Here is a 57671-nt window from a genome sequence, read left to right as displayed (position 1 = left end):
TAATATTTCACGAGCCACTTCTTTCTTCGTTAAAAGTGGTAACTCAATAATCTCTCCATCTTTTCTATACATTGTTACAATATTCGTATCTGTACCAAAGCCAGCTCCTTGCGCTTTCACATCGTTCGCAACAATCATATTTGCATTTTTCTCACGTAATTTTCTCGTCGCATATTCCTCTATATTCGTCGTTTCAGCTGCAAATCCGATAAGTAACTGTCGCTCTTTTTTCTCACCTAATGTTCTTAAAATATCTACTGTTCTTTCCAATTCAATAACAGCATCGCCATTTTGCTTTTTCATTTTATTATCGTGAACATATTTTGGGCGATAATCTGCAACTGCCGCTGTCTTGATAACAACATCTACATTCTGATAATGTTGAAGAACTGCCTCTAACATATTTTGTGCAGATTCTACTTGTATTGTTGTTACATGTAATGGCGGATTTAATGCTGTCGGTCCTGACACAAGTATGACATCAGCACCTAAGCTTGCTGCCACTTCTGCAATTGCATACCCCATCTTTCCAGAAGAAAAATTCGTCATAAAACGGACTGGGTCAATCTTTTCACGTGTCGGGCCAGCCGTTATTAATATTCGCTTTCCTTGCAATGGTTTTTGTTCTGAGAAAACCTCTTCTAATCTTCCGATAATCACCTCAGGTTCTTCCAGTCTTCCCTTAGCTACATAACCACATGCTAAAAAGCCTTCGCCAGGCTCAATAAATGTATATCCTAACGCTTTTAACGTCATCATATTTTTTTGAACAATTTTATTTTCATACATATGCACATTCATAGCAGGCGCAATCCAAACTGGAGCTGTAGTAGCCAACAACGTAGTCGTTATCATATCATCCGCAATACCATTCGCTAACTTCCCAATGCAATTCGCTGTAGCAGGTGCCACAAGTACAACATCTGCCCAATCCGCTAAATCAATGTGAGCGATAACCGCTGAGTCTTTTTCATCAAACGTATCCGTATATACATCGTGGCGAGAAAGCGCTTGAAATGTAAGAGGTGTAACAAACTTCATTGCCGATTCACTCATCATTACTTTTACAGTAGCACCTGCTTGTGTCAATTTACTCGTTAGCGCAGCTGCCTTAAAAACTGCAATGCCTCCTGTTACACATAGAAGTATCTTTTTCCCTTTTAGCATATGACTCGTCCTCTTTCTTTTTCAAACTTATTCTACTGAAATAGAATTTTCAGCTCGTCAGTACCAATATGTTGTTCCACCTTTTTACGATTATTTCTTCCCTATCGTAAAAAAATAACAACCTACTTGTAAATAGGTTGTTACCGTTACATAGAAAATTATAAAGTCTATGTTTTAATTTGTCGAAAAGAATGTCTTAATCGATGATTTTGTCTTCGCTTGGTACATATTTTAATACTTCTGCATCGATTTCTTCTAATGATTTACCTACACATTTATGAGAAACAGGTTGCTCAATAACACAATTGTTCGCAAGTTGCATTTCACGCGCACGCTTTGCAGCTACTGTTACAAGCGTATATTTAGAATCGATTTTTGTTAATAATGAATCAATTGATGGATTTAACATAATTATAGACCCTCCGTCATTTCTTTATAATATTTTGCTACTCTTTCGCGGCGGCAATGTTCGCCAACCACAATTGCTTTAATTCTGTCGCAAGCTAATTCAACTTGATCGTTTTCTACAACATAGTCATAAGCGTCCATCATTTCGATTTCTTCTTTCGCTACAGTTAAACGATTTTCAATAACATCTTCAGTTTCTGTACCACGACCGACAATTCGGTTCTTTAGTTCAGATAAACTTGGAGGTGCTAAGAAAATAAATACACCTTCAGGGAAGGCTTTCTTAACTTGAATTGCTCCTTGTACTTCAATTTCTAGAAACACGTCTTTTCCTTCTTGTAATGTTTTTTCAACATAATCAATCGGTGTTCCGTAATAATTACCTACGAACTCAGCCCACTCAAGTAATTTTTCATTACGAATCATTTCTTCAAATTCTTCTCTCTCTTTAAAGAAATAATCCACACCATCTACTTCACCTTCACGCGGTTTACGCGTCGTTACTGAAATAGAGTACTGAAAACGTGTATCCTCCTGGCTAAATAGCTCTTTGCGAACCGTTCCTTTTCCAACCCCAGAAGGTCCTGAAAGCACGATGAGCAATCCTCTTCTACTTCTCATAAATATGTAAAACCTACCCTTCCTCACTTAAATCTTCTTTATTATTCAAACGATGTGCAATCGTCTCTGGCTGAATTGGACTTAATACAACATGCCCATCATCCATCACAATAACCGCCCTTGTTTTTCTCCCATACGTAGCATCAAGCAAAGCATTATGTTCACGTGCTTCCTGTACTGTTCGTTTAATAGGAGCTGACTCCGGACTTACAATAGCAATAATTCGATGAGCAGATACAATATTTCCGTATCCAATATTTAAAAACCGCATGGCCATAGTTTGCGCCTCCTAGTAAGTCTATCCGATTTCTCCACCACGTATAACTTTATATATTTTTTGAAAGCTACTCAATATTTTGTACTTGTTCACGAATTTTTTCAAGGTTATTTTTCATTTCTACAACATATTTTGATATTGTTAAGTCATTTGCCTTAGAACCAATCGTATTAATTTCTCTATGCATCTCTTGCACGATGAAGTCCATTTTCCTTCCAACAGGCTCTTCAATCTGCAGTGTTTCACGAAATTGATCTAAATGACTTTGTAAACGAACTAACTCCTCGTGAATATCACAACGCTCTGCAAACATTGCGACTTCTGTTAACAATCTTTGTTCATCTAAATCTTGATTATGTAATTCTTTTAAGCGATTTTCTAATCGTTCACGATATTTTTGTGTAACAATTGGTGCATGTGGAATAATTGCATTTACACAATTGTGAATCTCTTGCAAACGATACGCTATATCTTTATGTAATCGTTCTCCTTCGCCATCTCTCATCATTTTTAACATATGAGCAGCTTGGCGAACAGCCTCATATAAACTGTTTTCAAATTGTTCATTTACATTTTCTATTTCTTCAATTGCCGTTACTTCTGGCATTCCCATTAGTTGCCCGAGTGTAATAGAATCTTGTAATTGAAATTTCCCTTTTATATCTTCCATAATGGATTGGTACTGCTTGAGAAGCTCCCAATTCACACTTAATTTTCTTTCAACAAGCCCTTCACCTGTTATACTAATAGACACTTCAATACGTCCACGGCGAACTTGTTCTGCAATTATTTTACGAATTTTGTCTTCAAACACCATCATTTGCTTCGGAAGTCGAATACTCATTTCTAAAAAGCGATGGTTCACCGACTTCATTTCTACTGTTATTTGAAAAGTATCATTTTCTACTTTCGACCTTCCAAATCCTGTCATACTACAAATCATCTTTATCACATCCAAGCCATGAAATAACTCAATGAAAAAGGTAATAGAGACAAGGCTCTACTACCTTCTGTAAATTATATCATATTTTCATATCATTGACTATTTCAAGTTTAATCCCTTCTTATATAACAGTGGCTTTTTCTTTTTATCCTTTTTTCTTGTTAATAAAGATCCTACTAATAAGAAAGTCGGAATAGATGATAATCCTCCAATTAACAACCAATCTCGTGCTTGTATCGGCATTGTGCTAAAAATCGGCTGTAATGGTGGATAATATATAACTACAAGCATTAACAGTAAAGAAATAATAACCGCCCCTACTAAATATACATTTCCAAACGGGTTACGATGAAATATAGAATGTTCACTACGACAATCAAATACATGAATAAGCTGAGCAAGTACTAATGTTGCGAAGGCTACCGTTTGTGCATACTTTAATTCATTTGGATGCTGGTTAAATGCAATAATAAACGCTACTAATGTCACTGCTCCGATTAGAAAACCACGACTTATAATTTTCCACGCAAGCCCTCTAGCGAACACCCCTTCTTTCGGATGGCGTGGTGTTCTCTTCATGACATCTCCTTCAGCCTTATCCAAACCTAATGCCATCGCTGGTAAACCGTCAGTAACTAAGTTCACCCATAAAATTTGAATTGGAACCATCGGCAATGGCAGTGCAAGTAACATCGCAAATAACATAACTAAAATTTCACCAACGTTAGATGCTAGCAAATACCGAATAAACTTCCGAATATTTTCATATATGTTTCTACCTTCTTTAATTGCCGATTTAATCGTAGCGAAGTTATCATCTAACAAAACAAGTGAAGAAGCTTCTTTTGCAACATCTGTCCCTGTAATTCCCATCGCAATCCCTATATCAGCTGTTTTAATAGCTGGAGCATCGTTCACTCCATCACCCGTCATAGCTACTATATGCCCCTTATTTTGCAGCGCCTTAACGATTTTCAATTTATGCTCAGGAGACACTCGAGCGAATACATACGTATCTTCTACAATATCTTCTAATGCCTCTACATCCATATTCGCAAGTTCTACACCTTCAACAACGCGTCCACCCGGTGGTAAAACCCCTAACTGTTCCGCAATTGCCATTGCTGTCACTTTATGATCTCCCGTAATCATTACCGTTCTAATACCAGCTTCCTTACACTCCCTCACCGCTTGCGCCACTTCTGATCTTGGCGGATCTATCATTCCTTGTATTCCAACAAGCATAAAATCCTGCTCTACTTCTCTTTCATGCTCAATTGAATCTGTAGCTTTTAACGGTTTAAATGCCACCGCAATCGTTCGTAAAGCTTGACTCCCTAAACTATGAATCGCTGCCTGCACTTCTTTTCGATACATTTCACTTAAAGGCTGCTGTTTATTCCCCCATAAAATCGTTTGGCTCATTTGCAATAAAACATCTGGCGCTCCTTTTGTAATAACAAATTTCTTCCCTTCACGATCACGAACGATAACGCTCATCATTTTTCTAGTTGAATCAAAAGGAAATTCACGGATGACTTCAAACTTTCCTTTAAGAGCTTCACGTGATATTCCCGCCTTCATTGCAGCAGCTACGAGAGCTCCCTCTGTCGGATCTCCATCTAACACATACGCCTTTTTCTTTTGAATAACATTCGCATTATTACATAAACAGCCAAATGTGAGTAGTTGGTACAGTGATTTCGTCTTAGTAGGGTCAATTACTTCTTCACCTTTCATAAACGAACCCGTTGGCTCATAGCCTTGACCTGTTACTTTCCACAATTCTCCGCCTGACCACATATGTGTTACCATCATTTTGTTTTGTGTCATTGTTCCTGTTTTATCTGAGCAAATAACAGAAGCACACCCTAACGTTTCTACAGCTGGCAACTTTCGCACAATTGCTCTCTTTTTAATCATACGTTGTACACCAAGTGATAGCGCAACTGTAACGATAGCTGGTAATCCTTCCGGAATAGCCGCAACTGCGAGCGAAACCCCAGCCAAAAACATGTGATACACTTCATTCCCCTGATATACACCAGCTAATACTACAAGAGCTGTCAAAATAAGAGCGACAATAATTAAAATTTTCCCTAGCTGTTCTAACCTTCTTTGTAATGGTGTTTCCATTTGCTCAGCATTTTGCAACATATTTGCAATTTGACCCATAGCTGTATTCATTCCAGTCGCTATGACTACCCCTGTTCCAGCACCTCTCGTTATCATCGTCCCCATAAATGCCATGTTTTTTTGATCACCAATTGAAACATCTTGGCCTTGTAATGCTTCTACCTTCTTTTGTACCGGCACTGATTCCCCTGTAAGAGCAGACTCTTCGATATATAAACTTGAAGATTCCACAAGACGAACATCCGCGCCAATACGATCGCCACTAGAAAACTTAATAATATCACCTAAGACAAGCGCTTTAGACGGTGCCTTTATCCACTTCCCATTTCTTAGTACCGTAACTTGAGGAGCTGCCAACTCTTTTAAAGCTTCCAACGATTTTTCAGCTTTCCTTTCTTGAAAGAAACCGAGGATACCATTGATAATAACGATCGCAACAATTGCAATTGAATCGATGTATTCTCCTAAAAAAGCTGAAATAATTGTTGCACCAAATAAAACAAGTACCATAAAATCTTTAAATTGCGCTAAAAACACCATAAGTGCAGAAGGCCGCTTTGCTTCTTGCAATTCATTTGTACCAAATTTCCTTAATCGCCCCTCTGCTTCTTGCTCTGTAAGACCTACCTCCACATTCGTATTCGTTCTTTCCTCCACTTCATGTGCACGCATTTCATACCAATTCATCCTGCCATCGACCTCCTGATTCCAGACATACTCTAATGAAAGCTTATTCAGCCTCGTCCAAAAAAATGCTATAATTAACTTTTAGTTAGAAAGGAGTGTTCATTTATGGCATTCGATGGATTATTTACAAGAGCGATTACACATGAAATTGCAAATTCTCTTTACACGGGAAGAATTTCCAAAATATATCAACCTTCAAAATACGAGATTTTATTACATATTCGCGCAAACGGAAAGAATCAAAGACTGATTCTCTCCGCTCATCCGACATATGCACGTTTACACTTAACAAACCAAAATTACGATTCACCTGCACTTCCACCAATGTTTTGTATGCTTCTCCGCAAGCATTTAGAAGGTGGTTTCATTGAAAAGATTGAACAAATTGATTTAGAGCGCATTATTCAAATTACAGTTCGCAGCAGAAATGAAATTGGTGATGAATCGCTAAAGACATTAGTAATTGAAATCATGGGACGACATAGTAACATCATTTTAGTAGACACAAAAACAAACAATATTTTAGATAGCTTAAAACACGTTTCTTTAGCAGTAAACCGACATCGAACTGTATACGCTGGAGCTGAATATATTGCACCACCAGCACAACATAAAATTAACCCGCTTCAGATTGAAACAGATGATGAATTTATTAGACCGCTAGACTTTCTATCTGGAAACATGGATAAACAGCTTGTCGGCACTTTTACGGGAATATCACCGTTATTCGCAAAAGAAGTAGTGAAAAAAGCAGGTATGGTAAATGAAAAAGCATTATCTGAAGCATTTTTCTCCATACAAAAGCCATTACTAACTCATACATATTCACCAACAATGAGTACTGCAAACGGGAAAGAATTCTTTTATCTTTTCCCTCTTACGCACTTGCAAGGAGAAGAAAAAACATTCTCATCAGTAAGCGAATTGTTAGATCGCTTCTTTTTCGGTAAAGCAGAGCGCGATCGTGTAAAACAACAGGCGCATGATTTAGAGCGCTTTATGCAAAACGAAAAAAATAAAAATGAGAAAAAACTCATTAAACTAGAAAAAACATTACAAGATGCCGGGAAAGCAGATAAATATCAACTTTTTGGAGAGCTACTTACAGCCAATATGTATGCTTTGAAAAAAGGTGACAAAGATATTGAAGTCGTTAACTATTACGACGAAAATGGTGGAACTGTAAAAATCACATTAGATCCTTTAAAAACACCATCCGACAATGCACAACGCTATTTCCAAAAATATCAAAAAGCAAAAAATTCAGTTGTTGTAGTAGAAGAACAAATCGAAAAAACAAATGAAGAAATTCTTTATTTTGATAGCTTACTTCAACAAATGGAAGCTGCTTCTTCAAAAGACATCGAAGAAATTCGCGAGGAATTAGCCGAAGAAGGTTATATGCGCAATCGCAAAGCAAAAAATGCTAAGAAGAAACCAACTAAACCGGTATTGGACAAATATTTAGCTAGTGATGGAACAGAAATTTTCGTCGGCAAAAACAATAAACAAAATGATTATTTAACAACGAAATTTGCCCGTCGTGATGAAATTTGGTTACATACGAAAGACATACCTGGCTCTCATGTTGTCATTCGTTCTTTAGAACCTGCTGAAGAAACTTTACTAGAGGCTGCAAAAATCGCCGCTTATTTCAGTAAAGCAAAAGAGTCTAGCTCTGTACCTGTTGATTTCACGAAAATACGTCATGTCAAAAAACCGAGTGGCGCAAAACTTGGCTTTGTTACGTACGACAATCAGCAAACCGTATATGTAACACCTGATGCTGATACTGTAATGAAATTAAAAGCGTAAATATAAAAAAATGCGTTGCTTATAAGCAACGCATTTTTTATAGGGTTTCAATTCAGTTCATATATCCATTCACTCATTCATAACATCTTTCTCCCCTTCAATATTGTCAAAAAAATTGACAGTGTCATTTCACATCTGTATAAATTTTTTTACAGTATGTATATAAAGTGCACCTCCAATCAATATTTTTTCATCCCCCCACTGATTATTGAAGTAATCTTGATTTTATGAACAAACCGCCTCTCACAAATAGCGGACTAATTTTTTATCTCCCCTAAAACATATGTAGTTCCTACTATCCTTTTTCTTCAAATATACATTTTGGCATGCTATTTGCTTTATTCAATACTGTGAAAAGGGGGAAATTAACATGAATTTAAGAATTAATAAAATCCAAAATCAACTACAAAAATATGAAATTGACGGATTACTTATTACAAAAAAAGAAAATCGCCAATATGCAACAGGCTTTACAGGCAGCGCTGGCGTCGTCTTAATCTCTGTGGATAAAGCGGTTTTTATAACTGATTTTCGCTATGTAGATCAAGCGAAATCACAAATAAAAGACGCTGAAATTGTTATGCATAAAGGAAATTTAGAGAAAGAAGTTGCAAATCAAGTATCGAAATTAAACATTCAAAGGCTCGGAATTGAAGAAAATAACATGACATTACAACAATATAAAAACTTACAAAAATACGTACATGCGGAGATGGTTCAAGTGTGCGAAATCATCGAAAATATTCGTATTATTAAAGACACGCCTGAAATAGAAACAATGAAAATCGCAGCTAATATTGCTGACGAAGCATTTCACCATATCATTACGTTTCTAAAACCAGGAATAAGTGAAAATGATGTACGAGATGAGTTAGAATTTTTCATGCGAAAAAAAGGGGCTACATCCTCTTCATTCCAAATCATTGTAGCTTCTGGCGTCCGTTCTTCACTTCCTCATGGAGTTGCATCAAATAAAATAATCGAGCGAGGCGACATCGTTACATTAGATTTCGGTGCACTTTACGATGGATATTGTTCCGATATAACACGTACTGTAGCAATTGGTGAACCATCAGAAGAATTCAAAAAGATATACAATGTTGTACGAGAAGCTTTAAAACGTGGGACGGAAGCGATTAAACCTGGAGAAACTGCGAAAAGTATCGATGATATAACGAGAGATTACATTACAGAACATGGATACGGTCAATATTTTGGACACTCTACTGGTCATGGTCTTGGGTTAGAAATTCATGAACCTCTCCGCTTATCCCAAGAAAGTAAAGCTACTTTAGAAGAAGGTATGGTCGTTACCGTTGAACCTGGTATTTACATACCAAACTGGGGCGGTTGTAGAATTGAAGATGATATTATCATTACAAAAGACGGATATGAAGTTATTACAAAATCAAATCGGGAACTAATTGTCATACCTTGTTAAAATCATGACCTTTTTTAACAGGAGTTTTTCTCTGCACATAGAATTCTTTCTCCGGAGTAATTGTTTAAAGAGGGGGAATATTAATTGAATTTTGTAATTGATAAAATAGATGGTTTGCAAGCTGAATTTTCCAAACTTGTTTCCATGATGAATTACGCTCGCTATACAACAATGCAAGCGGTGAAAGGTTTAACAATTGAAGAACTTGATTATTTATATGATGAGGAAGCAAACTCAATTGGTATGCTTTTGTACCATATGGCTGCTATTGAATTTTACTACCAAATTCATACTTTTGAAGACCGTGAACCAACGGAAGCTGAATTAGAACGCTGGTTACCTGCTATTGAGTTAGGAGATCTTGGACGTGAGAAAATAAAAGGAAACTCTATAGAATTTTACATAAATACGTTACAAGAAGTACGTTCCAAAACGATTGAAACTTTTCAATCGTTACCTGATGAATGGCTATTTAAAACGACAGACTTTTGGCATGACAAACCAGCAAATAACTACTTTAAATGGTTTCACGTATTTGAAGATGAAATCAATCATCGCGGACAAATTCGTTTAGTTAAAAAGATGCAAAAAGCTCATTCAGTAAAATGAGAAAATGCCACCGAATAAGGTGGCATTTTCTTTTATTCATTAACGAATAACTTTTCGTTTACTTTTTTAGCAACTACCGCTACCGACATTAAAATGCATATTAAATATAGTAATTTCGCAATAAACAACCACCCTTGAAACATTACAATTCCATCTATTATCTCATTTCCTTTCAATAACAAAAATGGAATCGTGCTAATTATAATAACAAACTCGATACTGAAAACAATTTTCTTTTTTCGACTATATGCTTTCCATTCATCCCAGCGATACATAGGAGCAAAAATCAATACTCCTATACATAATATAAATGGTACCCATTCACTTTTAAGAAATTGCCCTGAAATAACTGATAATAGTAAACAAACGAGCACACCATAATACCCTATTTTCTCTCTCATTCGTACTCCCCCATTCTACTTCGCCTTTAATATGTAACTTGCTATGCTTATAACAATTCTTAGAAAAATAACAACTACAAGTACAATATAAAGACCTTTTGCAGAAGACATCCATTCTTGAAAAATAGACATTTTCTCCATTTGTTTCTGCCCTTCTATTAAAAGAAACCCTACGAAAAATGAGCAAACAACAGTGATACCTATCATAATTCCGATACTTTTCTTACTATATTGTTTCATATCATCCCAGTTATATAAAAGTATAAATACAAACCCGAAAACAGGTATGATACTTACCCATGCATTGTTTGTAAATTGACTTAAAATGATTAATAGACTGCAAGATATGATGAATCCCCAAAATCCGATTTTTTTGTGCATAGCCCCTCCTTAAATTCCATTTTTAGGATTAATTGTATTGTAACATCCATTTTCTATTCTTACCATTACAGTACATGAAATTTCACTTTTTTCTTTTTCCTATACTCACATACCTTCACCGTTTTCATACAATGAACTACACGAATGCCTAAAGGATGTGAATGTTATGGGAGTTGAATTAACGCTTTTACATGCTCTCTATATTCTTTGTTTACTCACTATTATTACCTTTTTTATTCTTAGAAAAGATACGACAATCATTTGTATCGTTTTTATCTTTTTATTAGCATTAACCGCTACAAGTTCTATCCCTCTTGCCATAAGCGGTATTTTTCAAAGTTTCATTTACGCCATTACTGAGCTATTACCAACTATATTGATCATCTCCATTATCGTATCAATGAGCAATCTACTCGTTCATACCGGCATAAATGATACGATGATTTCACCATTTACAAAAATGATTCGTACCCCTACCCTCGCCTACTGGATTATCGGCCTTTTAATGATGACAATTTCTTTCTTCTTTTGGCCTTCTCCAGCTGTTGCCTTAATGGGGGCTATTTTATTACCCGTCGCTGTACGCGTCGGCCTTCCGCCAATTGGTGTTGCCATTGCTATGAACTTATTCGGACACGGCATCGCCTTATCTGGTGACTTCTTAATTCAGGGTGCACCGAAATTAACGGCAGACGCTGCTGGTCTTCCTGTTTCCAGCGTTGTTTCAGCCAGTGTTCCCCTCGTTATTGTTATGGGTATTGTGACAACTTCCGTTGCATTTTTCTTCTTACGAAAAGAATTTCATACAGGCTTATCTATACAAGAATCTACTCCATCAACTGAGTCTTCTAAAACACTCACTTCATTATCTCCTCAGACAAAAAAATGGCTCGCTATTTGTATTCCGATCGTATATGCCATAGATATTCTTTGCATGATTCAATTTAAACTACAAGGAAGCGACGCAACTGCACTTATCGGCGGGACGACTGTTATTATGATTATCATCATTTCTCTCATCGCCTACAAAGGTAATGGACTGAATAAAACGACCGATTATTTTATAGAAGGGCTCCAATTTGGATTTAAAATCTTTGGTCCAGTTATCCCAATTGCTGCACTCTTTTATTTAGGAGATAGCGGCTTTGTGAAAATTATCGGGGACTATTTACCGAAAGGTTCACATGGAATCATTAACGACTTAGGAATCGCCTTATCTCAAACTGTTCCTTTAAACCAATATGTATCGGCAGGAACATTAACTATCGTTGGTGTCATAACAGGCTTAGATGGATCTGGCTTTTCCGGTATATCACTTGCTGGTTCGATTGCCAATCTTTTCGGAACAGCACTTGGGCATGGAACAGCTACATTAACAGCACTCGGGCAAATTGCAGCAATCTGGACCGGGGGCGGGACTTTAATTCCTTGGGCGCTTATTCCTGCCGCTGCCATATGCAAAGTAGATCCGTTTGAACTTGCACGCCGAAACTTTTTACCGGTTGTGATTGGCTTAATCGTCACCACTATCGTTGCGATGTTTATTCTATAACGTAAGCAAGTGTTCTCTTGCTTACGTTTTTCATTGTGAAATCCATCATTTATTACCGACTTTCAAAAGGGATTATTTATATGTTAGCGAAGTTATATTAGGAGAGTATTTATTTCAAAACGTTTACGAGCAACAGATTACTTCAATTAGAAAAGGGGACATAACTATGAATGAATTGATTTTCGTCTTATTAATTTGTCCATTACTTATCTTTATCGTTTCTGTTATTGGAACGCGCAAGACGAAAACGTATTACGTAATGCCGATTGTAACGTTTGCTAGTTTTTTAATAATAGGTGTTATCGCCTTTACTCCAAAATTTTTCTTTTGGGTTGGCATGTACAGCATCTTCTCATTTATTGTTTCTTATATGACTCTATTGTTTGTGAGAGGATATGAAGTTGTAGAAAGCACGAAGTAATACTTAATAAGGAGATTGTAATATGATTTTCTTTGATGTCGATGGAACTTTACTTGATTATGAGACCGCTGAAAGAAATGGTATTATAGATTTCTTTCAAATATATAATACTATTTTTTCAGGTAATGAATTAGAGGCCACGAAACTATGGCATGAATTATCCGAACAATATTTCAACAAATTTTTATCCAAAGAATTATCTTTTCAAGAACAACAATGGATGCGAATGTATCATTTATTTAAAACATATGGAGTAAACTTATCACCCGGGGAATCTCAGCACAAATTCAATCAATATATAAAACTATATAAGAACAACTGGGCCGCGTTTGAAGATGTACACTATACATTACAGACCTTGCAGCAAGAAGGACACCCATTAGGTATCATTAGCAATGGTGACTATGAGCAACAAGTCGAAAAATTAACTGCTCTAAACATTCTACAATATTTCAAATACATATTTACTTCTAGTGAAATTGGTATATCGAAACCAGACCCTGAAATTTTTCAAAGAACTGTATTACAATCGAATCTTGAAATGAAAGATTGCTATTATATTGGCGATCGATTAGAAACAGATGCAATTAGTAGTACAGCAGCTGGAATGCAAGGGATATGGTTAAATCGGGATAACTTGCAACTCAAGTGTGATGTTCCTAATATCTGTTCTTTACATGAAATTTTAACAATGATATAAAAAGACGACCGCGTTCCCCCGCCGTCGTCTTTTTTCATATTACGCTGTGATCCAAGCTTCATTAGCTGGATTTTTACGCCACTCTTGTAATTTTTTCGTTTCAGCTTGTCCGATCATACCTTTTTCTGCTGCAACTTCAGTTAATGCACTGTAATCACTTAAAGAATATGACGCTACGTTAGCTGCTTCTAATTTTTCTTTTCCTGACTCTAGCTCGTATGTGAAGATTGATACGATTCCTAATACTTCACAGCCAGCTTCGCGAAGTGCTTCTACACATGTAATTGCACTACCGCCAGTTGAAATTAAGTCTTCTACTACTACTACTTTTTGACCTTTTTCAGCTTTTCCTTCGATTTGGTTCCCTTTACCATGACCTTTTGCTTTACTACGTACGTAGCACATCGGTAAATCCATACGATCGCTTACCCATGCAGCGTGCGCAATACCAGCAGTTGCTGTTCCTGCAATAACTTCTACAGTTGGGAAGTGCTCTTTAATTAACTCTTCTAATCCAGCTGCAATCGCTTGGCGTACTTTTGGATAAGATAAAGTTAAACGATTATCACAATAAATTGGTGATTTCATACCAGAAGACCAAGTAAATGGATCATTCGGTTGTAAAAATACTGCTCCAATTTCTAATAAATGCGATGCGATTTCTTTTTTCATACTGTTACACCTTCCCACTGTTGTTTTACTGTTTTATACGCTTCAAGCGGATTTTCTGCTTTTGTAATACTACGTCCAACTACGATGTAGCTTGAACCAAGTTCCCTCGCACGTTTCGGTGTTGCTACGCGCACTTGGTCATTTACATCATCGCTTGCAAGACGAATCCCCGGTGTTACTGTTACAAATTCATTTCCGCATACTTCACGTAATTTTGGAACTTCAAGTGTTGAACAAACAACTCCATCAAGTCCACTTTCTTTCGTTAATTTCGCATAATGAGTAACCGCTTCTTCTAACGTTTTCTCAATGCCGATCTCTTTTTTCATCATAGCTTCCGAAGTGCTTGTTAGTTGTGTAACTGCAATACAAATCGGTCTCTCTTTTCCTTCTTGCTTACCTTCCTCTAATCCCTCAATCGCAGCTTTCATCATACTGCTTCCCCCAGCAGCATGAACATTTACCATATCAACTTCTAGACTAGCTAGGCTACGCATAGCGCTTTTTACTGTATTCGGAATATCATGAAGTTTTAAATCTAGGAAGATCTTATGCCCTTTTTCTTTTAAGTACGTAATAATAGCAGGGCCTTCTTTGTAAAATAACTCCATACCAACTTTGACAAATAATTCTTCCCCTTCAAAGTGGTGTAAGAATTGTTCTACATCTTGTTTCTCTGGAAAATCTAGTGCAACAATTAACGACTGTGACATGTTTGCTTCCAGCTCCTTCCTTGACACTCCGAAATGTGATCAAATCCTAATTCATCTAGTAATGCTGGTAACTCCTCAATAATTGTCGGACATACGAACGGGTCTATGAAGTTCGCTGTACCTACTGCAACCGCGCTTGCGCCAGCATAGAAGAATTCAATTACATCTTCCGCAGTTTCAATACCACCCATTCCGATAATCGGAATGTTAACCGCTTGACTTACTTCATGTACCATACGAATTGCTACTGGCTTAATCGCTGGCCCTGATAGTCCGCCCGTACGGTTTGCTAAAATTGGTTTTGCAGTTTTTAAATCTAGACGCATACCAAGCAATGTATTAATCATCGTTAAACCGTCCGCACCCGCATTTTCAATTGCTTTTGCAATCTCCACAATGTTTGCCACGTTCGGTGACAATTTCACATATACCGGTACTTCAGAAACCTCTTTTACTCGCTTCGTTAAATCAGCAGCAATTTCAGGATTCGTACCAAAAGCGATACCACCCGTTTTTACGTTTGGACAAGAAATATTTAATTCTAGCGCATGAACATTAGGTGCCTTTGAAATTTCCTTCGCAACTGCTACATAATCCTCAGCTTGTGAGCCAGCAACATTTGCAATAATCGGAAGATCAAATTGCTCGAGAAAAGGTAATTCAGAATTCATTACCTTTTCTAATCCAGGATTTTGAAGCCCGATTGCATTTAGCATTCCGCCTGGTGTTTCAGCAACACGAGGCGTCGGATTTCCATAGCGTGGTTGTTCTGTCGTCGCTTTAATCATAATTGATCCAAGTACACTTAAATCATAGAACTGTGCATACTCACGACCAAATCCGAAGCAACCAGATGCTGGGATGATTGGATTTTTTAACGATAACCCTGGTAATTCAACTTGCAATCTGTTCATAGTACAACCTCCCCGATTGGAAATACTGGTCCGTCGCTACACACCTTCTTGTAAGAATGTCCACTCGGATCTGCTTGCAGATGGCATACACATGCGAAACATGCTCCAATGCCACAGCCCATACGCTCTTCTAATGAAATGTAGGCTTTTCTCTCTTTATAGCGTCCTTCTAATGCACGAAGCATCGCTAAAGGTCCACATGAGTATAGAATGTCAAAGTCAATTCCATAGCTATCAATTACATCTGTTACAAAGCCTTCTGTACCATGCGTACCATCAACTGTTGCAACATACGTATCACCAAGCTCTGCGAATTTCTCTTCATAGAAGACAACATCTTTCGTTTGGAAACCTAAGATGTGAATAACGCGTACTCCCTTTGCTACAAGACGCTGTGACAATTCATATAGTGGTGGTACACCAATTCCCCCTCCAACTAATAGAGCCGTTTGTCCAGCTTCCGCTTCTTCTACAGGAAAACCATGTCCAAGTGGTCCTAACACATCTACAAGTTCACCTTGTTTTCTTTTTGCTAATGTTTTTGTTCCTTGTCCTTCCGCACGATATAGCATTGTAAATTCGTTCTTATCTTGATCGACATTACAAATACTAATTGGGCGGCGCAGAAGGGGCGCAATGCCCTCTGCTACCTTAATGTGTACAAACTGTCCTGGGTCGTTCATTTGCTGCACAAGATCCCCTTGAAGCACTAATTCGTAAATGTTTTTTGCGATTTCTTTTTGGTTAACGACGATCATATTTTGCTTTTGCATCATGCATGTACCACCTCGTGACGCTTCGTTTGCGTAATTTCTTTCATTGAATGAGCTGAGAATGTCATAGATTCTAATACTCCTAAGATTGCTCTCGTTGTATCAAGTGATGTTAAGCAAGCCACACCATTTTCTACTGATTCACGGCGAATGCGGAAACCATCACGCGCTGGTTGTTTGCCTTTTGTTAATGTATTGATTACAAACTGTGCTTTTCCTTGACGAATAATATCTAGTAAGTTGTAGTCTTCAGAATCAATTTTGTTTACAACTTGTACTGGAATGTTTTGCTCTGCTAATGTTTGTGCTGTTCCAGCTGTTGCTAATAAGTTATAACCGATTTCGTGGAAACGTTTTGCAATTTCCATCGCCTCTTCTTTATCTTTATCCGCTACAGTTATGATTACTGATCCGTGCGTTGGGATGTTAATTCCAGAAGCAACTAACCCTTTGTATAAGGCTTTTTCAAGTGTTAAGTCTTTCCCCATTACCTCCCCTGTTGACTTCATTTCAGGTCCTAATGTTGTATCAACTGATCGTAGTTTTGCAAATGAGAATACCGGTGCTTTTACATACACTTCTTTCTCTTCTGGGTGGTAGCCAGTTCCATATCCTTGTTCTACAAGGTTTTGCCCTAAAATAACTTTCGTTGCAACATTCGCCATCGGTACGCCTGTAATTTTACTTAAGAATGGTACTGTACGGCTCGCACGTGGATTTACTTCAATTACATACACTTCATCTTTGAATACTACAAACTGAATGTTTAGTAATCCAACAATGTTTAAACCTTTTCCAAGTGCAATTGTATGTTCAATAATTTGTTCTTTCAGTTTTGCAGATAAGCTTTGTGGTGGATATACTCCGATTGAGTCACCAGAGTGAACTCCAGCGCGTTCAATATGTTCCATAATACCTGGAATGAATACATTCTCACCGTCTGAAATTGCATCTACTTCAATTTCTTTACCAACCATGTAACGGTCGATTAATACTGGGTGATCTGCGTGAACTTTAACCGCATTTTTCATGTAGTGCAGCAGTTCTTCTTGACGATATACGATTTCCATCGCGCGTCCACCTAGTACGTAAGATGGTCTTACTAATACTGGGTAACCAATTTTGTCAGCGATCGCTACTGCTTGCTCTACAGTCGTTGCTGTTTTACCAACTGGTTGCGGGATACCAAGCTGTGTTAAAGCTGCTTCAAACTTATCACGATCTTCTGCACGATCTAAATCTTCAAGTGATGTCCCTAAGATTTTCACACCGTGAGCCTCTAGTTTAGCAGCTAAGTTAATCGCCGTTTGTCCACCGAACTGAACGATAACACCTTCTGGTTTTTCTAAATCGATGATGTGCATTACATCTTCAATCGTTAATGGTTCAAAGTATAATTTGTCAGAAATACTGAAGTCTGTTGAAACTGTTTCTGGATTGTTATTAACAATGATTGCCTCATATCCAGCTTCTTTAATTGCCCATACAGAGTGAACTGTTGCATAGTCAAACTCAACCCCTTGACCGATACGGATTGGCCCAGACCCTAGTACGACAACACTCTTACGATCTGTTCTAACCGATTCATTCTCGTCACCATATGTGCTGTAATAGTATGGTGTTGCAGATTCAAACTCTGCCGCACAAGTATCTACCATTTTATAAACAGGAGTTATATTGCTTTCTTTACGCATATCGTAAATTTCACGCTCTGTTTTGTTCCAAGCTGCTGCAATGTAGTGATCGCTGAAGCCCATTTCTTTCGCAGTTTGTAGTACTTCCATATTTCCTACATTCGCTTTTACTTCACGTTCCATATTTACGATGTTTTCAACTTTTTGTAAGAAGAAGAAGTCCATTTCACACCAATCGTTGATTTCTTCTTTCGTTACACCTTGACGAATTGCTTCCGCTACAATAAACAGTCGCTCATCATCAGCTTTTATAATGCGTTTTTTCATTGTCTCTTTATCAAGCTCTTTTAAATGCTCTAACTCTAAGTGATAAACACCAAGTTCTAAAGAACGAATCGCTTTTAATAATGATTGCTCTAAGTTACGTCCGATTGACATAACTTCACCAGTTGCCTTCATTTGCGTACCAAGTGTTCTGTTTGCTGATTCAAACTTATCAAATGGCCAACGTGGAATTTTTGAAACAACATAGTCTAATGCTGGCTCGAAGCAAGCGTATGTTTTTTGTGTTACTGGGTTTATAATTTCATCTAATGTTAAACCGACTGCAATTTTTGCCGCTAGCTTTGCAATTGGATATCCAGTTGCTTTAGATGCTAGTGCAGATGAACGACTTACACGCGGGTTTACTTCGATTACATAGTATTGGAAGCTATGTGGATCAAGTGCAAGCTGAACGTTACATCCGCCTTCAATTCCTAATGCACGAATAATTCGTAATGAAGTGTTTCGTAACATTTGATATTCACGGTCACTTAATGTTTGGCTCGGTGCTACAACGATAGAATCACCTGTATGAACCCCAACTGGATCGATATTTTCCATGTTACATACTACAATCGCGTTATCATTCGAATCACGCATTACTTCATATTCAATTTCCTTACAACCAGCAATGCTCTTTTCTAATAAACATTGTGTTACTGGACTATGTTTTAATCCACCTGATACGATTTCAATTAGTTCTTCTTCATTACTACAGATTCCGCCACCTGTTCCCCCCATTGTAAATGCTGGGCGAACAATAACTGGATAACCAATTTCTTTTACAAATTCATGTGCTTCTTCTAGCGTATGAATAATGGTACTAGATGGAATTGGTTCATTTAATTCCTGCATTAATGTACGGAATAAATCACGATCCTCCGCTTGCTCGATTGCTGATAATTTTGTTCCTAAAATTTCAACTCCGCACTCTTCAAGTATGCCTGATTTCGCAAGTTCAACAGCCATATTCAGGCCTGTTTGACCACCTAATGTTGGTAAGATTGCATCTGGACGTTCTTTACGAATGATACGGCTTACGAATTCTAGTGTTAATGGTTCTATATATACTTTATCTGCTGTTGCAGTATCTGTCATAATTGTTGCTGGGTTAGAGTTAACAAGGATTACTTTGTAACCTTCTTCTCTAAGAGATTGACAAGCTTGTGTACCAGAGTAATCAAACTCTGCTGCTTGCCCAATTACAATTGGTCCTGATCCGATTACTAAAATTGTGTTAATGTCTAGGCGTTTTGGCATAACTCTTCCCCTTCTTTCTTGAAGTTTTCAATCATTTCTAAGAAATCTTCGAATAAATCATTTGCATCTTCTGGTCCTGCTGAAGCTTCTGGATGATATTGTACTGTAAATGCTGGGAACTTCGTATGACGAAGACCTTCTACTGTTCCATCATTTAAAGCAACATGTGTAATTTCAAGTTCTGTATTTTCAACTGATTCTTCTTCTACTGCGTAACCATGGTTTTGAGATGTAATTGCTACTTTTCCAGTTGCAAGATTTTTTACTGGATGATTTAAACCACGGTGACCGAATTTTAACTTACTTGTATTCGCACCAGATGCTAGTGCGAACAATTGATGTCCTAAACAAATTCCGAATAAAGGAACTTTACCGATAATGTCTTTTAGCATTTCAATTGCTTCTGGCACATCTTTTGGATCTCCAGGTCCGTTACTTAACATAATTCCATCTGGGCTAAGGCGTAAAATTTCTTCTGCTGTTGTATTGTAAGGTACTACAATTACATCACAGTCACGTTTATTTAATTCTCGTAAAATACCATGTTTCATTCCGAAGTCTACAAGTACAACTCGGTGTCCACGGCCTGGGCTTGGGTATGGATCTTTCGTTGATACGCGTTTCACGTGATCTGTAAATACTGTCGCTTTTAATTGGCTCACGATGTATTCTACATCTGCATCCATGTTACAAAGGCGGCCGCGTAATGTACCGTATTGACGAATTTTTCTCGTTAATTTTCTTGTATCAATTCCTGCTAACCCTGGGATGTTTCTTTCTTTTAAGTAATCATTTAACGAAATTTCATTACGGAAGTTTGATGGGTGATCACAAATTTCGTTTACGATTAAACCATTTACAGATGGGTGAATCGATTCAAAATCGTCACGGTTGATGCCGTAGTTTCCGATTAATGGGTACGTGAATGTTACGATTTGACCGCAATATGATGGATCAGATAATGTTTCTTGATATCCAGTCATTCCTGTTGTGAATACAACCTCACCTGACTTTTCAATTTCTCCTCCGAAACCTTTTCCAATTAATACTGTTCCATCTTCTAAGATAAGTTGTCTTTTCATACTAATGCACTCTCCTTTTGCCATGCGATCTTACCACCAACGATTGTCATTACCGGCCATCCTTGGCATTTCCAACCTGCGAATGGTGTATTCTTTCCTTTTGATAAGAATGTTGTTGGGTCAATCTCTTCTTCTTGTTCTAAATCAATGATTGTAATATCAGCTGTTCTACCTTCTTTCAGGCGACCTGCTTCTAAGCCGAATGTATCAGCTGGCTTTTCTGTTAAGAATTGAATTAACTGCTCTAGTGTGATAATTCCTTTTTTCACAAGGTTTGTGTATAGAAGCGGGAATGCTGTTTCAAAACCAGTAATTCCGAATGGTGCTCTTTCAATTCCTTGCGCTTTTTCTTCCGCTGTATGCGGTGCATGATCAGTTGCGATCATATCGATTGTTCCATCTAATAAACCTTCAATTAGTGCTGCATGATCTTCTTTTCCACGAAGCGGTGGGTTCATTTTAAAGTTAGGATCAGCTGACGGGATATCATCCTCACATAACACTAAGTGATGCGGTGTTACTTCTGCTGTTACTTTAATTCCAGCGCGTTTCGCATCTCGAATTACACGTACAGAACCTTTCGTACTTACGTGACATACGTGATAGTGACAATCTGCCGCTTCAGCAAGCAGTATATCCCTTGCAATATGTACAGATTCACATACTGATGGGATACCGTTTAATCCGTGTTTCTCAGAAAACTTCCCTTCATGTACACAACCTTTATTAATAAGAGTATTCTCTTCACAGTGCGCAACCACTGCCATATTTAATTTCGCTGCACGCTTCATAGCAGCTAACATCATGCTAGCATCTTGTACGCCTACACCGTCATCAGTGAAAGCAAATGCTCCAAGTTCTTTTAATGTTTCGAAATCTGTCATTTCAGAACCAGCTTGGCGTACTGTAATTGCTCCGTATGGTAGTACGTTGACATGCGCTTTTTCTTTAATACGATTTTGCAAGTCTTCCATATGTTCTCTGCAATCTGGTACTGGGCGTGTATTTGGCATTGCACAAATTGTAGTGAATCCACCTTTTGCCGCTGCTAGTGTACCTGTTTCAATTGTTTCTTTATGTTCACCACCTGGTTCACGAAGATGTACGTGTACATCTACTAATCCAGGTGCGATTAACTTTCCGTTCACATCGATTACTTCAGCATTATCTGCCGTAATATTTTCTGCTACCTTAGCGATTTTACCGTCTTGTACGAGAAGATCTGTTGCTACGATTTTTCCTTCTTCATTCATATAACGACCATTTTTAAACAAGTAATTCATGTTTCATTCCTCCTAATACATTTGGTAAGGCGCGTTTTAGTACAGCCATTCTTACGTAAACTCCATTTTCCATTTGTTTAAATATGCGTGAACGCTCACACTCAACAAGTTCACTTGCAATTTCAACATCACGGTTTACAGGAGCTGGATGCATAATAATGCTTCCCTCTTTCATACGCTTTTCTCTTTCCACTGTTAATCCGTGTTTCTCATGATACTCTTTCATAATGTCTGTTTCATAATGATCATGACGCTCATGTTGTACACGAAGTAACATCATTACATCCACTTCTGGAACAAGTTCATCTAATGGTTTGTATGTTCCAAATGTGCTGTCTTCATCTTTCCACTCTTCTGGACTTGCAAAGTAAATTGTTGCACCCAGTTTCGTTAATGCTTCTGCATTAGAACGTGCTACTCGGCTATGACGAACATCTCCTACTATCGCAATCTTTAATCCTTCAAATCTTCCAAACTCTTGTTTAATTGTAAGAAGGTCGAGTAGGCACTGCGTTGGGTGGTTTCCACATCCATCTCCAGCGTTTAAGATTGGGATATTCACCTGATCTTTTAGTTCATCGAAGTAGCGATCTTGCTCATGGCGGATGACCACTGCTTTTGTTCCGATTGATTCTAGTGTTCTTATCGTATCGTATAAAGTTTCTCCTTTTTGTACGCTAGATGCATCAGCTGAAAAGTTTAAAACATCAAGTCCTAATCTCTTCTCAGCAACTTCAAAGCTAAATCTCGTTCTCGTACTATTCTCAAAGAACAAGTTCGCAACAAAAGTTTGCTCTGTCGTTTTGCTCTCTTTTCCATTCGCGAAATCTTCTGCGTCTTTTAGGATTTCTGAAATTTCTACTTCCGATAATTCACTCATCGTTAACAAATGGCTCATCGTCATCCCTCATCTTTCTGATTTTTATGTTACCACTTTTGTATTTTTATAACAACATTTGCATAAAAATACCCTAGTCATGTGAGACTAGGGTGCATGAAAGAAGCCACCCTTTCCGGTCTCACAGGACTGAATTAAAAGGTTATTATTATGAAGCAATCTGCTTAGATTGTTTTATTTGTTTCGTTTCCGGTAGTAGTAGATTTAATAGTACACCTACAATTGCTGCTAGTGCCATTCCTTCTACTTGGAACGATTCTCCTACGTGGAGTACCGCTCCACCAATACCGATTACTAGTATTACTGATGCAATCATTAAGTTTCGTTTGTCACTTAGGTCTGTTTTATCATCTACCATCATGCGTAATCCGCTTGATGCGATTACACCGAATAGTAAGATTGATACACCACCCATAACCGGTGTTGGGATCGAATGAATTAGTGCAGAAATCTTACCGATAAACCCGAACATGATTGCGAACACCGCTGAACCGATGAATAAGTATACACTGTATGCTCTCGTAATTGCTAGCACACCGATGTTTTCACCGTACGTTGTATTCGGTGGCCCACCTATTAGTGATGCGATTAATGTTGCTATCCCATCACCGAATATTGAACGGTGTAAGCCTGGTTTTTCAATTAAATCTCTTTTAATAACATTTCCAAGTACAATTTGATGTCCGATATGTTCTGAAATTGTTACTAGTGCAACTGGTACCATCAAGAGTACAATCTTCCACGAAAACTCCGGAGTATATGTTACAAATGGTACTGTGAAATCTGGTACAACAAACCATTTTGCCTCAGCTACCGGCTTTAAGTTTACTAGCCCTTGGAAGTAAGCGAAGATATATCCGCCGATAATGCCCAGTAACACTGGTATGATACTGAAAAACCCTCTTCCGAATATAGAGCAGATAATTGTAATTGCTAATGTTACTAATGCTACTGAAAAGTGTGTAAAGCTATATTTGCCATCCGCACCGTTCATCGCCATGTTAACTGCTGTATGTGCTAAAGCTAGACCGATTACCATTACGACTGGACCAACTACGATTGGCGGAAGTAATTTCATAATCCACTCTGATCCTGACTTCTTAATTCCGAGTGAGATTAAGATGTACACAAGTCCTGCAAACAAACCACCGAGCATTGCTGCTCCAGGTCCACCTGCTGTTTTCGCTGTTATAATCGGTGCGATAAAGGCGAATGATGATCCTAGATAGGCAGGTACTTGACCTTTCGTTATAAGAAGAAACGCTAGCGTTCCTAATCCACTTGATATTAATGCTACTGACGGATTCAATCCTGTTAAAAACGGAACAAGCACTGTTGATCCAAACATCGCGAACAAATGTTGTATACTTAAAAATAACCATTTTCCCGGTTTCGGTACTTCATTAACGTCTAACACTGGCTTTTGTTCCATTGTTACATCCTCCTTCAGTTTAAATCTTTGCAATAAAAAAACTCTTTGTGCCTGTGCACAAAGAGTCCTACACTTTCGTATGCCAAATTTGACATATGAAAGCCAAGACCCTTTGGCAGCCTCACAGGACTACATTTAAAAGGGCTTTACTTATCGTATATGCTTACTCGATCTTGTTGATCTGTCTCTTGCAAATCAACTTCGATACGCTCTTCACTTGATGTTGGAATGTTCTTTCCTACATAATCAGCGCGAATTGGTAGTTCACGATGACCTCTATCAACAAGAACCGCCAGTTGGATTTGTGATGGTCTACCTAAATCCATAAGAGCATCCATTGCTGCTCGAACTGTTCTTCCTGTGTATAATACATCATCCACAAGGATAACTTTTTTCTTCGTAATATCTACAGGGATATCAGAACCTTTTACAAGTGGTTCTTCATTTTTCGATTGTAGTGTTAGATCATCACGATATAACGTAATATCTAGTTCTCCAACTTCCATTTCTTTTCCTTCAATTTGACCAATTCGTTCTGCCAAACGTTGTGCAATAAAAATTCCACGAGTTTTAATTCCGACAAGAACACAATTATCGACACCTTTATTTCGTTCCACGATTTCATGACTAATTCGTGTTAAAGCGCGGCGAATCATTTGGTCATCTAAAACGACAGCTTTCTCTTGCATGCTCTACACCTCCAAGCTTTTTTTCTTGCGTGAGAGTAATGGTATAAAAAAAGTCCTCTCAGCGTGTGCGAGAGGACTTTTGAAAAAAGGGTACAGCATACCCTATGTATTTCAAACCGTTACCTTCTCAACCTCACGGGGCTGTGTTAAAGGATCATTATTTAACTGTTGTCAGTATCTCAGTTTTCTTATGATTTGTCAATACTATTTCCGTAAAATATTTAATGCGTCTTCAAACACTTCTGGAATCGGTGCCTCAAACTGAATATATTCACCAGTACGAGGATGGTCAAACCCTAAAATGCCTGCGTGAAGTGCTTGTCCATTCATGTCTAATGTTTTCTTCGGACCATACTTCGGATCTCCTGCAAGTGGATAGCCAATATATTTCATATGAACACGAATTTGGTGCGTACGTCCCGTTTCTAAGCGACATTCTACAAGTGTAAAATCTTTAAAGCGTTCTAACACCTGGAAGTGTGTAACAGCATTCTTACCATTTTCATCAACTGTCATGCTTTGACGTTCTTTCTTATCGCGACCAATTGGCGCATCGATCGTTCCTTTATCATGTGGAATTACACCGTGTACAATCGCTTTGTAGCGTCTTGTTACTGTTTTTGCTACAAGTTGATTTACAAGTGATTCGTGCGCCATATCATTTTTAGCAACCATTAATAGTCCAGATGTATCTTTATCAATACGATGCACGATACCAGGACGCATTACACCGTTAATACCTGATAGGTCTGTGCAATGATGCATAAGTCCGTTTACAAGCGTACCGCTTGTGTGTCCTGGTGCCGGATGCACAACCATACCACGTGGCTTATTTACAACGAGTACATCTGCATCTTCATAATAAATTTCTAAATTCATATCTTCTGGTTGAATATCTAACTCTTCTGGGTCAGGAATTGTTACTGTAATTTCATCATTTCCTTTTACTTTATAATTCACTTTAACTGACTTTCCATTAACTGTAACAACATCATCTTTAATCCATTGTTGTACTTGTGAACGTGACCATTCACTGTTTATTTCTGCAACGAATTTATCAATTCGCTCACTTTTTTGTTCTTCTGCAACTGTTACTTGTACTACTTCACTCATTCAATTACTCCTTCGTTTTCTTTCCTTCTAATACTGTTTGAATAATAATTAACACAACGCCAATACACAATGCTGAGTCAGCTATATTGAATACTGGATAGTTGTACGAGAAAATATACACGTGAATGAAATCCACTACTTCTTGTCTAAATACACGATCAATAAAATTGCCAATTGCTCCGCCTAAAATTAGACCTAATGAAATACCTAGAAGCTTGTCTGTTTTCGCATACTTTTTCATATAAAATACGATAAACGCTACGAAAACGACTGTAATAATGTAGAAGAACCACATTTTATTTTCTAAAATACCCCAGGCAGCTCCTCTATTTCGATGTGATGTTATGTATAATACATTATCGATAATCGGAATGCTTGTACCCAATTCCATGTTCTTTACAATTAGCCACTTCGATATTTGATCGATGGCAATGACAAATAACGCTATTACATAATATATCATTTTCATTTCCCCCACAAAGACAGTGTACCTCAAAATTTTAGCATAGCTGCTACCTTTTCACAATGAACCTTTATAGAAGAATAAAATAAATTAAAAAAAGGTAACATAATATCGTCGTGCGTATTCATACATTTACCTTTTCATAGAAAAATTCATGAATCGTACGGGCAGTCGGCATTGTTTTCATTTGTTTTGTAGAAATTGCTCTCCCAGTTTCTTCACAAATACCGTACATATCTATTTCCATCTTAAATAATGCACGTTCTACATCTTTTAAATCCTCTTTTATATCATGTAATAGCAATTTTTTCTTTATCTCTTCCTTTATTTCATATCCAAGTTCTTGGCTGAACTCTGTATCATATTTGTGCATGACTTCTTTAGCTAGTCTCTCTTGCAATTCTTTTCTCATCAATTGCAATTCTTCTTTGATTTCCATATACATTTCATTCACGTGTACATTCCTCCCAGCTGCAATGTACAATTAGTGTGTCCGAAATTCTCATGCTTACCTCACACACATTTTTCCTTCATAGGAAAGAGAGTGAAAATTATTTTAATATATCATCAACAAAAAAAACAAAAAAACTGACTGCACTTGCGCGCAATCAGTTTTTTATTATTTTACATAGTTTTCTTTAACAACTGTTGCACAACGCTCACATAATGTTTCATGTTCTGCATCTTTACCAATTGTTTCTGAAACAACCCAACAACGTTCACACGTCTCACCTGTCGCCTGTGCTACAACTACAGCTGTATGCTCATACTTTGGTGCTTCTGTTGGCGCTTCTTCAATTGTACCACCAAGTTTATACTCAGAGACGATGAATAATTGCTTTAAGTCTTCGCTAATAGACTCTAACGTAGCCTTCATTTCTGCAGTCGGATATAGCGTAATGCTCGCATTTAATGACTTACCAATTACTTTCTCATTACGAGCTACTTCTAACGCTTTTAAAACGTCATCACGTAATGTCATAAATGCATCCCATTTTGCTCTTAACGCTTCTGAACCCTCTACTTCTGTAGCTTCTGGCATATTAGTTAACTGTACGCTTTCTTCTTCTGCACCAGGAACATATGGCCATACTTCATCAGCTGTATGAGGTAAGATTGGCGTTACAAGTTTCGTTAATGCAACAAGAACATCATATAATACAGTTTGAATCGCACGACGATCCGCGTGATCTGCACCTTCAATGTATAAAATGTCTTTTGCAAAGTCTAAGTAGAATGAACTTAGATCAATTGTACAGAAGTTGTGAATTGCATGATATACAGCAGCAAAGTCATATGTTTCATATGCATCTTTTACTTTTGTAATTAAGTCATTTAACTTCACTAACATGTAACGATCTACTTCACGAAGTTCAGCTACCGCTACTGTATTTTCACTTGGATTAAAGTCATCTAAGTTTCCTAATAAGAAACGGAATGTGTTACGGATTTTACGATACACTTCTGCTACTTGTTTTAAAATATCATCTGAGATACGTACATCAGATTGATAGTCAACAGAAGATACCCATAAGCGTAAAATGTCTCCGCCTAATTGATCCATAATTTTCTTCGGTACGACGATGTTTCCAATCGACTTACTCATTTTACGTCCTTCACCATCTAGTACGAAACCATGGCTTAGTACGCCTTTATATGGAGCTTTACCAGTTACAGCAACTGCTGTTGATAATGAAGAGTTAAACCAACCACGATACTGGTCAGACCCTTCTAAATATAAATCAGCTGGACGTTGTAAGTCTTCGCGCTCTTCTAATACCGCTTGGTGAGAAGAACCTGAATCGAACCATACATCCATGATGTCTGTTTCTTTACGGAATTCACCATTTGGGCTACCTGTATGTGTAAATCCTTCTGGTAATAAATCTTTCGCTTCACGCTCGAACCATACGTTAGAACCGTGCTCACGGAATAAATCTGCTACATGGTTAATTGTTTCATCTGTAATAATTGGATCACCATTTTCTGCATAGAATACAGGAATTGGCACACCCCATGCACGCTGACGAGAAATACACCAATCACCACGGTCACGAACCATATTATGAAGACGCGTTTCTCCCCATGCTGGTACCCATTTTGTTTCCGCAACAGCTTCTAATAACTCTTTACGGAACGCTTCAATAGATGCAAACCACTGTGCTGTCGCACGGAAAATAATTGGTTTTTTCGTTCTCCAATCATGTGGGTATGAATGCGTAATGAATGTTAGTTTCAGTAACGCGCCTACTTCTTCTAATTTTTCTGTAATTGGCTTGTTAGCTTTATCATAGAATAAGCCTTCAAATCCTGGTGCTTCATTTGTCAATACACCTTTATCATCAACTGGGCAAAGTACTTCTAAGCCATACTTTTTACCAACAACGAAGTCATCTTCCCCGTGTCCTGGTGCTGTATGAACACAACCTGTACCTGCATCTGTTGTTACGTGCTCTCCTAGCATAACTAATGAGTCACGATCGTAGAATGGATGTTTTGCAACTGTATACTCAAGTTCGCTACCTTTTACCGTTTTCACAACTTCAGCATTTTCCCACTCTAACGTTTTTGCAACTGTCTCAAATAGTTCAGAAGCGATGATATATTTCTCATCATTTACTTTCACAATAGCATATTCAAGTTCTGGGTGAACAGAAATACCTAAGTTTGCAGGTAACGTCCAAGGCGTTGTTGTCCAGATAATGTATTTCTCATCACCTTCTAATACGTTCTTTCCGTCTTTTACAGGGAATGCTACGTAAATAGATGCTGATTTTTTATCTTGATATTCAATTTCAGCTTCTGCTAAAGCTGATTCACTTGTTGGAGACCAGTAAACTGGTTTCTGTCCTTTATAGATATAACCTTTTTTCGCCATGTCACCAAACACTTTAATTTGTTGTGCTTCATAAGCTGGCTCTAAAGTAATATATGGATTATCCCAATCTGCACGTACACCTAAACGCTTAAATTGTTCACGTTGACGTTCCACTTGCTCATATGCATACTCTGCACATAACTTACGGAACTCAGCAACTGTCATTTCTTTACGCTTTACACCTTTATTTGTTAAAGCTTGCTCAATTGGTAAACCGTGTGTATCCCAACCTGGTACATATGGTGCGCAGTAACCCGTCATTGATTTATAACGAACAATAAAGTCTTTTAACACTTTATTTAATGCATGTCCCATATGAATGTCACCATTCGCATATGGAGGTCCATCATGCAGTACAAATAAAGGACGACCTTTCGTATGTTCTTGTACCTTTTCATAAATATTCATTTCAGCCCACTGTTCTTGCATTGCAGGCTCACGTTTTGGTAAATTCCCACGCATTGGGAACTCTGTTTTTGGCATTAGTAATGTATTTTTGTACTCCATGCTCAATTCCTCCTTACATGTATAAAAGAAACACTTAAAAAACGGAATAAAAAAGAGACTTTCTCATCCCAAAAAGGGACGAGAAAGTCTCCCGCGGTACCACCCTAGTAGATCCTATACGTATGTATACAATCCTCTTTATATTCTTAACGCGAATATACGCCGACGCTTACTCTATTTGTTCAGCGCGGAACTCCAGGGTGATATTCCCATTATCTCCTTATCCTGAGCTTACACCATCCTCAGTTCGCTATATAAGGTATGAAAAAGGTACTTATCCCTATCTTCGTTTTTCTTAATAAATATGCTGTTTAAAATTATATGTAATAATGAGAAAAACGTCAAGCTTACACTGTTTCTTCTTTTTTCAACAGCTCGTCCACTTCGTCCTCTAACTCAATTAGTTTATCCCAATCATCGTTGTTTAACATTTCAAGCTGCGTTTCTAATAGCATACGGAAACGAGTACGGAATACTTTTGCTTGTTTTTTTAATTCTTCAATATCAAATGCCACTTTTCTTGATTTTACTAACGCTTCGTTAATGATACGATCTGCATTCTTTTCCGCTTCACGTACGATTAATTTCGCTTCTTTTTGCGCATTACGTTTCACTTCTTCCGCTGCCTCTTGTGCAACAACGATAGATTTGTTTAGCGTATCTTCAATATTAGAAAAATGATCTAACTTTCCTTCTAATTGCGCAACCTTTTCTTCTAAAGCTTTTTTCTCACGAATGACTAATTCATAATCTTTGATAATTTGATCAAGAAACTCATTTACTTGATCTTCATCATAGCCACGGAATCCGCGACCAAATTCTTTGTTATGAATATCTAATGGTGTTAACGGCACAACGCCACCTCCAAGTATTTATCTAAATTTCCTCTTTTAATTATATCTTTTCTTCGACAAAATAGGAGGATTTCCTTCTAAAAAACCAATCATTTTAGTATACCATACAAAATTCTCCATTTGTCGCGCTTCGTTTTACCTTCTACAGAAAATATTTTACTTCTTCCGTATCCTCTAATCGAGAATACATCCCCTGGAAAACATTCATATGCAGTTTGCTCTACTGTTTTCCAATTGACTTTTACTAAGCCACCTTTTATAAGAGGCTGTACTTTCTGCCTGGATATATGTAACATTTCAGCCAACAAAACATCTAGACGAAGTGACGAAACTGTTCCAGATTTCTCTCCCCACTTTTCACCGACACGCAAAATTTGTTCTGCTTGTACAGGCGTGAGAGATACTTTCACTTTCCCTATTGATTGTAAGTTCATTTCAATATACGATGCAACTTCTTTTGCAACTGCAATTTGGGCACGATTTTCTTGAAGCAAAATATCACCACATTTTTCCCTTGTTAAACCAAGTGACATAAATGCACCTAATATTTGCCTGTGTTCTAGCGTGTAAAATTTGGAAGGATAGTCAATTTCTAATACTTCTACTTGAAATTCCTCTTCATTTAATTCTAGATAGTCTGGATAAATTAGTGCTCTTTTTCGTTCAGATTCAGGCATCGCACCATCAAAGCGTACAGCAACCTCTCCTTGCCCTATTACCATAGAGACAATTTGTTGCTGTCTTGGATCAAGAAAATCTGTTAACTTGACTTGATGATACTCAGCCGCCTGTTTCCACTCTAATACTTTATCCACAAAGACCACTTCATCAGGTCTAAAATGCTCGTAGATGCTCATGCATATAACCTCTTACTATAAGAAATAGCGGAATAAACTTACTAAACCACTTGTAGCAAGTTTCAACGCAAAAATCGCAACGAGTGGAGAGATGTCAATCATACCAAGCGGCGGAATAAATCTGCGAAATGGTTCTAAATACGGTTCACAAATACGCGCAAGAAACTCTCCAAAAGCTGATTCCTTTGCACCAGGGAACCATGATAGGAGAATGTAAATAATAAGTGCCCACGAGTAAATCTCGAAAGCAGAAAGTAAAACTGTTAAAACTGTATCCATCGCGTATTACCACCTCTTTATATTTGTGTCTTCTTCTTCACCGAATAACTCTGAAATTGCACCAACAATATCTACATTTTCAGGTGTACACATAAATGTTTTCGGGCCTATTTTTTGAATATCCCCGCCTATAGCGTATACAGTACCACTTAAAAAGTCAACGATACGCACCGCTTGATCTGTAGACATTCTTTGCAAATTAATTACAACAGCTCGTCTACCTTTTAAGTGATCCGAAATGCCTTGCGCTTCCGAATATGTACGTGGTTCTAGTAAAACAACTTTTGAAGATTGCTTCGCTTTTTCAATACTCACTACATTTTGCTTCGGTTGCACTTTCGCAAACGGAACATCTTGTTGTTCTGGGGGATCTTGTTGCTTTTTCATGTCTGTTTGCTCCTTTTCATAACTATATTGAGCTGCTTCTTTTTCTTCCGGTGTGTCAAAAAAGAAGTATTTTACTTTTGACCAACTCATAATAACTTTCTCCTTCCTCTTACGCTTTTCCTACTAAAACCGTTCCCAAACGAATATATGTAGCGCCTTCCTCAATTGCAATCGTGTAATCATTTGACATTCCCATTGATAATTCTTTACATGGTGCATGTAATAATTCTAGCTCTTGCACCTCTGTTTGTAGCATGCGCAATTCCTTAAAGCAGCGACGAATCTCTTCTTCTTCTCCTGTAAACGGAGCCATTGTCATTAATCCTACCACTTCAATCTTATCCAATTCTTGCAAACTTTGAATAAAAGAAATTGTTTCTTCTATCGCCAATCCTTGCTTTGATTCTTCAGATGATGTTTTCACTTGAATAAAGCATTTAACTTTCTTATCAGCACGTTTTTGAATTTCTTTTGCAAGTGAGAGACGATCTAATGAGTGTAAATAATCAATCTCATTAATGATTTCTTTTACTTTTCTCGTTTGCAATGAGCCAATAAAATGCCAATTTACTTTTGAACCGAAATGCTCGTATTTTTGTGAGAAACCTTCATTTCTATTTTCACCTAAATCAATAATTCCTGCTTCAATTACTTCGCTTGTTTTTTCAATTCCTACAGTTTTTGTAACTGCCACGAGCTTAATATCTTTCATCGAACGTCCAGCTCGTGCACAAGATTCTTTAATTGCTTCGTTTACACCTGCTAAATTCCCTTGCACTGTCACTTGCTTCACTCCTCCTTAAAACCTATGAAACTCAACATTCTCCCCGTCTTACCTTGATCACGACGATGAGAGAAAAATAATTGTTCTTCACAGCTTGTACAAAGAGATGACATTACAATATGTTCTTCTTTTATGCCTGCTTGTACACATAATATACGATTAACTTCTTTTAAATTAATTGCATACTGACCATCAGAAATTACTTTATGAGGAACAGATCCGTTTACTACTTGCTGTGCTGCTGTTAATACACGATCATCAACAACATAACAACATGATCCGATTGCCGGCCCAATTGCGACATGAATTTCATCACTTGAAACACCTTCTGCATTCCACTTTTGAATCATTTCTTTCGCAATCTCTGTTACAGTCCCTTTCCATCCAGCATGCGCAAGTCCTATCATATCATGTGATGGTGCATAAAAATAGAGCGGAACACAATCAGCGTAACAAGATGTTAAGAGAACATCTTTGTTCGTCGTATAAATGCCATCCGTTTTTGGAATACCGTCTTCATATGAATAAACGCCTTTCCCTTTTTCTTGCAATCCTACTTTCTCAACATGATGGTCATGAACTTGTTCAGAGCAAATCCATTTTTCTAATGGTTTTTGTAACTTATTCGCTAAAATGCGTCTATTTTCATGAACATTCTCCACGATATCATTCACATGTAATCCTAAATTCATCGCATGAAAGGAGCCTGTACTTACTCCACCATCTTTTGTCGTAAATCCAACAGTAATGTTCCCAAGTTCTTTCCACGCTTGTAAATACAGTATACCGTCCACATATTTAAATGGTTCTCTCATAAAGCGGCTCCTTTTAATTAAAATAATATAAAAAAGCATGGTACTTCCTGTCTATTTTACCATACTTTTATTTTTTCATAATGACAACTGAAAAAAAAGAGGAATTTGTAATATTCTTTAAGAAATTGTCGGTGTTTGTATTGATTCTGTTACAGAATTAATATTATCCACTCTCACAAGTATGACATCTTCCCCAATTTTCATAATTTTCTCCCAAGGAATTACAAATTCTACTTCCTTTCCAAATAGTCCAAGCATTCGTGTCTGCTTGGAAATAATAACTGCCCTAATCTTTCCTGTGTCTATATCAAAATCAATATCTCCAATATTTCCAAGTCTTTTTCCATCTGAAATATTCACAACGTCCTTCATTTGAAACTCCGAAATTCTTATCATATTCATCCTCTCCCTTATATCATGAATTGTAAGTACGCTCTCAAATAAAGTGTAACCTTAATCAGTGGAGATTTTGTTCCTCCCTACTGACTATTCCCCCATGCTAATCGGACTTTTACGGACCGCAGACTTCCACCTAACGTCTTTACTTCAGCCAAATTTTAAAGTAGATAAACAGTATTTAACTTCTACTAATAGAACATCCATTTTATTTTCATTATATGAACCGACCTACTTTACTATGAGCGCAAAATATTACACATAAAAAAAGCCCACACCATAACTGGTGAGAGCCTTATCCTTGAATCGTCTTATTCATTTGCTTAATAGCAGACTTCTCCAAACGTGATACTTGCGCCTGAGAAATCCCAATTTCTTCGGCAACTTCCATCTGTGTCTTTCCTTGGAAGAAACGTTTTCGAATAATCATTTTCTCACGATCATTTAAACGCTTCATCCCCTCTTTCAACGCTAGTTCTTCAACCCACTGCTCGTCCTTTTGTTTTTCATCACTTAACTGATCCATAACAAAAATAGGATCTCCCCCATCATTATAAATCGGTTCAAATAGTGAAACTGGGTCTTGAATAGCATCTAACGCAAAAACAATTTCTTCATGCGTCACTTCAAGAACTTTTGCAATATCCATTGCTGTCGGTTCTTTCGAATTTTCAGCAATCAATTTCTCTCTTACTTGTAATGCTTTATACGCGATATCTCGTAACGAGCGAGATACGCGAATTGGATTGTTATCACGCAAATATCTGCGTATTTCCCCAATAATCATCGGCACAGCATACGTTGAAAATTTTACATTTTGGCCTAAATCAAAATTATCAATGGATTTCATAAGTCCAATGCAGCCAACTTGAAATAAATCATCAACATATTCTCCTCTGTTGTTAAATCTTTGGATGACGCTCAGTACAAGACGTAAGTTTCCATTCACTAATTTCTCTCTTGCGCTTATCTCTCCACTTTGCATTTCACGAAATAATTTACGCATCTCTTCATTTTTTAGTACTGGAAGTTTAGCTGTATCAACACCGCAAATTTCTACTTTGTTTCTCGTCAAAGTGTTCCCTCCTATCGGGAGTTGCTGTACAGTGTAAAGTATTTCCTTTGAAGGGGATTTTATGCATGTGGTTTTTCCGTCATTTTTCACAAACATCATATTTCCTAATGCACAAAAAAAGAATAAGACCAGTCTAAATACCGACTGGTCTTATTCTTCACACCATTTTATTAAATTCTTTTCGTAATCTTTTTATAATTCTTTTTTCCAAACGAGAAATATAAGACTGTGAAATTCCAAGCATATCAGCCACATCTTTTTGTGTCTTCTCTTCGCCACCAGCGAGTCCAAACCGAAGCTCCATAATTTGTTTTTCACGATCATTTAATTGATGCAATGCTTTCATTAAAAGATGACGATCTACTGTAGCTTCTAAATCTTTTGTAATAATGTCATCATCTGTACCTAAAACATCTGATAATAACAGTTCATTTCCGTCCCAATCAATGTTAAGAGGTTCATCAAACGAAACTTCCGAACGATTTTTATTATTTCGACGCAAATGCATTAAAATCTCATTTTCTATACAACGAGATGCATATGTTGCTAATTTAATTTTCTTTTCTGGATTAAATGTATTCACTGCTTTTATAAGACCAATTGTTCCTATACTAATTAAATCCTCAATGTTTATCCCTGTATTTTCAAACTTTCTTGCTATATATACAACAAGCCGTAAGTTACGTTCAATAAGCAGTGACCGCGCAGCTTGATCTCCCTTTGGTAATTTATTCAAAAGAACTTCCTCTTCTTCTTTCGTTAACGGTGGTGGCAACGCTTCACTTCCACCAATATAATAAATTTCATCGGTCTTAATTCCTAATTTCAGCAATACTTTATACCAAAGGTATACCAAATAAAATTTTAATTTCATCATATTATCCCGCCTCTCATAATTAAGCTATTACCATCTTTTGCGAAATCAACATTTTCGGATGTACAATGCATTGATACTCTCCATTGCTAGATAATTGTTGTGTATTTAATCCAATCAATACTTTATTTACAACAATCGAACTACCTTCATGATAAACTTGCACACAATCTGGCTTAATTGCCCATAAAAATTGATTCTCTACTCCTACTGCTCGGAAAGGAATTAAACGCAGTTTCGTCGCCCATCCGGAATCATTTTCTGGTATTTGAGGAATTTCTGTTTTGGAATAAATTTGTTCTGTTAACCAAACTGGCAAACAATGCTCTAATGATGAAATATGCATAATCATAACGGGTGTTTTTGTTAACGGATCATACAGTTGGTTCCCACTATCAATTAGACCTGCTAGTTCTAATTCCTCTCCAACTAATTGAATTTTCACTTTCACGATTTGATCATAGTGTATCTTTGTGACTTCTACGCTTTCTATACGCTTTTTAGAAAAGTAATAAATCACTGGAAAACCAAAAATCACAAACAACCAACTAATTGGATCACCGTAAGAAACTGATTTAGATTGAACTAATCCATTTACCATTTCGTTCGTTTGCAAAAAGAAATGCGTTCCAATTAATCCTCCACCAACCATAAAGGTTACAAAATAAAAAGTAAAAACAGTTTGTGCATAATTTCTAAATGTTGAAAACCCAAATGCTGTATACACAATAAGTAACGAGTACAACAGTTTCATAATTGGATGTGTCATCATAGAAGCAAAAGGAGTAAAGGCGAAAATAACAATAGTTGAACCTATAAATGCTCCTAACACAAGCCTCCATCTTTTGATTCTCTTTTTTAACACGGTAGCTGTTAATAAAAGTAAAAGAAAATCAATGCAGGCGTTTAACAACCAAACAATGTCGGCGTAAACAACCAAACAATTCACCTCTTTTTTTAAGTTGAGACTAGTATAATGCATATCCAATAGGAAAGTGTGTCAATTGGTGGAGGGGTTTTTTTGTTATTTTGTGATTTCTAGACATAATCTGTCGGTAAAAAATAAAAGTGTATTTTTCATAGAATAATATGAATTTCTTACTTATATACATAATAATTGAATTATATGTAAGCAAATTTGCATCCTCTTTCTCACAACTTCATCTACAAATAAAAAAAAGACCTGCTAAGCAGATCTTTTTCATTCCAATAACAAAAAAGGAGCATGAAAGCTCCTTTTCTTTTATCGTCTACGACGGTTACGTAAGAATGCTGGAATATCGATGTCATCTGAATCTGTATGACGATCATGCACAACCGGCTCTTCACGTTTCATTTCACGCTTAACTTCACGTTGTTTTGTAGGTTGAGCTACTGGTTGTTGTTGCTGTTGCGTATGATTCGCAGTCGGACGAATAATTGGTTTTGGCGGCTGCGTCGCAGCACTATCATCAAAACCAGTTGCAATTACAGTGACAACAATATCATCTTTTAATCCTTCATTAATAACAGAACCGAAGATCATATTTACTTCTGGATCTGAAGCTGAAGCTACAATGTCTGCTGCTTCTTGTACTTCATATAAGCTTAGGTTCGCGCCGCCCGTAATGTTCATAATAACACCTTGAGCTCCATCAATAGATGTTTCTAGTAATGGACTAGAAATAGCTTTCTTCGCAGCTTCAGCAGCACGATTTTCACCATTACCAGAACCAATACCCATTAAAGCAGAACCTCTATTAGACATAATTGTCTTTACGTCTGCAAAGTCTAAGTTAATTAAACCTGGTGTTGCAATTAAATCAGAAATACCTTGAACACCTTGGCGTAATACGTTATCAGCTTCACGGAATGCTTCTAACATCGGCGTATTTTTATCAACAATCTCTAATAAGCGATCGTTTGGAATTACAATAAGTGTATCTACATTTTCTTTAAATGCCGCAATACCAGATGCAGCTTGCGTCGCACGCTTACGTCCTTCAAATGTAAATGGACGTGTTACAACACCAACTGTTAACGCACCTAATTCTTTTGCAACTTGAGCAACAACTGGAGCTGCACCAGTTCCAGTTCCGCCACCCATACCAGCAGTTACGAATACCATATCTGCACCACGAAGTGCTTCTTGGATCTGTTCTTTACTTTCTTCTGCCGCTTTTTTCCCTACTTCAGGGTTTGCGCCTGCACCAAGTCCACGCGTTAATTTTCCACCAATTTGCATTTTTGTTTCAGCTTTTGATAGATTTAATGCTTGTGCATCAGTATTCACAGCGATAAAGTCTACACCTTGTACACCGTGTTCAATCATACGGTTTACAGCATTGTTTCCGCCGCCGCCGACACCGATAACTTTTATATTCGCTAATTGATCTTGAGTAGTATCAAACTCTAACATGTCGAAATCCCCCTAGAACCTCATTTTTCGTGTCCAATTTTAATCCCATAAATAACGGAATGCACGTTTTACTTTTGACATCATACGGTCATCATTTTGATTATTATTGTTTTGATTACGAGTTTTTTGTTTCGCAGGTTGCTGTTGTACCGGCATTGGTGCTGGTACTGATTCAAAATGCTCTTGCTTTTCCTGCACGTTTTTCCCACGTAATTTAGCTTTTTGATATGAGTGTTTAATTAAACCTACTCCAATTGTATATTGTGGCTCACGCACACCAATATAATCAGGAGTTGCTATACGAACATTTTCATGTAAGATATCATATGCAAGATCAAGAACACCTGGCATAGAAGCAATTCCGCCAGTTAATACATAGCCAGAAGCAACTTGCTTTATTCCTAACTTATGCACTTCATCTTGAACAAACATTAAAATTTCCTCTACACGAGCCTCGATAATATCCGATAATTCCAATTGTGAATACTGTTCTGTCTGATCGCTTCCCATAATAGGAACCGTAAACATTTCTTCTTCAGATGCTGTATCATAAAAAGCATGTCCATATTTCAACTTAATTTGATCTGCATTTTCAGTTGAAGTTTTCAACCCAATCGCAATATCCTTCGTTATATGGTCTCCACCTAATGGCAATACGCTCGTTGTTTGTAACTCTCCATCTTTAAAAATAGATAAAGTTGTAGAGCCTCCCCCAATATCAACAAGGGCCACTCCTCTATTTTTTTCATCTGAAGATATAGCAACTGTTGCAGCCGCTAAAGGTTGAAGACAAATATCAACAATTTCAAGACCTGCTTTTTCTACACAACGAAGTAGGTTATGTAGTAAAGTTCTCGAGCCTGTAATAAGTGTACCTTCCATTTCTAACCTTACACCGATCATCCCGCGTGGATCGTTAATCTCGTCAAGACCGTCTACAATGAACTGTCGAGGTACCACATCAATAAATTCACGTTCAGGAGCAATTGACACAACTTGTGCTGCATCTAGAACGCGTAAGACATCTTCATTTCCGATTTCACGATCTTCATTTGAAACAGCGACTACTCCATGACAAGGAAGTAGCTGTACCTGGTTTGCATTGACACCCACTACAACTTGCTCAATGTGGATTCCCACCATGCGCTCAGCTTGTTCAATTGCTTTTTTAATTGATCGAACAGTCTCATCTATATCGACTATCGATCCCTTCTTTAAACCATTTGATTTTACATTTCCAACACCAATTATGTTTAAGCTGTCATTAACCATTTCACCAATGATGACTTTAACATTGGATGTACCGATGTCAAGACTAACATATATTTCATTGCTGTTCATTCTTTGGCACCTCCTTCTTTATTTATACCATACAACTCAATATATGGAACAACAATCGCAACTTTACTATTTATAAGAAAAATATTCAACGTCTTTATACGTTTCCCTTTTTTAACCCTATATTTTTCTTATTTTTATTTAACATTCATTTAAGAATATCGCAGTAAACTGTGAATAACTGCTTATCTTGAAATAATTCTATTTCAAGTGTAAAGATTACCGCCAAGTATAAGTCTACACTAAGATGTACTCATAGAAAAGTGAAACTTGTACCAATCCTAGTATGAATCTAATAATTTTTACATATTTTTCATCAAATTAAGCATTCTTGCAAATTAGCATTCATATAAAAGAACATTTGTTTCATTTTATACGTAATAACGCAGTGAAAACTATCATTCTATTCTTTCTTTTCTTCAGCACCTAGTTCCTTCGTATAAGCCCCCACTTCTAAGTCAATTAACACCTTCTTACCAGGTTCAATTGTTTTTATAATAAGTGGATAAGCTTCCATTCGCTTCGCAAAATTTTGAATAGTAGTGCTCACTTCATATCCTTCATTCATATATAAAGTAAGATGATCTTCATTTGCGTTCGTTGGTGTATAACGAATTTCAGAAATAGACCTTAAAATAGTCGGCGTTACTTTTTCTAGTTCTGCAATTAACTCCTTCATTTTTTCCTCTTTAAACGGTTCAAAAATTGGTGCTGCAACTGGAAGTTTCCCATTCGGAAGTACATCTAGTGTTTTCCCATTTTCTAATAACGGTTGTAATTTTCCATCTTTGTTTATATAGCCGATGGTTAAATATTCTTCTATATGAACATCAATTTTGTTTGGGAAACGCTTTTTTACATTTACCGCTTTAATTTCTTTTCGTTTCGTTAAGTTTTCTTCTGCTTTATGTGCTGTTACTCGGAAATAACTCGTGTCATATGTCACACCTGATTCCTTCATAACTTGTTCATCTGTCATATAATGATTTCCAAACACACTTATCTTTTTTATATTACTAAGTGGAGACCGAAAGTAAATTAAAAAGAGTACTAATAAAAATAAAATCGATATGTATAAAATTAACCGATGATTAACAGGTTTTTTATCCTTTTTCTTTTGATTCTTTAGCTTTGGTACACGATCTTGTAGTTTAATCACTTTACTATTTTTCATGTACGATCCCCCTATGTAACATAAAAAACGGCATGTTCCTCATGCCGTTCTTATCTTCTTATTATAACATAAATGATAATGAGCGGAACGAATAACCGTTATCTTCCAATTATTTCTACTTCGGTATGCATATCAACACCAAATTTATCCTTAATTGTACGCTTTATCAACGCAATCAAGTCTAATACATCTTGCGCTGAGGCCACACCAGTATTAACAATAAAATTCCCATGCATTTCAGAAATTTGAGCTCCACCAATTGTATAACCACGAAGCCCTGCTTTTTCTATTAAATCTCCTGCAAAATATGGGACTGGATTTCGAAATATACTTCCTGCACAAGGATGATTCCAAGGCTGCGTTTCACGGCGATAATCTTTATTCTTTTGCATGCTTCTTACAATTTCCTTGCGTTCGCCTACCTCCAATTGGAATTCAGCTTCCAAAACAATACCAGGACGTTTCGTTTGCAATACAGATGTACGATAAGAAAACCCCATTTCGGTATTCGTCAACCAATTAATTGTTCCATTTTCAAACAAAATACGAGCTTCCGTCAGTACACTCGATATGTCGGACTTATGAGCGCCTGCATTCATATACACTGCACCACCGACACTTCCTGGAATACCACTTGCAAATTCCAAGCCAGCTAATCCCTGTCGACTAAGTAAAGTTGACAATTTAATAAGGGGATAGCCAGCACCAACTCTTACTTTATGTTTTTCGACTTCTAAGTGGTCTAATCCTTCTCCTAAACGAATAACCACACCTTCTATACCTAGATCAGATACAAGAAGATTTGAACCACGACCAATTACAGTCCACCCTGCCTTGTACTTCTTTACTAACTTTAGCGTTTTCTCAATATCAGCAACATGCTTTGGCACAATTAAAATATCAGCTGGTCCACCTATTTTCATAGTCGTGTAACGCGCTAACGGTTCATTAACTAACACGCGACCAACATTTGCTTCTAAAAGCTCTTTTACTAATTGTTCCATAGACAATCTCCCCCATATTAAGTCTCCTTATTACAGTAATATGCAGGGCGTTCACCTAATGTTATTTTTTAATTAGCTTGTTCATTACCTCATATAGCTTATTTGCTGCATCTGGAATACCAAGTTGCTTAGCAGCCAGTTTCATATTTTGTAATGTTTGTGTATCCAATAAAATTTCATCAATATCACGAATAAGCGTTTCAGCTGATAAATCTTTTTCAAGCAACATTTTTGCTGCTCCTTTATCGACAACAGAACGTGCATTTTTTTCTTGATGGTTATTTGTTACATACGGACTCGGAATTAACACACTTGGTTTACCTAACGCTGTTAATTCTGCAAGTGTTGTTGCCCCCGCCCTTGAAACAACAAGATCTACACCAGTCAGTACCTCTGGCATATTATGAATAAAAGGCTTAATAATAACATTATTCGGATTCCCTTTTTGTTTCACTACTTCCATCACTTTGTCATAATGTACTTCACCTGTTACGTACAATATTTCGTAACTTTTATTTCCAAACTGTTCAATCGCTTCTACAAAAGCATCGTTAATCGGTCTAGCCCCGCGACTCCCACCAAAAATAAGCACGGATTTTTTAGAAAGAGATAGTCCTACCGAACGTTTTCCTTTCATTCCATTTTGGTCCAATACTTCTGATGCACGTGGATTACCTGTCATAACCACTTTTGACTGTGGGAAATGTTCTGCAGCTGCTTCAAAGCAAACTGCAACTTTATCGACATAACGACTTAAAAATTTATTCGTTACACCAGGTACACTATTTTGTTCATGTACAATAGTCGGAATACCTAATTTAGCCGCAGCATATACAACTGGCCCACATACGTATCCACCCGTACCGATAACAATATCAGGATTAAAACGACGAATATATCGTTTACTATCTTGAACACCTTTTAGGAAACGCATCACCGTTTTTACATTATCAAGAGATATTTTTCGTTTAAATCCACTTATAACAATAGATTGGAACGGAATACCCGCTTTCGGTACGATGGTACTCTCTAATCCATTCTCTGTACCAATGTATAAAAACCTTGCTTCCGGATTTAATTTTTTTATTTCTCTAATTAAAGCAAGAGCTGGATAAATATGTCCTCCAGTACCCCCACCACTTACTAATACTCGCACTACTAATTCCTCCACTTCCCTGTTCTTATTCAATCGTATTTATTTCTATATACATATTGTATTTTCCACACATACGAAAAACCCTGTCTTTTAAACAGGGTTTAATAGCGAGAATGGCGACTTATATTCAATAATACACCTACTGCCATTAACATTAAGGTCAAACTTGATCCACCATAACTTAAAAATGGCAAAGTAATACCCGTAACAGGCATCAGTCCTGTTACAACACCAACATTAATCATTACTTGAATCGCAATCATCGCCACAATACCTACTGCTAAAAACGTACCATATAAATCTGGCGCTCCTAATGCTATACGAATCCCGCGCCATAGTAATAGACTAAATAATAATAACACAAATGAACCGCCAATAAAACCTAATTCCTCGGATAAGATTGCAAATATAAAGTCTGTTTGTGGTTCCGGTAAATAAAGAAACTTTTGTCTACTTTGTCCAAGTCCAAGCCCAAATAAACCACCAGGTCCAATTGCGAGTAACGATTGAATAATTTGAAATCCACTTCCGAGCGGATCCGACCACGGATCTAAATATGATGTGATGCGTTTCATTCGATATGGTGCTGATGCAATTAACCCTACAAATCCCGCTGCACCAAGCAAACCAAACATTGCAAAGTGAAAGACCCTTGCTCCCGATATAAATATCATAATAATACATGTCCCAACCATTACCGTTCCCGTACCAAGATCTGGCTGTAACATAATCATCCCAAAAGCAAGAAATACAAAACTTAGAGCAGGTAGTAATCCACGTTTAAAGGATGTAATTAATTTTTGTCGTTCCGCTAAAAATTTTGCTAAGAAAATAATCATCGCGAATTTCATAAACTCTGACGGTTGAATGGAGAATGCCCCGATTCCAATCCAACTTCGTGCTCCCCCGCGAACGAGACCTACTCCTGGAATTAAAACGAGAATAAGAAGAACGAAACAAACTAGCAAAATTACTTTTGAATACGTGCGCCACACCCAATAATCAATTTTCATTATAAAAAACATAGCCACTACACCAATACTCGCAAACAACAATTGTCTTTTTGCAAAAAAGAATGAATCCCCCATTTTATAAGAGGCCCAAACCGCACTCGCACTATAAACCATAATCATTCCGATTGTTAACAACGCAAGTGTAACGATGATGAGAATAAAATCAGGCGTTTTCTTCATTATCCATGAACACCACCTCTTTAGGCAGAACCTTTTGCCCTATGTAACAAAACATCAGTAGGTGTTAGCCTACTGATGTTTTGATTTACTTTATATAAGTTTATGCACAGCTTGTATAAAAATGTCTCCTCTTTCTTCAAATGTTTTAAATTGATCCCAGCTTGCACATGCTGGTGAAAGAAGAATTACATCGCCATCCGTAGAATGAGCGTAAGCTTTCACTACTGCCTCACCTAAAGTATCGACACTTTCAATTACATCTAATCCTGCTTTTTCAGCCGCTCTTACTAATTTTGGCGCAGTTTGTCCAAATGTTACAATCGCTTTGACATGTTTAAAGTATGGAATTAAATCGTCAAATTCATTTCCGCGATCAAGTCCACCAGCTAATAAAACAATCGGTTGTGTAAATGCAGACAATGCTTTTTCTGTCGCTAGCATATTCGTCGCTTTTGAATCATTATAAAACTTACGATTATTAATCGTTGTTACATATTCTAAGCGATGCTTTACACCTGTAAAACTTTTTAACACAACAGTAATTGCTTCATTAGAAACACCTAGTAACTTCGCAATACTCATCGCTGCTAAAATATTTTCTAAATTGTGCTTACCAGGTAAAACAATATCGCTTACTTCAGCCACTTTTTCGCCTTTAAAATAAAGAGCGTTTTCTTTTATATATGCACCATCTTCAATTTCTTTCGTAGTCGAAAATAGTACTTTTTGTCCTTTACTTTGTGCCGATAATGTCATTACATCTGCATCATCCGCATTAATTACACTATAATCTGTTTCAGTTTGGTTTTTGAAAATATTCGCTTTTGCCAAACCATACTCTTCCTTCGTTCCATGGTAATCTAAATGCGCTTCAAATAAATTTAAAAATGCAGCAATTTTAGGTTGGAACATCTCTACTCCCATCAACTGGAATGATGAAAGTTCTGTAACTACAACTTCATTTTCTTTTGCATCTTGTGCAACTTCACAAGCTACTGTTCCGATATTCCCCGCAATAACAGGGTGCTTTTTGCCTTCTTTTAACATTTCAAACGCAAGCATTGTCGTTGTTGTTTTACCGTTAGATCCCGTAATTCCAACAAATGGAGCTTCTGAAATACGATATGCTAATTCAACTTCAGTGACAATCGGAATTTGCTTTTCTTTCGCCGCCACTAGTAGTGGATTAGAATATGGAATCCCTGGATTTTTTACGACAAGTGAAATGTTTCTTTCCAACAATTCTAACGGATGTCCACCACAAACAACATCCATTCCCTTCGCTTGCAATTCAGCTGCAGGCACGTTACCCGCTAATGGTTTCCCATCATTTACAATAACGTTTGCACCTAATTCGTTTAATAAAGTAGCTGCTGCATAACCACTTTTAGCAATACCTAATACAAGAACATTTTTATTTTTAAATTCAGTTATAGTTTTCAATTACATCCACACCCCGATATAAATTCCTAACACAGCTAGTAAAAATCCTACAGACCAAAATGTTACAACAACGCGCCATTCTGACCAACCACATAATTCATAATGATGATGTAATGGACTCATTTTAAAGACACGCTTTCCTGTTGTTTTGAACGAAATAACTTGGATAATAACAGATAAAGTTTCTGCTACGAATACACCGCCAATAATAACGAGTAACAATTCTTGTTTTAACAAAATTGCTACAGCTGCAATTGCTCCCCCTAAAGCTAGAGATCCTGTATCGCCCATAAATACTTTCGCTGGATTCGCATTGAATACTAAAAAGCCAAGTACAGCTCCTACAACTGCCATACAGAAAATCGCTACACCAAATTGTTCTTGAGCCACAGCAATAATACTAAATGCCCCGAATGCAATAGCAGCTGTTCCTGATAATAAACCATCTAAACCATCTGTTAAGTTAACCGCATTCGATCCACCAATAAGCATAAATAATACAAGAACAAAGTATGCCCACCCTAATTCGAATTCAACATCCGTTCCTGGAATCATAATATAAGTGGGAAATGCTTGCCCTTTTCCAATTAAAAAGAACGCAATAGCAATTACAAGCTGACCAATCAATTTTTGTTTTGATGTTAAACCAAGATTTCTTTTCTTAACTACTTTTATATAGTCATCTAAAAATCCGATTAATCCGTATCCAAATGTAACTAATAATAATAATGATACTTCTGCACCTAAATTGTTAAATTTAATCGCCATAATGAGCGTAGTTACCATCATGGATACATATATGACAATACCACCCATCGTTGGTGTCCCTGATTTTTTTTGGTGTGACTTCGGTCCTTCGTCACGAATACTCTGTCCGAACTTTAACTTTCTTAAAAATGGAATAAATAATGGCGAAAGGGCAACAGAAATTAAAAATGCTACCCCGGCCGTTACTAATAAACCTTGTTCAAGCACATGTAGTCCTCCCCTCATGCTGTTACTCTTCGTTGTTTAAACGCTCCGTGATTGCTTCTTTAGCGACTTCACGATCGTCAAAATGATGAACTTTCTTACCAATAATTTGATATGTTTCATGCCCTTTACCAGCAATAATAATGATGTCCGCATCTTTTGCTTTAGCAATTGCACAATGTATCGCTTCTTTTCTATCAATAATTACCTCGTAATTATTCCCATTTGCACCATTTACCATATCATCTAAAATAGCCTTCGGATCTTCACTTCTTGGATTATCTGATGTATAAATTGCATGCGTTGCATATTCTGCTGCGACACTTGCCATTATTGGTCTTTTCGTTCTATCTCTATCACCACCGCAACCAACGATACAATATACATTCCCTTTTGCAAATTGTTTTGCTGTTTTGAGTACGTTCTCTAAGCTATCAGGTGTATGTGCATAGTCAACAATAACTGTGTAATTTTGTCCACCATCAACAACTTCAAAACGTCCAGGAACACCAGCAAGCTCTTTGATCACATCGATAATTGTTTGTAAGCTCACACCTGAAACAAGACCTGCTGCTGTAGCAGCTAACACGTTATATACATTAAACTTACCAATTAATTTCATCGTAACATTGACAGTTTCATACGGTGTTACAAGTGTAAATGTTGTACCGCCACTCGTCATTACGATATCTCGTGCCATAATGTCGCTTGCAACATCTATACCGTATGTTACAACAGTAGCTGCTGTACTTCTCATATACTCCTCTGCTACTGGATCATCACTGTTTAATATAGCGTATTTTTCACGATTATGATGATAACTATTGCCAAGCTGTGCAAAAAGCAACCCTTTCGCATGTTTATATTCTTCCATCGTTTTATGATAGTCTAAATGATCTTGTGTTAAATTTGTAAATACTGCAACATCGTAATCGCATCCGTGTACACGGCCCAGATCTAAAGCATGAGACGAAACTTCCATTACTGTGCTATCCACACCTTGTTCAACCATTTTTGAAAACGTCTGTTGAAGTGTTAGTGCATCTGGTGTTGTATTTTTCACCTCAAATGTTTCATCACCGATTTTCATATTAATCGTTCCAATTAGCCCTGTTTTATGACCATGTGCGCGCATAATTTCATCCATAATATGCGATGTTGTTGTCTTTCCATTTGTACCTGTAATACCGATTAAATGTAACTTGTGTGTTGGTTGGCCATAAAAATAATCAGCTAAAACCGCTAGCGAACGAAAAGTATTTTTCACAAGTACAACTGGAACGTCAACATCAATTGGTCTTTCCGCAACAATAGCAGCCGCTCCTTGTGCGGCTGCTTGCTTAGCAAAGTCATGGCTATCAACCGTATATCCTTTCATACATATAAATAAGCTTCCCTCTTTCACTTTACGTGAATCCGCTTCAATAGATGTTATTTCTGGATTTTCTTTTGGAACAACTGGAAAATCATGCAAACATGATAAAAGTGTATGCAACTTCATTTCACTAAACCCTCTCTACATTGTTTATTTATCTCTTATTTTAGCAAGCAACACCTTACCTCCTAGTTATATAAAAATAGGAGGTAAGTGCTACTATAGTCTAATCAATAGATTTATTTATTAATGAGACACTTATCGTCTCAAATAAAGCAATTTTCCTATAAAAAACTCACTTCCACCAATTGTACCATAAAACACAATCAGTTACCTTTAATTCCCGAAGTAAATTCTAACTTTTGAACCCTCTTTTACTTTAGCTCCGGCTTCTGGTGATTGCTTAATTACTTTCCCACCATCACCACTTATATCAAGCTTCAAGTCTACAAGTTGCGTTTGTAAATCTTTCTTTTTCATACCAATTAAATTCGGAACTTCCACAGTTGGTGTATCGCCCCATTTATATTCTTTCTCAACTTGCTCTTTTCTCGGTTCCACTCCCATTACAGGAAGTGCGTCACGAAGAATATTCCCAACAATAGGTGCTGCTACAACTCCACCAAATTGAGTGACTCCTTTTGGGTTATCCACAGCTACATAAACAACAATTTGCGGATCGTCGGCTGGAGCAAAACCGATAAATGATACAATGTAGTTATTATCCAAATATTTTCCATCCTTCACCTTTTGAGCAGTTCCAGTTTTTCCACCTACACGATATCCATCAATGTAAGCCCCTTTACCAGAACCTTTCGCTACAACATTCTCTAATGCGTAACGAACTTTCTCTGAAGTTTCCTTGGAAATAACTTCCCTTTTCGCAACAGGTGTCTTTTTGCTGACAACTTGATTATTCTTCGGATCAATAAATTCCTTCGCTATATATGGCTGATACAAAGTTCCACCATTTACAGCGGCTGCCACAGCCGCTACTTGTTGAATCGGTGTAACAGAAACACCTTGCCCAAATGAAGTCGTCGCTTGCTCGACTGGACCAACTTTATCTAAATTAAATAAAATCCCGCTACCTTCACCTTGTAAGTCAATTCCGGTCTTCTGTCCAAACCCGAAATTGCGAATGTATTTAAACAATCGATCTTTACCAAGACGATCACCGAGTTCAATAAATCCTGGGTTACAAGAGTTTTGAACTACCTCTAAAAACGTTTGGCTACCATGGCCTCCAGCTTTCCAACATCGCAATCTAGCTCCACCAACTTCAGCTGCCCCATCATCATAAAACGTATCTTTCTCTAAGTCTACTAAATTTTCATTCAAGGCTGCAGCTAATGTAATAATCTTAAATGTTGACCCTGGCTCATACGTACTCCATACAGGTAAGTTTCTGTTATATACTTCCGGAGAAACACTTTGAAAATCTGCTGGATCAAAACTTGGCCGACTTGACATACCTAAAATCTCACCATTTTTCGGATTCATTGCTATTGCTATCATACCGTCAGGATTATACGTCGATTCCGCAATATTCATTTCTCTTTCCATAATCCTCGTAATGCGTGAATCGATTGTTAACCCTAAATTCAAGCCAGCTTCTGGTTTTTTGAAATCATCTCCAACGTTAGGCATTCTCTGCCCTTTCGCATCTGCAAAAAATCGCACATGACCTTTATCACCATTTAGCTCTTTATCATAATATTTCTCTAGTCCCATAAGCCCTTGATTATCACTGCCCGCAAATCCTAATACGTGTGATAAAAAATTACCGAATGGATAGTACCGGATAGAATCCTCTGCGATGTACACACCCTTTAAACTTAATCCGCGTACTTCTTTCGCTTTGTCATGCGATATTTTCCTTCCGCCTTTATCAAGCCTTACAATCGACTCTTTTTTTGTAACCCGCGTATAAATATCATCTTTTTCCACACCTAATACTGCAGCTAACTTCTCTGCAGTCTCTGCTGGTTTTTCAATTTGCCTCGGCACAACAAAGACGGTCGGTGCACTTTTATTCGTAGCAAGCTCCACACCATTTCGATCTAAAATCTTCCCTCGCTCTGGTTCAAAAGTAATATTACGACTCCATGAATCCTTCGCACGATCTGTTAACATATTTCCAAGAAAAAATTGCACATATCCAAGACGAATATCGATGATGGTGAAAATGAGTATACCCGATATAAGTATAAAAATAAGTCGCTTCCTAACTGTTACATTTGATACACGCATATTGGAACAAGCCTCCCTTACGCCTAGCTTGTTCCAATATATGCTTGTACTTATTTAATTAGAACTTCTTCCCTATTACCATTATGGCTTTTCTGCTTCTTGCTGCGGCTCAAGTGGTGGTACGAGTGTTACACCTAATTCCGTACCAGGTTGCAACAATGTTCCTTCCGCCACACTTTGTTCCGTTACATATCCTGTACCAGAAGGTTTTAAGTTAAGCTTTAATGTTTTTGCTAAATTCATAACATCACGCAGTGCCCATCCCTGTACATTTGGCATTGTAGGCTTATCTCCTACTAAGAAGACTCGATCACCTTTTAATGTTTGTTCAGTTGCTTTTGGCACTTGCTGCTGCGCTTTCCCTTCACCTAATACAATTGGACGAAGTTTTGCTTTATCAATTGCTTTTTTCGCTTCATCCATCGTTTTTCCTGTTACATCCGGAACGACAGTTTGTTGCTCTTTCACATATTTCTTCGGATCCTTTACTTCATTTGGCTTAATCTTTAAATACTCTAAACTATTTTTCGTTACATATTTAAAGATATCAGCTAAAGGTTTAGCCCCGTTTTCATCATCTTTTAATTTCGGCTGTTTAACGGCCACATACACAACAAGTTGTGGATCGTCCATCGGTGCCATACCTAAGAATGAGAATATATAATTCTCTCTTCCTGTCATATAGCCACCTTTCCCGTCAGGAATTTGTGCTGTACCTGTTTTACCACCTACAGAATAGCCATCAATTTTATATGCAGTCCCTGTTCCTTTCGGTGATGTAACAACACGTTCTAGTAATTGTCTTACTTGCGCGGCTGTCTCTTTGGTAACAGGCTTTCCTACTTCTTCTGGTTTATGCTCTAACTGTACTTTACCTGTTATTGGATCCACAATTTTATCAACTGTATAAGGTTTCATCATTTTACCATCATTTGCAATCGCTGTTGCAGCTTGTACAAGTTGAATTGGTGTAACTGTAGAACCTTGTCCAAATGCCGTTGTTACTTGTTGTATTTGTTGATCAAATAAAATTGTATTTGACCCTTCACCAGGTAAATCAATGTTTGTTTTTTCATCTAATCCAAAACTGTGAATATATTTTCGAAAACGCTCTGCACCAAGTTTTTGATCCCCTAAAATTGCGAACGCTACGTTTGAAGATCGCTCTACCCCTTCATCAAAAGTAATAGAACCCCATCCAGCGCCGCCGTTATGATCTTTTATTTTACGATTACCAACTTGATATGTACCAGACTGATAAAAGTCTTGTCCATTGTATACACCTTCATTAATGGCCGCCGCTAATGTGAAAATCTTCATTGTTGATCCCGGTTCAAACGCATTTGCAATGGCGTCGTTATAATAGTAATTCATCCGTCCTTCGTTCGGATCATAACTAGGTTTACTAGACATCGCTAATATTTTCCCTGTCTTCGGATCCGCTACAATTCCAATTAAATTTTCTGGTTCATAATGTTTACTCGCTTCTTTCATCGCGTCTTCTAAATAACTTTGAATACGTTGGTCAAGCGTTAAATACACATTATCTCCATTTTTAGGTGCCTTTACATTCACCTTTCCACCGTCAAGAGATACTCCTTTACGGTCACCTGTATAAGCTACCTCACCATTAGAAGCACCTAAATACTTATCCAAACTCTTTTCTAAGCCAAATTGACCTACTGCGATTCCATTATCATTAGGTTTGGCATGACCTATGACATAAGATGCGAAATCACCGTTTGGATACACTCTCGCATTTTCAGTAATAAAAGTTATTCCCGGCAATTTCAATGCTTCTATTTGTTCTTTCTTTTCTTTCGTCAAGCCCTTACCCAATGTTCCAAATTCCACTTGACTTTTACCTTCTTTATTTAAAGTAGCTAAAATTTTATCTTCATCTTTTCCGAGTACTCCTGCGATTTTCTTTGCAGTATCCTCTTTATCCTTAACCGCGTTGGCTCCTTTTAACTCGGCTACAAGTTTATAAGAATTTGCATCTTGCGCTAGGACATGACCATTTTGATCATAAATGGTTCCTCGATTCGCTTCGAGGACTCCCTTTTTACTATGTTTCTGCTCAGCAAGTTTCTTTAAATCATGATTGTCCACTGTTCCTGTTACTTGTAAGTAAAAAAATCGGGCTAATAACAGCAAAAAGAGCAGGAGGAAAAATATCATAAAATAACCTGCTCCCTTATTGGTATGAAATTTGGTCATATTTCTCTTCATCTTTTCTTCACACCTATTTGCCTTACTTTAGGCCTTTCACGTTATTCGCATTAATTTCTAGCCCGTGTTTTTTTGCAACTTCAGCGATACGTTCATAACGACTTAACTTCTCTACTTCAGCCTGCAATTCTTGATTTTCCTTTTGATTTTTCACAATTTGTTCTTCTATCGTCGCTGCTTCTACATTCACTTGATAAAGACCCGCTTTATTCCCAATAAAAGCTACACAAGCATATAATAAAAACCCAATAAACGTTACATACAATAGCTTTTCAATTCTTGTAATTTTCGCTTTAACTTTTGGCTTAACCATCTGCTGTGGCGGCGTTTGAATTTGTACCTCTTCTTGCGCCTGTTGTTTATACTTTACAGCTAAATTAGTCATACCTCTCTCTCCTTTTTATCGTTTTTCAGCGATTCTCAACTTCGCAGAACGCGCTCGATTATTTTCTTCTAATTCAATGTCAGAAGGTAAAATCGGTTTTCTTGTAATAAGCTTTAATTTCGGTTTAAATTCATCCGGAATAATCGGTAGTCCCGGTGGTAATTGCGGCGTCGTGCTATTTCGCTTAAACGTCGTTTTACAAATACGATCTTCTAATGAATGGAACGTTATAACACTAACTCTTCCACCAGGCTTGACCATATCAATTGCAGACTCCAACGCCTCTTCAAATACTTTTAATTCATCATTTACAGCAATACGAATCGCCTGGAATACTCGCTTCGCAGGATGTCCACCTGTTCTACGTGCCGGAGCTGGAATACCTTCTTTAATTAATTCTACTAATTCTCCTGTCGTTTCAATAGCCTTATTCTCGCGATATGCTTCGATTTTCCTTACTATTTGCTTTGAAAATTTTTCTTCGCCGTATTGGAAGAAAATTCTTACGAGTTGTTCATATGACCAGCTGTTTACAACATCATATGCTGTTAATGGGGCATCTTGATCCATCCGCATATCTAACGGTGCATCATGATGATAACTAAAGCCACGCTCTGGTGTATCTAATTGTGGGGATGAAACACCTAAATCGAATAAAATCCCGTCTACTTCTGTGATACCTAATTCATGTAGTTTTTCAGATAAATAACGGAAGTTGCTCTTCACTGTTACAAATTGCTCACCATAAGAAGAAAATTTTTCCTTTGCATTTTGAATCGCTATTTCATCTTGATCAAATGCTATTAATTTTCCACCATCTGTTAGCTGGGATAATAAATAAGAACTATGTCCTCCTCCACCCAGTGTACAATCTACATATGTACCACTCGGCTTTATATCTAAGCCATCTACTGTTTCTTTCAAAAGTACTGTTACGTGTTTGAACATTGCTGCACCTACTCTTTTTCCAATAAATTATGTTAAATACATTTCTCACTCTACAAACATTATTTACTACTAGAGGATGAAATGCTACTAAAGAACGACTCATTTAACTTCCAACAAGGTAGCCTGCTATACAAATCGCTATTTTATTTTATTATATACTAAATTTTATCATTTTTTGCGGGAATTTAAACAAAAACCTGTCGAAAAAGATATTAATCCGTTTACATTTTGTGCTATTTTGTCATATATATAAACTTGGTACATAGCGATTCATCACACCAATATAAGATAGATAATTCAGAAATATTTCACTTCTCAGTTAATTCAACGGGATAAAAATAAAATCCTGCTCAAAAGAGCAAGATTTTATAGTTTTATTACATGATGTTTTCCGTCCCACGAAAATGATTGTTCCATTACCTGGTCCACAAAATCAAGACCGAATTGATTTAAATAATAACAGACATTCCACACACGTTCTTGCGGTGCTCCTAATGGACGAAGCGCAAATTGCACACGTCGGAATTTATTTAGTTGAACCTCATGCTTCTTCTCAACATTTCTTTTCAACATTTTTTCTAACAGTTCAATTTGTTCATTAATTTTCATTTCATTTTTCCCTGCAAACTCATTTAACCCTGGATCTATTTTTTTCACGAATAGTTGTAATGATTTATGAATATCCATTATTTCTTTTTTCGCTTCTAGAAATCGTTCGTCTATCGGTTCCTCTATTTGATTAGAAAGCCAGTTGTCACGCAAATTATCTACTTTATTTAGAAATGGATCAATTTCTTGCAAATCTAAATCGTATAAATCTGTCGCTATATCTCGCTCCATATAAGTAATCGTAAGCCGAGGAACGACAGGTGGCATTTGGAAACCGACAGTGTGAAACACTTGTTGCAATTCACTCCAATAAGCTAACTCCCCCGGACCACCAATAAACGCTAACGTAGGAAACACATACTCTTGCATAAGAGGACGCGTTACAACATTATTACTAAAACGTTCTGGACTTCTTTCCATCTCTTCCATCAATTCTTCATACGAAAATGAATGCACTCCATCTTTCCCAATAAATTTCCCTTGATTCTCTTCAAGCAATACTCGCTCATTATCAATTTCCATAAATATATGCACTGCATTTGCCTTCGTTTCAATAATCGGTTTAAACCCTAATTCCTTAATTACTTCCTGTTGATTATGAAGGCCTGCTTGAATTTCTTTATATTTACTTATTATTTGTTGTAAAAACGGTACTTCTAATTTTCTTAAGGCAGGATGATGAGAATCTACAAGAATTAAACCAGAATTTACGAACATTTTTGTAATAAGGTGTGCAAAGAAATCTACATATGTATGCGATTTATCTAAAGCATCCTCAACAAATTGTAATACATCCTTTGTAAAATTCGTTTCCGGATATGTTTTAAAAATCTCTTCGATCCATTTTCTACAGTCTTCAATAGAAAGCTCTGACTCAGAAGCACTCGCCTTTTTCGGATGACGATCATGAAAAATGGTCTTTTTTATTTTTTTATTTTTCGTTACAAATGTATGATTAATTTCATCCATATCATGATCTTCACCGGCAATCCAAAAGACTGGAACAACTCTAACCCCTAAACTCTCTTCTTTTTCTTTTGCAAGCTGTAAAATCGAAATGACTTTATGCACTGTATAAAGTGGTCCAGTTAACAATCCAGCCTGTTGTCCAGCTATAACTACATATGTATTTTCATCTTCAAGCGCTTTTATATTTTGAATTGTAGATTCTCCCGCTTGCAATTGTGTATTATATTCTAATAAATGCGTTACTAAATCTTGACGGAAAAACTCTCTCTCACGTAAATCATGTAAACGCTGTTTAAAAGCATCTTCTGTTAACAAATAGTCAAAACATGACTGTATCTCTTTTTTACCGTTCACATAGTCCGCTACAACACCTTGTAGTGGAACAGAGATTTCTTTTATCTCCATATAATTCTTCCTTTCGTATCCTGTTCTCTCACCAACCCACATTGTAGTCAATGTTTCATGTAAAAGCAAAGAAAAACACTTATAATTCCATCCCTTTTATTGCATCATACAAAAATTGAAGTGTCGGAACGGATTGTTGTCGTCCCTTTGCTTCTTCTAATACATATCCGACAATCGCATTAATTTCCGTTTGTCTATTCTCTCTTACATCCGCTAACATAGATGATGTATTACGAGCTGTTTTTTCACATACTTGGCATACCATTTGCCATACCATTCTTTTGTCCTCTTCTTTAATAAGAAATGCGACTTCCTGAAATACTTGCTCTATCATTTGATAAAAAAACGGATTTGAAATTAACTCTCCGTTCTCAACCCGTAATAATGCGGTCAGTGGATTAATACATACATTCACCACTAATTTATTACGCATAATCCCATTCCAATCATCTTCTATTTGAATCGGAAAATAATGTAAAGGAAAATGATTCAATACCTTTTCAAAACCATTAGATTGACCACGCACTACACCAAACTTTGTAACACCTATTCCAGTGTGATGGACTGTATGTTTCCCTTCTTTTTTCGCACCATGCTCCACGATCCCAACCGCTATACGTTCATTCCCTAATTTTTTCATAATATGAAGGTGAGACATTCCATTTTGTAAAAAGATTAATGACGATTCAGCCTGCACAAAAGGTAATATGTCAGTTATATGATACTGCTTTACAGCAATAAATGTATAATCCAACTTCTCATCTCGCATACTTTCTATTGGTAAAACAGTTGGGAATACCGTTTCACTTTCCCCATTTCTAATACAAGTTACACCTGTTACATTCAATTCCTCAGCCTGCTTAGCCGTCCTTGTAAACAACGTAACATCTTGATTATTTTTTTGTAAATAAAATGTATATAGTAGACCAATAGCTCCTGGTCCAACAATTCCAATTTTCATCTTCACACAAGGAACATATATTAACAAGTGATATACGTTCCCTTGCCCTTCCCCCTTTACGGCTTATTAAATTATAATTGCATAGTTAAGGATTCAATTATCTTTTAACAAATGCAACCTCTTCTTTCACTATGTATATACTACTTATATACATAGTTCTACTCTTAGTTTAGCAAATCCTCAAAAAAATAATGAAAGAAATATTCTATCTTCTTCATAAAAATTTAAAAATGAGTTATAATATTATTATAAATATTTTAACTTTTCTGCATTCAACAAGATATGAAAAGGATGTGATGTAATGGGATTCCCAAAAGTTGAGCGCTTGCTCATCAATTATA

The 57671-nt window shown here is 37.0% G+C and carries 54 protein-coding genes and 1 other annotated feature (2 of these 55 running past the window's edge); of the genes, 7 read left to right on the top strand and 47 right to left on the bottom strand.

Annotation, left to right across the window (positions count from 1 at the left end; genetic code table 11):
- The 6 genes from coaBC to Q3V31_RS07810 form a co-directional block, all read right to left on the bottom strand.
- Positions 1–1167, bottom strand: the 5' portion of a protein-coding gene (gene coaBC / locus Q3V31_RS07835) for a bifunctional phosphopantothenoylcysteine decarboxylase/phosphopantothenate--cysteine ligase CoaBC (protein ID WP_000911741.1). It extends 39 nt beyond the left edge of the window; the window shows 1167 of its 1206 coding nt (coding positions 1–1167); it begins with the start codon at positions 1165–1167; its stop codon lies beyond the left edge, outside the window.
- Between the two features lie 196 nt (positions 1168–1363).
- Positions 1364–1576 carry a DNA-directed RNA polymerase subunit omega gene (rpoZ, locus tag Q3V31_RS07830; protein ID WP_000933968.1) on the bottom strand — a complete coding sequence of 71 codons (213 nt, stop codon included), beginning with the start codon at positions 1574–1576 and terminating at the stop codon, positions 1364–1366.
- A gap of 2 nt (positions 1577–1578) precedes the next feature.
- On the bottom strand, positions 1579–2196 hold the full coding sequence (gene gmk, locus Q3V31_RS07825; protein WP_033656620.1) for a guanylate kinase: 618 nt from the start codon (positions 2194–2196) through the stop codon (positions 1579–1581).
- 13 nt (positions 2197–2209) lie between these two features.
- Positions 2210–2473 carry an extracellular matrix/biofilm regulator RemA gene (remA, locus tag Q3V31_RS07820; protein ID WP_001251456.1) on the bottom strand — a complete coding sequence of 88 codons (264 nt, stop codon included), beginning with the start codon at positions 2471–2473 and terminating at the stop codon, positions 2210–2212.
- 67 nt (positions 2474–2540) lie between these two features.
- Positions 2541–3416, bottom strand: coding sequence for a YicC/YloC family endoribonuclease (locus tag Q3V31_RS07815; RefSeq protein WP_000564114.1), 876 nt, complete (start codon positions 3414–3416; stop codon positions 2541–2543).
- 99 nt (positions 3417–3515) lie between these two features.
- Positions 3516–6239, bottom strand: coding sequence for a calcium-translocating P-type ATPase, SERCA-type (locus Q3V31_RS07810; RefSeq protein ID WP_001104737.1), 2724 nt, complete (start codon positions 6237–6239; stop codon positions 3516–3518).
- 105 nt (positions 6240–6344) lie between these two features.
- Between Q3V31_RS07810 and Q3V31_RS07805 the strand changes: the two genes are divergently transcribed.
- The 3 genes from Q3V31_RS07805 to Q3V31_RS07795 all read left to right on the top strand — a co-directional run bounded on the left by Q3V31_RS07805 (position 6345) and on the right by Q3V31_RS07795 (position 10104).
- Positions 6345–8054: an Rqc2 family fibronectin-binding protein gene (locus Q3V31_RS07805; RefSeq protein ID WP_329764219.1), complete on the top strand. Its 1710-nt coding sequence runs from the start codon at positions 6345–6347 to the stop codon at positions 8052–8054.
- 370 nt (positions 8055–8424) lie between these two features.
- Positions 8425–9495 (top strand): M24 family metallopeptidase, encoded by a 1071-nt coding sequence (locus Q3V31_RS07800; protein WP_016130187.1) that lies wholly within the window; start codon positions 8425–8427, stop codon positions 9493–9495.
- 84 nt (positions 9496–9579) lie between these two features.
- Positions 9580–10104, top strand: a complete 525-nt coding sequence (locus Q3V31_RS07795) for a DinB family protein (RefSeq protein WP_090813322.1) — start codon at positions 9580–9582, stop codon at positions 10102–10104.
- A gap of 32 nt (positions 10105–10136) precedes the next feature.
- Here the strand turns inward: Q3V31_RS07795 and Q3V31_RS07790 are convergent, their stop codons facing one another.
- Positions 10137–10505 carry a YoqO family protein gene (locus Q3V31_RS07790; RefSeq protein WP_016130189.1) on the bottom strand — a complete coding sequence of 123 codons (369 nt, stop codon included), beginning with the start codon at positions 10503–10505 and terminating at the stop codon, positions 10137–10139.
- Between the two features lie 15 nt (positions 10506–10520).
- The gene (locus Q3V31_RS07785) at positions 10521–10886 is read right to left on the bottom strand and encodes a YoqO family protein (protein ID WP_016130190.1); all 366 of its coding nucleotides are present in this window, start codon (positions 10884–10886) and stop codon (positions 10521–10523) included.
- 166 nt (positions 10887–11052) lie between these two features.
- Here Q3V31_RS07785 and Q3V31_RS07780 point away from each other — a divergent pair, with 166 nt between their 5' ends.
- The 3 genes from Q3V31_RS07780 (at position 11053) to Q3V31_RS07770 (ending at position 13559) form a co-directional block, all read left to right on the top strand.
- A complete protein-coding gene (locus tag Q3V31_RS07780) occupies positions 11053–12438 on the top strand; it encodes a hypothetical protein (RefSeq protein WP_090813321.1) in 1386 nt (461 codons plus the stop codon).
- A gap of 166 nt (positions 12439–12604) precedes the next feature.
- On the top strand, positions 12605–12859 hold the full coding sequence (locus Q3V31_RS07775) for a YbeF family protein (protein ID WP_016130192.1): 255 nt from the start codon (positions 12605–12607) through the stop codon (positions 12857–12859).
- 22 nt (positions 12860–12881) lie between these two features.
- Positions 12882–13559, top strand: a complete 678-nt coding sequence (locus tag Q3V31_RS07770) for an HAD family hydrolase (RefSeq protein ID WP_016130193.1) — start codon at positions 12882–12884, stop codon at positions 13557–13559.
- Positions 13560–13598: 39 nt separating this feature from the next.
- Here the strand turns inward: Q3V31_RS07770 and pyrE are convergent, their stop codons facing one another.
- From pyrE to panE, 39 genes are all read right to left on the bottom strand, one after another.
- On the bottom strand, positions 13599–14231 hold the full coding sequence (gene pyrE / locus Q3V31_RS07765; protein WP_000711457.1) for an orotate phosphoribosyltransferase: 633 nt from the start codon (positions 14229–14231) through the stop codon (positions 13599–13601).
- Complete coding sequence (gene pyrF / locus Q3V31_RS07760; RefSeq protein WP_000083484.1) at positions 14228–14944, bottom strand: orotidine-5'-phosphate decarboxylase; 717 nt, start codon at positions 14942–14944, stop codon at positions 14228–14230. Before pyrF ends, pyrE begins: the two co-directional genes overlap by 4 nt.
- Positions 14929–15858: a dihydroorotate oxidase B catalytic subunit gene (gene pyrD, locus Q3V31_RS07755; RefSeq protein ID WP_001081053.1), complete on the bottom strand. Its 930-nt coding sequence runs from the start codon at positions 15856–15858 to the stop codon at positions 14929–14931. The genes pyrF and pyrD overlap by 16 nt, the downstream gene beginning before the upstream one ends.
- Positions 15855–16634 carry a dihydroorotate oxidase B electron transfer subunit gene (gene pyrK, locus Q3V31_RS07750; RefSeq protein ID WP_000983345.1) on the bottom strand — a complete coding sequence of 260 codons (780 nt, stop codon included), beginning with the start codon at positions 16632–16634 and terminating at the stop codon, positions 15855–15857. The genes pyrD and pyrK overlap by 4 nt, the downstream gene beginning before the upstream one ends.
- Positions 16631–19849: a carbamoyl-phosphate synthase large subunit gene (carB, locus tag Q3V31_RS07745; RefSeq protein WP_001126134.1), complete on the bottom strand. Its 3219-nt coding sequence runs from the start codon at positions 19847–19849 to the stop codon at positions 16631–16633. Before carB ends, pyrK begins: the two co-directional genes overlap by 4 nt.
- Positions 19834–20931, bottom strand: a complete 1098-nt coding sequence (locus Q3V31_RS07740) for a carbamoyl phosphate synthase small subunit (RefSeq protein WP_000828671.1) — start codon at positions 20929–20931, stop codon at positions 19834–19836. Before Q3V31_RS07740 ends, carB begins: the two co-directional genes overlap by 16 nt.
- Complete coding sequence (gene pyrC / locus Q3V31_RS07735; RefSeq protein WP_001108374.1) at positions 20928–22214, bottom strand: dihydroorotase; 1287 nt, start codon at positions 22212–22214, stop codon at positions 20928–20930. Before pyrC ends, Q3V31_RS07740 begins: the two co-directional genes overlap by 4 nt.
- Positions 22198–23112 carry an aspartate carbamoyltransferase gene (pyrB, locus tag Q3V31_RS07730; protein WP_000018859.1) on the bottom strand — a complete coding sequence of 305 codons (915 nt, stop codon included), beginning with the start codon at positions 23110–23112 and terminating at the stop codon, positions 22198–22200. The genes pyrC and pyrB overlap by 17 nt, the downstream gene beginning before the upstream one ends.
- A gap of 148 nt (positions 23113–23260) precedes the next feature.
- On the bottom strand, positions 23261–24544 hold the full coding sequence (gene uraA, locus Q3V31_RS07725) for a uracil permease (protein WP_000435919.1): 1284 nt from the start codon (positions 24542–24544) through the stop codon (positions 23261–23263).
- Between the two features lie 146 nt (positions 24545–24690).
- Entirely contained in the window at positions 24691–25233 is a 543-nt protein-coding gene (gene pyrR, locus Q3V31_RS07720; protein WP_001156490.1) for a bifunctional pyrimidine operon transcriptional regulator/uracil phosphoribosyltransferase, read from the bottom strand.
- 204 nt (positions 25234–25437) lie between these two features.
- Entirely contained in the window at positions 25438–26346 is a 909-nt protein-coding gene (locus tag Q3V31_RS07715; RefSeq protein WP_000005850.1) for an RluA family pseudouridine synthase, read from the bottom strand.
- Positions 26347–26350: 4 nt separating this feature from the next.
- Positions 26351–26809, bottom strand: coding sequence for a lipoprotein signal peptidase LspA (gene lspA / locus Q3V31_RS07710; protein ID WP_000642178.1), 459 nt, complete (start codon positions 26807–26809; stop codon positions 26351–26353).
- Between the two features lie 124 nt (positions 26810–26933).
- Positions 26934–27263 (bottom strand): TraR/DksA C4-type zinc finger protein, encoded by a 330-nt coding sequence (locus Q3V31_RS07705; RefSeq protein WP_001004662.1) that lies wholly within the window; start codon positions 27261–27263, stop codon positions 26934–26936.
- Positions 27264–27428: 165 nt separating this feature from the next.
- The gene (ileS2, locus tag Q3V31_RS07700; protein ID WP_000455968.1) at positions 27429–30194 is read right to left on the bottom strand and encodes an isoleucine--tRNA ligase; all 2766 of its coding nucleotides are present in this window, start codon (positions 30192–30194) and stop codon (positions 27429–27431) included.
- Positions 30195–30265: 71 nt separating this feature from the next.
- Positions 30266–30490 (bottom strand) — a binding site (T-box leader).
- A gap of 51 nt (positions 30491–30541) precedes the next feature.
- On the bottom strand, positions 30542–31048 hold the full coding sequence (gene divIVA, locus Q3V31_RS07695; protein WP_001131611.1) for a septum site-determining protein DivIVA: 507 nt from the start codon (positions 31046–31048) through the stop codon (positions 30542–30544).
- A gap of 89 nt (positions 31049–31137) precedes the next feature.
- Entirely contained in the window at positions 31138–31905 is a 768-nt protein-coding gene (locus tag Q3V31_RS07690; RefSeq protein ID WP_000029718.1) for a YlmH family RNA-binding protein, read from the bottom strand.
- A 15-nt stretch (positions 31906–31920) separates the two neighbouring features.
- Positions 31921–32184 carry a YggT family protein gene (locus Q3V31_RS07685; RefSeq protein ID WP_000381909.1) on the bottom strand — a complete coding sequence of 88 codons (264 nt, stop codon included), beginning with the start codon at positions 32182–32184 and terminating at the stop codon, positions 31921–31923.
- A gap of 6 nt (positions 32185–32190) precedes the next feature.
- Positions 32191–32661 carry a cell division protein SepF gene (locus tag Q3V31_RS07680; RefSeq protein ID WP_000119132.1) on the bottom strand — a complete coding sequence of 157 codons (471 nt, stop codon included), beginning with the start codon at positions 32659–32661 and terminating at the stop codon, positions 32191–32193.
- A gap of 19 nt (positions 32662–32680) precedes the next feature.
- The gene (locus tag Q3V31_RS07675) at positions 32681–33355 is read right to left on the bottom strand and encodes a YggS family pyridoxal phosphate-dependent enzyme (protein ID WP_000218014.1); all 675 of its coding nucleotides are present in this window, start codon (positions 33353–33355) and stop codon (positions 32681–32683) included.
- Between the two features lie 5 nt (positions 33356–33360).
- On the bottom strand, positions 33361–34170 hold the full coding sequence (gene pgeF, locus Q3V31_RS07670; protein ID WP_001209024.1) for a peptidoglycan editing factor PgeF: 810 nt from the start codon (positions 34168–34170) through the stop codon (positions 33361–33363).
- Positions 34171–34287: 117 nt separating this feature from the next.
- Positions 34288–34566 (bottom strand): YlmC/YmxH family sporulation protein, encoded by a 279-nt coding sequence (locus tag Q3V31_RS07665; protein ID WP_000619396.1) that lies wholly within the window; start codon positions 34564–34566, stop codon positions 34288–34290.
- Between the two features lie 295 nt (positions 34567–34861).
- The gene (gene sigG, locus Q3V31_RS07660; protein ID WP_000197755.1) at positions 34862–35641 is read right to left on the bottom strand and encodes an RNA polymerase sporulation sigma factor SigG; all 780 of its coding nucleotides are present in this window, start codon (positions 35639–35641) and stop codon (positions 34862–34864) included.
- A gap of 157 nt (positions 35642–35798) precedes the next feature.
- A complete protein-coding gene (sigE, locus tag Q3V31_RS07655; RefSeq protein ID WP_000976948.1) occupies positions 35799–36518 on the bottom strand; it encodes an RNA polymerase sporulation sigma factor SigE in 720 nt (239 codons plus the stop codon).
- 19 nt (positions 36519–36537) lie between these two features.
- Positions 36538–37455 carry a sigma-E processing peptidase SpoIIGA gene (gene spoIIGA / locus Q3V31_RS07650; protein WP_000261968.1) on the bottom strand — a complete coding sequence of 306 codons (918 nt, stop codon included), beginning with the start codon at positions 37453–37455 and terminating at the stop codon, positions 36538–36540.
- 303 nt (positions 37456–37758) lie between these two features.
- Complete coding sequence (gene ftsZ / locus Q3V31_RS07645) at positions 37759–38913, bottom strand: cell division protein FtsZ (protein ID WP_000888980.1); 1155 nt, start codon at positions 38911–38913, stop codon at positions 37759–37761.
- A 39-nt stretch (positions 38914–38952) separates the two neighbouring features.
- Positions 38953–40254, bottom strand: a complete 1302-nt coding sequence (gene ftsA, locus Q3V31_RS07640; protein WP_001087547.1) for a cell division protein FtsA — start codon at positions 40252–40254, stop codon at positions 38953–38955.
- A 400-nt stretch (positions 40255–40654) separates the two neighbouring features.
- Positions 40655–41425, bottom strand: coding sequence for a cell division protein DivIB (divIB, locus tag Q3V31_RS07635; RefSeq protein WP_016130196.1), 771 nt, complete (start codon positions 41423–41425; stop codon positions 40655–40657).
- A gap of 98 nt (positions 41426–41523) precedes the next feature.
- Entirely contained in the window at positions 41524–42429 is a 906-nt protein-coding gene (gene murB, locus Q3V31_RS07630) for a UDP-N-acetylmuramate dehydrogenase (RefSeq protein WP_016130197.1), read from the bottom strand.
- Positions 42430–42490: 61 nt separating this feature from the next.
- Entirely contained in the window at positions 42491–43585 is a 1095-nt protein-coding gene (murG, locus tag Q3V31_RS07625) for an undecaprenyldiphospho-muramoylpentapeptide beta-N-acetylglucosaminyltransferase (RefSeq protein ID WP_016130198.1), read from the bottom strand.
- A gap of 101 nt (positions 43586–43686) precedes the next feature.
- Positions 43687–44778, bottom strand: a complete 1092-nt coding sequence (spoVE, locus tag Q3V31_RS07620; RefSeq protein WP_000753514.1) for a stage V sporulation protein E — start codon at positions 44776–44778, stop codon at positions 43687–43689.
- A 90-nt stretch (positions 44779–44868) separates the two neighbouring features.
- On the bottom strand, positions 44869–46221 hold the full coding sequence (gene murD / locus Q3V31_RS07615) for a UDP-N-acetylmuramoyl-L-alanine--D-glutamate ligase (RefSeq protein WP_000849653.1): 1353 nt from the start codon (positions 46219–46221) through the stop codon (positions 44869–44871).
- Positions 46222–47196 (bottom strand): phospho-N-acetylmuramoyl-pentapeptide-transferase, encoded by a 975-nt coding sequence (gene mraY, locus Q3V31_RS07610; protein ID WP_000893067.1) that lies wholly within the window; start codon positions 47194–47196, stop codon positions 46222–46224.
- 22 nt (positions 47197–47218) lie between these two features.
- Positions 47219–48694, bottom strand: coding sequence for a UDP-N-acetylmuramoyl-L-alanyl-D-glutamate--2,6-diaminopimelate ligase (murE, locus tag Q3V31_RS07605; protein WP_000766282.1), 1476 nt, complete (start codon positions 48692–48694; stop codon positions 47219–47221).
- Between the two features lie 210 nt (positions 48695–48904).
- Entirely contained in the window at positions 48905–50821 is a 1917-nt protein-coding gene (locus Q3V31_RS07600) for a stage V sporulation protein D (RefSeq protein ID WP_001266222.1), read from the bottom strand.
- 81 nt (positions 50822–50902) lie between these two features.
- Entirely contained in the window at positions 50903–53053 is a 2151-nt protein-coding gene (locus Q3V31_RS07595) for a penicillin-binding protein (protein WP_079999157.1), read from the bottom strand.
- A 22-nt stretch (positions 53054–53075) separates the two neighbouring features.
- On the bottom strand, positions 53076–53438 hold the full coding sequence (gene ftsL, locus Q3V31_RS07590; protein ID WP_000182807.1) for a cell division protein FtsL: 363 nt from the start codon (positions 53436–53438) through the stop codon (positions 53076–53078).
- 15 nt (positions 53439–53453) lie between these two features.
- A complete protein-coding gene (gene rsmH, locus Q3V31_RS07585; RefSeq protein ID WP_000472513.1) occupies positions 53454–54386 on the bottom strand; it encodes a 16S rRNA (cytosine(1402)-N(4))-methyltransferase RsmH in 933 nt (310 codons plus the stop codon).
- 366 nt (positions 54387–54752) lie between these two features.
- Positions 54753–56369 (bottom strand): bacillithiol biosynthesis cysteine-adding enzyme BshC, encoded by a 1617-nt coding sequence (bshC, locus tag Q3V31_RS07580; protein ID WP_090813320.1) that lies wholly within the window; start codon positions 56367–56369, stop codon positions 54753–54755.
- Positions 56370–56448: 79 nt separating this feature from the next.
- Positions 56449–57336 (bottom strand): 2-dehydropantoate 2-reductase, encoded by an 888-nt coding sequence (panE, locus tag Q3V31_RS07575; protein ID WP_090813351.1) that lies wholly within the window; start codon positions 57334–57336, stop codon positions 56449–56451.
- 295 nt (positions 57337–57631) lie between these two features.
- Between panE and Q3V31_RS07570 the strand changes: the two genes are divergently transcribed.
- A protein-coding gene (locus Q3V31_RS07570; protein ID WP_000506687.1) for an N-acetyltransferase crosses the window boundary here: on the top strand, positions 57632–57671 show its 5' end (the start). The gene runs 434 nt beyond the window's last position; 40 of the gene's 474 nt are visible here — the first part of the coding sequence; it begins with the start codon at positions 57632–57634; the stop codon falls past the right edge of the window.

Source organism: Bacillus nitratireducens (assembly GCF_036320425.1).
GTDB classification, from domain to species: domain Bacteria; phylum Bacillota; class Bacilli; order Bacillales; family Bacillaceae_G; genus Bacillus_A; species Bacillus_A nitratireducens.
This window is presented reverse-complemented; position numbering and strand designations above follow the sequence as displayed.

Coding starts and splice junctions, on each gene's coding strand:
- gmk (WP_033656620.1), bottom strand. CDS start 2,196: ATGAGAAGTAGAAGAGGATTGCTCATCGTGCTTTCAGGACCTTCTGGG.
- Q3V31_RS07665 (WP_000619396.1), bottom strand. CDS start 34,566: ATGATAAGAATTTCGGAGTTTCAAATGAAGGACGTTGTGAATATTTCA.
- Q3V31_RS07595 (WP_079999157.1), bottom strand. CDS start 53,053: ATGAAGAGAAATATGACCAAATTTCATACCAATAAGGGAGCAGGTTAT.
- Q3V31_RS07780 (WP_090813321.1), top strand. CDS start 11,053: ATGGGAGTTGAATTAACGCTTTTACATGCTCTCTATATTCTTTGTTTA.
- murE (WP_000766282.1), bottom strand. CDS start 48,694: ATGAAGTTGCATACACTTTTATCATGTTTGCATGATTTTCCAGTTGTT.
- bshC (WP_090813320.1), bottom strand. CDS start 56,369: ATGGAGATAAAAGAAATCTCTGTTCCACTACAAGGTGTTGTAGCGGAC.
- carB (WP_001126134.1), bottom strand. CDS start 19,849: ATGCCAAAACGCCTAGACATTAACACAATTTTAGTAATCGGATCAGGA.
- remA (WP_001251456.1), bottom strand. CDS start 2,473: ATGGCCATGCGGTTTTTAAATATTGGATACGGAAATATTGTATCTGCT.
- pyrF (WP_000083484.1), bottom strand. CDS start 14,944: ATGTCACAGTCGTTAATTGTTGCACTAGATTTTCCAGAGAAACAAGAT.
- Q3V31_RS07685 (WP_000381909.1), bottom strand. CDS start 32,184: ATGGATACAGTTTTAACAGTTTTACTTTCTGCTTTCGAGATTTACTCG.
- Q3V31_RS07600 (WP_001266222.1), bottom strand. CDS start 50,821: ATGCGTGTATCAAATGTAACAGTTAGGAAGCGACTTATTTTTATACTT.
- sigE (WP_000976948.1), bottom strand. CDS start 36,518: ATGATGAAATTAAAATTTTATTTGGTATACCTTTGGTATAAAGTATTG.
- pgeF (WP_001209024.1), bottom strand. CDS start 34,170: ATGAGAGAACCATTTAAATATGTGGACGGTATACTGTATTTACAAGCG.
- Q3V31_RS07800 (WP_016130187.1), top strand. CDS start 8,425: ATGAATTTAAGAATTAATAAAATCCAAAATCAACTACAAAAATATGAA.
- Q3V31_RS07740 (WP_000828671.1), bottom strand. CDS start 20,931: ATGAAAAGACAACTTATCTTAGAAGATGGAACAGTATTAATTGGAAAA.
- ftsZ (WP_000888980.1), bottom strand. CDS start 38,913: ATGTTAGAGTTTGATACTACTCAAGATCAATTAGCGAATATAAAAGTT.
- pyrK (WP_000983345.1), bottom strand. CDS start 16,634: ATGATGCAAAAGCAAAATATGATCGTCGTTAACCAAAAAGAAATCGCA.
- pyrD (WP_001081053.1), bottom strand. CDS start 15,858: ATGAACAGATTGCAAGTTGAATTACCAGGGTTATCGTTAAAAAATCCA.
- ileS2 (WP_000455968.1), bottom strand. CDS start 30,194: ATGGAGTACAAAAATACATTACTAATGCCAAAAACAGAGTTCCCAATG.
- rpoZ (WP_000933968.1), bottom strand. CDS start 1,576: ATGTTAAATCCATCAATTGATTCATTATTAACAAAAATCGATTCTAAA.
- divIB (WP_016130196.1), bottom strand. CDS start 41,425: ATGAAAAATAGTAAAGTGATTAAACTACAAGATCGTGTACCAAAGCTA.
- Q3V31_RS07715 (WP_000005850.1), bottom strand. CDS start 26,346: ATGAGTGAAGTAGTACAAGTAACAGTTGCAGAAGAACAAAAAAGTGAG.
- spoVE (WP_000753514.1), bottom strand. CDS start 44,778: ATGAAGAAAACGCCTGATTTTATTCTCATCATCGTTACACTTGCGTTG.
- Q3V31_RS07775 (WP_016130192.1), top strand. CDS start 12,605: ATGAATGAATTGATTTTCGTCTTATTAATTTGTCCATTACTTATCTTT.
- Q3V31_RS07785 (WP_016130190.1), bottom strand. CDS start 10,886: ATGCACAAAAAAATCGGATTTTGGGGATTCATCATATCTTGCAGTCTA.
- Q3V31_RS07810 (WP_001104737.1), bottom strand. CDS start 6,239: ATGAATTGGTATGAAATGCGTGCACATGAAGTGGAGGAAAGAACGAAT.
- murB (WP_016130197.1), bottom strand. CDS start 42,429: ATGGAACAATTAGTAAAAGAGCTTTTAGAAGCAAATGTTGGTCGCGTG.
- pyrB (WP_000018859.1), bottom strand. CDS start 23,112: ATGAGCCATTTGTTAACGATGAGTGAATTATCGGAAGTAGAAATTTCA.
- Q3V31_RS07790 (WP_016130189.1), bottom strand. CDS start 10,505: ATGAGAGAGAAAATAGGGTATTATGGTGTGCTCGTTTGTTTACTATTA.
- lspA (WP_000642178.1), bottom strand. CDS start 26,809: ATGATATATTATGTAATAGCGTTATTTGTCATTGCCATCGATCAAATA.
- Q3V31_RS07690 (WP_000029718.1), bottom strand. CDS start 31,905: ATGAGCATCTACGAGCATTTTAGACCTGATGAAGTGGTCTTTGTGGAT.
- pyrE (WP_000711457.1), bottom strand. CDS start 14,231: ATGAAAAAAGAAATCGCATCGCATTTATTAGAAATTGGAGCAGTATTT.
- ftsL (WP_000182807.1), bottom strand. CDS start 53,438: ATGACTAATTTAGCTGTAAAGTATAAACAACAGGCGCAAGAAGAGGTA.
- Q3V31_RS07680 (WP_000119132.1), bottom strand. CDS start 32,661: ATGAGTTGGTCAAAAGTAAAATACTTCTTTTTTGACACACCGGAAGAA.
- ftsA (WP_001087547.1), bottom strand. CDS start 40,254: ATGAACAGCAATGAAATATATGTTAGTCTTGACATCGGTACATCCAAT.
- Q3V31_RS07770 (WP_016130193.1), top strand. CDS start 12,882: ATGATTTTCTTTGATGTCGATGGAACTTTACTTGATTATGAGACCGCT.
- Q3V31_RS07805 (WP_329764219.1), top strand. CDS start 6,345: ATGGCATTCGATGGATTATTTACAAGAGCGATTACACATGAAATTGCA.
- rsmH (WP_000472513.1), bottom strand. CDS start 54,386: ATGTTCAAACACGTAACAGTACTTTTGAAAGAAACAGTAGATGGCTTA.
- pyrR (WP_001156490.1), bottom strand. CDS start 25,233: ATGCAAGAGAAAGCTGTCGTTTTAGATGACCAAATGATTCGCCGCGCT.
- Q3V31_RS07815 (WP_000564114.1), bottom strand. CDS start 3,416: ATGATTTGTAGTATGACAGGATTTGGAAGGTCGAAAGTAGAAAATGAT.
- pyrC (WP_001108374.1), bottom strand. CDS start 22,214: ATGAATTACTTGTTTAAAAATGGTCGTTATATGAATGAAGAAGGAAAA.
- uraA (WP_000435919.1), bottom strand. CDS start 24,544: ATGGAACAAAAGCCAGTGTTAGACGTTAATGAAGTACCGAAACCGGGA.